Source organism: Pseudomonas sp. OTU5201 (genome assembly GCF_038440135.1).
Lineage (GTDB): Bacteria > Pseudomonadota > Gammaproteobacteria > Pseudomonadales > Pseudomonadaceae > Metapseudomonas > Metapseudomonas resinovorans.
Genome location: NZ_JASATC010000016.1, coordinates 1 through 55,807, shown reverse-complemented (window position 1 = coordinate 55,807; position 55,807 = coordinate 1). Strand labels below are relative to the sequence as shown.

Below are 55,807 nucleotides of genomic sequence, written 5' to 3'. Positions count from 1 at the left end.
GGGCCATCCTCAACACTTGGAACCGCTATTCGGTTCCGGCCTTCGTGCCGACGCTGCTGAATGTCAGCATGATTATTTTCTCGTTGTTCCTGCTGCCTTACTTCGACCCGCCCATCATGGCCCTCGGTTGGGCGGTGCTCGTGGGCGGCCTCGCGCAGTTGCTTTACCAGCTACCGTCCTTGAGGCGCATCGGCATGCTCGTGCTGCCGCGCCTGAACCTGCGCGATACGGGTGTCTGGCGCGTGCTCAAGCAGATGGGGCCGGCAATCTTCGGGGTGTCCGTGGGGCAGATCTCGCTGATCATCAACACCATCTTCGCGTCCTTCCTGGCGGCAGGTTCGGTGTCCTGGATGTACTACGCCGACCGCCTGATGGAGTTGCCCTCGGGCGTGCTCGGGGTTGCCCTGGGGACCATCCTGCTGCCGTCCCTGGCCAAGACTTATGCCAGCGACGACCGTCATGCCTACTCGCAGCTGCTCGACTGGGGGTTGCGCCTGTGTTTCCTGCTGGTGCTGCCCTGCACCCTGGCCTTGGCGTTACTGGCTGAGCCGCTGACGGTGGCGCTGTTCCAGTACGGCAAGTTCACCGCCAACGACGCGCTGATGACCCAGCGCGCGCTGATTGCCTATGCCGTGGGCCTGCTCGGGATCATCCTGGTGAAAGTGCTGGCGCCTGGTTTCTATGCGCGACAGAACATCCGCACGCCGGTGAAGATCGCCGTCTTCACCCTCGTGGCGACTCAGTTGATGAACCTCGCTTTCGTCTTCCCGCTGCGTCATGCCGGTCTGGCGCTGGCCATCAGTCTGGCCGCCTGCATGAACGCGGGTCTGCTCTACTGGCAACTGCGCAAGCAGCAGTTGTTCCAGCCGCAGCCGGGCTGGGGCAAGTTCCTCGCCAAGCTGGTGTTGGCGGTGGTGGTGATGTGCGCCGTGCTGCTGGGCGTGATGCATCTGCTGCCGGCCTGGGAGTTGGGCGGCATGGCCGAGCGCTTGCTGCGTCTGGGTGCGCTGGTAGGCGCCGGCGTGATTGCTTATTTCGGCATGCTGGCACTACTGGGCTTCCGCCTGCGTGACTTTGCGCGGCGCGCCGTGTGATTCGCTGATTTCCGACTCATCGCCACTTGTCGCGCTGGCAGGTCTGTAGCGCCTGTTGTCCAGCGCCGGCTGTGCGTATAATCGACCACTTTGTGAACAAGACTTGTGCTATGCAGCTGGTTCGAGGCCTACACAACCTGCGGCCCCAAGATCGGGGCTGCGTCGCCACCATCGGCAATTTCGACGGCGTGCACCGCGGCCACCAGGCCATTCTCAAGCGGTTGCGCGAGCGCGCGGCTGAATTGGGTTTGCCCACATGCGTGGTGATCTTCGAGCCGCAACCGCGTGAGTATTTCGGTCCGGACACCGCCCCGGTGCGCCTGACACGCCTGCGTGACAAGCTCGAATTGCTGGCCCGTGAGGGTGTGGATCGGGTGCTCTGCCTGTCCTTCAATCGCCGTTTGCGTGAGCTCAGCGCTGCCGAGTTCGTCCACGCGGTGCTGGTGGAAGGCCTGGGTGCCAAGCACCTGGAGATCGGCGACGACTTCCGCTTCGGCTGCGACCGCGCCGGCGACTTCGAATTCCTGCAGCAGGCCGGCGATGCCGAAGGCTTCAGTGTTGAGGCTGCCGCCACCGTTGAGCTGGATGGCCTGCGTGTCAGCAGTACCCGGGTGCGCCAGGCGCTTGCCGACGGTGACTTTGCGCTCGCCGATCGCCTGCTGGGTCGTCCATTCACCATCACCGGCCGAGTGCTTCATGGGCAGAAACTCGGTCGTCAGTTGGGCACGCCAACCGCCAATGTGCAGCTCAAGCGTCGCCGGGTTCCGCTCAACGGCGTCTACCTGGTCAGCGTGGAACTGGACGGCCGGCAACTGCCCGGCGTTGCCAACATCGGCGTGCGTCCCAGCGTCAAGGGTGACGGGCGCGCCCACCTGGAGGTCCACCTGCTGAACTATGCCGGCGATCTCTATGACCGGCGGATCAGCGTGACCTTCCACCACAAGCTGCGCGATGAGCAGCGTTTTGCCTCCCTGGAGGCGTTGAAGTCGGCGATCGATGCGGATGTCGCTGCCGCCCGTGCCTATTGGCAGGGTACTCAATCAAATTGAAGAGCCTGGACTGAAATGACCGATTACAAAGCGACCCTGAACCTGCCAGAGACGGCATTCCCGATGAAGGCCGGTCTGCCCCAGCGCGAGCCGGAACTGCTGCAGCGCTGGAACAGCATCGACCTGTACGGCAAGCTGCGGCAGGTCGGCGAAGGGCGCCCGAGGTTCGTCCTGCACGATGGTCCACCCTATGCCAACGGCAGCATTCACATCGGTCACGCGGTCAACAAGATCCTCAAGGACATCATCGTCCGCTCCAAGACCCTGGCAGGCTATGACGCCCCCTATGTGCCCGGCTGGGATTGCCACGGCCTGCCCATCGAGCACAAGGTCGAGACCACCCACGGCAAGAACCTGCCTGCAGACAAGACTCGCGAGCTTTGCCGCGCCTACGCCGCGGAGCAGATCGAGGGCCAGAAGGCTGACTTCATTCGTCTCGGCGTGCTGGGCGACTGGAGCAATCCCTACAAGACCATGGCCTTCAGCAATGAGGCCGGCGAAATCCGAGCCCTGGCCGAAATGGTCAAGCAGGGCTTCGTGTTCAAGGGGTTGAAGCCGGTGAATTGGTGCTTCGACTGCGGTTCGGCCCTGGCCGAGGCGGAAGTCGAATACGCCGACAAGAAGTCTGATGCCATCGACGTCGCCTTCCCAATTGAAGATGCCGACAAGCTTGCCGCCGCCTTCGACCTGTCGAGCCTGGCCAAGCCGGCTGCCATCGTCATCTGGACCACCACCCCCTGGACCATCCCGGCCAACCAGGCGCTGAACGTCCACCCCGAATTCAACTACGCGTTGGTCGATACGGGCGCGCGTCTCCTGGTGCTGGCCGAAGAGCTGGTGGAATCCTGCCTGCAACGTTACGGCCTGGAAGGCCAGGTTATTGCCACCGCCAAAGGCGAGGCGCTCGACCAGATCCGCTTCTGTCACCCCTTCTACGAGCGCCTGTCGCCCGTCTACCTGGCCGAGTACGTCGAGCTGGGCGCCGGCACCGGCATCGTTCACTCCGCGCCGGCCTACGGTGAGGACGACTTCCGTACCTGCAAGCAGTACGGCATGAGCAACGACGACATCCTCAGCCCGGTGCAGAGCAACGGTGTCTATGTCCAGGACCTGCCTTTCTTCGGCGGCCAGTTCATCTGGAAGGCCAACCCGGCCATTGTCGCCAAGCTTGAAGAAGTGGGCGCGCTGCTCAAGCACGAGTCCATCAGCCACAGCTATATGCACTGCTGGCGCCACAAGACCCCGCTGATCTACCGCGCCACCGCGCAGTGGTTCGTCGGCATGGACAAGCAACCGCAGCAGGGCGCCACCTTGCGCGAGCGCGCGCTGACCGCCATCGAGCAGACCGAGTTCGTTCCGGGCTGGGGCCAGGCTCGCCTGCACGGCATGATCGCCGGCCGCCCGGACTGGTGCATCTCGCGCCAGCGCAATTGGGGCGTGCCGATACCCTTCTTCCTGCATAAAGCCACCGGCGACCTGCACCCGCGCACCGTCGAGCTGATGGAACAGGTGGCTCGGCGTGTCGAGCAGGAAGGCATCGAGGCCTGGTTCAAACTGGACGCCGCCGAGCTGCTCGGTGACGAGGCCGGCCATTACGACAAAATCAGCGATACCCTGGACGTCTGGTTCGACTCCGGTACCACTCACTGGCACGTCCTGCGCGGCTCCCACGCCGAACTGGGCCATGCCAGCGGTCCGGCGGCCGACCTCTACCTGGAAGGTTCCGATCAGCACCGCGGCTGGTTCCACTCGTCCCTGCTGACCGGCTGCGCCATCGACGACCATGCGCCGTACCGCCAGTTGCTGACCCACGGTTTCACCGTGGACGAGAGTGGCCGCAAGATGTCCAAATCCCTGGGTAATGTGATCGCTCCGCAACAGGTCACCGACAGCCTGGGTGCCGACATCCTGCGTCTATGGGTATCGGCCACCGACTACTCCGGCGAGATGGCTGTTTCCCAGCAGATCCTCCAGCGCAGCGCTGATGCCTATCGCCGAATTCGCAATACCGCGCGTTTCCTGCTGGCCAACCTGAACGGCTTCGATCCGTCCAAGGACCTGCTGCCCGCCGAGGACATGCTGGCCCTTGACCGCTGGGCAGTCGACCGCGCCTTGCTGTTGCAGCGTGAGCTGGAAGAGGCCTACAGCGAATACCGCTTCTGGAACGTCTACTCCAAGGTGCACAACTTCTGCGTGCAGGAGCTGGGTGGCTTCTACCTGGACATTATCAAAGACCGCCAGTACACCACCGCGCCCGACAGCGTGGCGCGCAAGTCCTGCCAGACCGCGCTGTTCCACATCGCCGAGGCGCTGGTGCGCTGGGTTGCGCCGATCCTGGCCTTTACCGCCGATGAAATCTGGCAATACCTGCCGGGCGAACGCAACGAATCGGTCATGCTCAACACCTGGTACCAGGGCCTTGGCGAGATGCCGGAAGGTACCGAGCTGGGCCGCGAGTTCTGGGAACAGGTCATGGCCGTCAAGGCCTCGGTCAACAAAGAACTGGAAAACCTGCGCAGCACCAAGGCCATCGGCGGCAACCTGCAGGCCGAAGTGACCCTCTTCGCCGAAGACGCCCTGGCGGCCAGCCTGGCCAAGCTGGGCAATGAACTGCGTTTCGTGCTGATCACATCTGCCGCTGACGTGCAGCCGCTGGCCAGCGCGCCGGCCGATGCCGTTGAAACCGAGGTGGCCGGCCTCAAGCTGAAGATCCACAAGTCTGCCCACACCAAGTGCGGCCGCTGCTGGCACCACCGCGCCGATGTCGGCCAGTTCGTGAAGCACCCGGACCTGTGCGGTCGCTGTGTGGACAACATCGATGGTGCCGGCGAGGTTCGTCACTATGCCTAAGGCATACGGTCGTCTCGGCTGGCTCTGGCTCACGGTCCTTGTGTTCGTACTGGACCAGGCGAGCAAGTGGTTTTTCGAAACCGAGCTCAACCTCTATCAACAGATCGTGGTCATTCCCGACTACTTCAGCTGGACGCTGGCCTACAACACCGGCGCGGCCTTCAGTTTCCTCGCCGACAGCTCCGGCTGGCAGCGCTGGCTGTTCGCCGTGATCGCCCTGGTGGTCAGCGGCGTGCTGGTGGTCTGGCTCAAGCGCCTGAAGCCCGAGGAAACCTGGCTGGCTGTTGCGCTGGCGCTGGTCCTGGGCGGTGCCCTTGGCAACCTCTATGACCGCGTGGTGCTTGGCCACGTGGTCGATTTCATCCTGGTGCATTGGCAGAACCGCTGGTATTTCCCGGCGTTCAATCTGGCCGATAGCGCCATCACCGTCGGCGCCCTGATGCTGGCGCTGGATATGTTCAAAGCGAAGAAGTCCGGAGAACCTGCCCATGACTGAACATCGCATAGGGCCGGACATGGAGGTCACCCTGCATTTCGCCATCAAGCTGGATAACGGCGACGTGGTGGACAGCACCTTCGAGAAGAATCCGGCCACCTTCAAAGTCGGTGACGGCAACCTGCTGCCGGGCTTCGAGAGCGTGCTTTTCGGCCTCAAAAGCGGCGACAAGCGCGTGCTGGCCATCGAACCCGAGCAGGGATTCGGCCAGCCCAATCCGCAGAACGTGCAGGTGATGCCACGCGGCAATTTCCAGGACATGGAGCTTTCCGAAGGCCTGCTGATCATCTTCAACGACGCGGCCAATGCCGAGCTGCCCGGGGTGGTCAAACTGATCGACGACACCCATGTGACCATCGACTTCAATCACCCATTGGCCGGCAAGCCTCTCGCCTTCGAGGTGGAGATTCTGTCGGTAAAGCCAGCCTGATCTCCTGCGGCCGGACGAGGTAACCGCCATGCAAATCAAACTCGCCAACCCGCGTGGCTTCTGTGCCGGCGTCGATCGCGCCATCGAGATCGTCAACCGCGCCCTGGAAGTCTTCGGCCCGCCGATCTACGTGCGTCACGAAGTCGTGCACAACAAGTTCGTTGTCGAGGACCTGCGCGCCCGTGGCGCCGTGTTCGTCGAGGAACTGGACCAGGTGCCGGACAACGTCATCGTCATCTTCAGTGCCCACGGCGTCTCCCAGGCGGTGCGCCAGGAGGCTGACCGTCGCGGCCTCAAGGTGTTCGACGCCACCTGCCCGCTGGTGACCAAGGTGCACATGGAAGTCGCGCGCTACAGCCGCGACGGCCGCGAATGCATCCTTATCGGCCACGCCGGTCACCCGGAGGTGGAAGGCACCATGGGCCAGTACGACGCTCGCAACGGTGGCGCGATCTACCTCGTGGAAGACGAGGCCGACGTGGAGCGCTTGCAAGTGCATAACCCCGATGCGCTTTCTTTCGTCACGCAGACCACCCTGTCCATGGACGACACCAGCCGCGTCATCGACGCGCTGCGCGCCAAGTTCCCCAACATAGGCGGTCCGCGCAAGGACGACATCTGCTACGCCACCCAGAACCGCCAGGACGCGGTCAAGCAACTGGCCCACGAGAGCGACGTGGTCCTGGTCGTCGGCAGCCCCAACAGCTCCAACTCCAACCGCCTGCGCGAACTGGCTGAGCGTATGGATACTCCGGCCTACCTGATCGACGGTGCCGAAGACCTCAAGCGCGAATGGTTCGACAAGGCACAGCGTGTCGGCATCACCGCCGGCGCTTCCGCGCCTGAAGTGCTGGTGCAAGGCGTGATCGACCAGCTCCGGGAGTGGGGCGCGGAGGTCGCGGTCGAGTTGGATGGGCGGCCGGAAAATGTGACGTTTTCGATGCCGAAGGAGTTGCGGGTGGTCAACGTAGGTTGATCGGATGTTTCGGGGCTTCAACAGGGGCCGGGTGCTTCTTGGGTGCGGCGTACCCGGCCTGTCGCACTGATCACCAGTTTTCGAACAGCGACCCTGCCGCCGTTGTGGCAGAGGACCAGGGTTCCCGCCTGGAAGGCTCCGCTGGCCATTGAGGTCCGCCCTGTTGGCGTATAGCGTACATAGCGTCGCACCGGGGCGTTCCCTTTGATTATCACCCCCTCTGGCTGCGGGCCGACTTCCGCCAGCACCGGCTCGCTCTCGTCCCACCTGGCGTTATTGTTCTGATCGGCGTAAACCCGCCATCCTGCAGACCAATTTTCGTGCAGATTGTCGACCAGCACCGGGACCCTCCTGGTGGCCGAAGCTTGTCTCGCCTGGTTGAAACTGACCAAGAGAGCGTGGCTTGCAGTTCTGAGTTGGTATGAGCGTATGAGGTCTGTCATTGCGGGTACTCCGAGGCTGACGAGTAGTGTAACTAGCGCCAGCACAACCAGCGCCTCGACAAGCGTAAAGCCGCGAAGGATTCCAGCCATAGCATCCGTGCTCCCCAGGCGTGAACAAATGGGCGACCTGTCGTCCGTGGTCTTGGCCCGCCCGTCGCCGATAAAAGGACGTCAGTCTTATCCGGCCTATAAGCTTCTGGAATTGAAGGATTTTCTCAATGTCACTCGATCTTTGGAGTGACTGAGAAAACTCCGAAATTTGGTGGCAGGTCACTATGTGGTCTGTGGGAAAGGGGCATCCTATATGCGTGATTGTGCTAAGCCTTTACACCTGATAACTGCAATGTCCGAAGGCTGTGGGGCGCTGGCAGTCGGCAGTTGGCGAGCAGAACCAAGGCGATCGTTGGTGTGAGAGTTGCGTCGGCAGTTGGAGGGTGGAGAATGAGTGAGTTGAAAGGATCTCAACTGATGTCGAGAGCCGTGAAGTTGAATCCGGCATTCCTCCGGTCGTACAACCAGCAAGGTGGCCTCGTGTACAGAACTAAACAGGGCGGTTTTACCCTAATAGAGCTCATGATTGCGGTGGTGGTCATCTCCATTCTGGCAGCAATTGCCTATCCCTCTTACACGCAATACGTGGTTCGGGCGAATCGCTCGGAAGTCCAGCAACTCATGCTGGATATCGCCAGTCGCCAGCAACAGTACTTCATGGATGTTCGCAGCTACGGCACCTTGACACAGCTGGGAGTAACCGTGCCGGCCAGTGTTGCGAAGAACTACACCATCACTCCCGGCATCAACAACGCAGCTACTCCTCCGTCTTACCTGATTACCGCCACACCCAAGACAGGGTCAGCTCAAGAAGGAGATGGTAACCAGACACTTTCCAGCACCGGAGCGAAGACGGGGGAGTGGCGATGAGGGGCGTTCCGAGTCGCGGATTTACTTTGGTGGAACTGATGGTGACACTGGCGCTCATTGCCATTCTTGCAGTCATGGCCGTGCCGAGTTTCAGAAGCTTTATAGCCAACCAGCAGGTCAAGACAGCGTCCTATGATTTGCTGGCGGCGTTAAATTTCGCGCGCAGTGAAGCCATCAAGCGTAATCAGGATGTGACAGTGGCTGCGGTCGATGATGATTGGGTAGCTGGCTGGGAAGTCACTAGTGAGGACGGCGTTCTCAAAGTCTGGGACGCACCGGGCGATCTCGATTTTGGCGATTCCCCGACCAGTTTCACCTACCTGCCCAATGGCCGTGTCAGCGGAGGTCTTAGTGCTGCGGTGTCCGTCTGCAAGTCTGAAGCGACGCGCCGCATCGTGAATGTAGACATGTCCGGGCATGCCCGGCTTTCGCGCTCGGGGGCTTGCAGTGGATAAGCGGGGCGAGTTCAGAGGGCAATCCGGCGTCGGTCTGCTGGAGGTGCTGATAGCACTTCTTGTGCTTTCGGTTGGCCTGCTGGGTATGGCGGCCATGATGGTTCGCGCACATCAAGCCGAAATCGAATCATACCAGCGCGCCCAGGCGCTGGTTCTGTTGGAGGACATTGCCGCCCGAATGACTGCCAACCGACCAGCGCGAAACTGCTATGCCCAGACCAATCCCCTTGGATCTGGCAGCAGCTTCTCCGGGACCGGATGCAACAATATTGCCGACGCCGACCTGGTTGCTTGGGATGCTCTTCTGAAAGGGGCTGCGGAAACACAAGGCAGTAGTTCGGTGGGCGCCATGGTCGGTGCCCGTGGCTGTATCACCGGCTCAAGTGAAAGCTATTTGGTCAGTGTGGCTTGGCAAGGCTTGTCCGAGACTGGAGCACCGACCAACACCTGTGGGCAAAGCCTCTATGGCAATGATGCGCAGCGTCGCGTAGTTACTCGAACCGTTCGCTTTGCCACTCTGGACTGACTGGGCCGCATCGATGACTAGCGCTAATACACGGGAGTTAGGCAGGGTGGCTATAAGGCAGAGCGGCTTTTCCCTCGTTGAAATGATGGTTGCCCTCACGGTCAGCGTGGTGCTGTTGCTTGGCGTGTCCAACGTCATCATCAGTTCTAGCCAGAGCTACAGCGAGCTGACGCGAAACAGTCAACAGTTGGAGAATGGCCGTTACGCGCTTCAGGTCCTGCGCGACGATATCCGCCATGCCGGCTTCTACGGTGAGTTCTCTAATCTCAAAGTACCGGCCAGCATGCCCAACAGTTGCACGCTATCGGTAACCGCCCTCGAGGATGCAATGGATGCTCCGGTTCAAGGCTACGCCGCGGCCGGTTCGGCTCCCATCAGTTGCTTGCCAGGCTATATAGGCGGAGACGTGCTGGTTATTCGTCGGTCGTCCACTCAAGTGGCTGCTGCCGCAAGTTTGAACGCCTCTGATTACTATATTCAGACTCGCTCGAATGAGGTTTTGGTGGGGTTGGGCGATGCTGATGAGTTCACGCTCAAGAAAAAAGACGGCACAACAGCGGCAGATATCCGTAAATATGTCGTCCACATCTATTACCTGCGTAGTTGCAGCAATTGCGCCGGGGCCGGCGACGGAGTTCCCTCGCTGTGGCGCCGCGAACTGAAGGACGGTGCCCTGACCTCAACGCCTGTTGCCGAGGGGATCGAAAACCTGCAGCTGCGCTATGGCCTGGATGACAACAGCGATGGTACGCCTGACCGTTACATTGCGCTGCCGAACTCAATGGCGGAATGGGAGAGCGTAGTGGCTGTGGAAGTCAACCTGTTGGCACGTTCAGCCGAAGCCACGGCGGGCTTCACCGACACTAAGAGTTACGTGCTGGGCGACGTCAACGTCACTCCGGGTGGCAGTTTCAAGCGCCACGCGTTCAACGCGGTCGTTCGCGCGATGAACCTCAGCAGCCGGAAGGAAATGTGATGACCAATACTTGCAGGCAAACGGGGGCCGCGTTGGTGGTCGCCTTGTTGATGTTGGTGGTGATGGCCTTGTTGGGCGTTTCGGCCATCAGTTCGAGCACCGTCAATCAGAGCATCATATTCAACGTTCAGACCCAGCAAGAGGCTGAAGCAGCCGCTCAAGATGCCATTGAGCAAACCATCAGCTCCATCAGCGCATTCAAGGTGCCAGCGGCGCGCACTCTGACCGTGAGTGGCCTCAGCGTCAGCGTCAGCGCACCGGTGTGCACAGGGTCTCAAGTCAAGTCGGGTTATTCCGCTACGATGATGTTCCCGCCTGAGGACACTCAGTGGGAGTTGTCTGCGACGGTCGATGATGCGGCTACCGGCAGTAAGGTAGTCATCCGGCAAGGCGTTTCAATCGTCATGCCTTACGGTTCATGCCCCCTGTAGGTTCAGGAGACGAAAAAATGAAATGTCCTGGTTTTGGCTCAAGGATGTTCCTCTGGGGGCTTCTCGTTTTGTCGGGAGGGGCTCCGGCGCAGGACACCGACCTCTTCATGACCACCAACCCTGAAAGTGATACTCGTCCGAATGTATTGATCATCCTGGATAACACTGCTAACTGGAGTGCATCGGCGGGAGCAGCAACCAAGTTTGATCTGGAACGCGAGGCTCTTGCAGCTGTCGTTGCCGGTTTTGATGAGAACGCATTCAATGTCGGACTGATGCTCTTCTCTGAAAGCGGAGATGGAAATGCTCAGGTCAGCGGCGGCTATGTGCGGTCAGCAATTCGGGCGATGACCACTGCCAACAAGAGCACTCTTCAACAGCTCATCCTGGGCTTGAACATCAACAGCGATAAGGGAAGCGGGGCCGAGTACGCCAAGGCCATGGACGAGGCTTATCTTTACTTCGAGGGTATGGATGCGCGCTCAGGCGACAAGATTAAGACGGACCTCGCCGCATTTGCCTCCAAGCCTCGCTATGCTAAGCCCGTTACGGATGCATGTGCTTCAAACTACGTCATCTTCATCAGTAACGGTGCCCCTGATAATGGGGAAAACAACAAGGCCAAGGACTTTCTCACGAGCCGTGGTGGCAATATCAGTCAGATCAGCCTGAACCCCAGCGGACTCCAGGAAAACTGGTCCGATGAATATGCCCGCTTCATGAAAGGTAAGCTGATTCAGACCTATACCATTGATGTGTCCCCCCTAACCAATGGTAAGGGGCCGGACAATACAGCATTGCTGAAAAGCATGGCTCAACAGGGGGGCGGCGACTATCATGCCGTCTACAACGCCGATGAGCTGAAAACCGTCCTCGAAAACACCTTCAAGCAGATTCAGGACATCAACAGCGTATTCGCTTCTACCGCGCTGCCGGTGAGTGTGAACGTACGCGGCACCTACCTGAACGAAGTGTACATGGGGATGTTCCGCCCCGATGCGCTCGCCAAGCCGCGCTGGTACGGCAACCTGAAGCTCTACCAGTTCGCCAAGGACTCGGCGACGGGAGTGCTCTACCTGGCTGATGCGAGCAGCCCGCCAATTGCCGCACAGAGCCCAACGACTGGTTTTATCCGCAGCAATGCCAAGAGCTTCTGGACCGATGCTTCCACCTATTGGGACTACCGTGAGGACATTACCGCTTCGGACAGCCCGGATGGCGACGTGGTGGAGAAAGGTGGCGCTGCCCAACAACAGCGTGCGGATTATCTGACCCGAAATCTCTATACCTGCACAGGCGATTGTGGCAATGGCAGTTCGTTGAGCACGACACCTTTCGTAGACACCAACACTAATATCACAGCGGCCGCGCTTGGCGCGGTTGATGCTGCGGAGCGTGATGCACTCATCAACTGGGTGCGTGGGGCCGACAATACGACTCCGGCGGAACGGAACAGCGAAGAGGTCCGACCGTCTTTGCACGGTGACGTGGTGCATTCGCGTCCGGCGGTCATCAACTTCAACCGCTCGGGAACTGATGCAGACATTGTGGTGTTCTACGGTGCCAACGATGGGCTCTTGCGTGCGGTCAAAGGTGGCAAGGCGACAACTGATGGCGGCACCGAGCTCTGGGCGTTCGCCATGCCGGAGTTTTTCGATCAGTTCAAGCGATTGCGTGACAACTCGCCTGCAATCAATGTGCCGTCTAACCCTGTCCCTGACGCTGAAAACAAACCTTATTCGGTGGACGGCAATATCAGTATCTACACCGAAGATACAGATGGGGATGGACGGATCGAGGGCGATAGCGGCGAAAAAGCCTACCTCTACGTCACCATGCGTCGTGGTGGAAGATTTATCTACGCCTTGGATGTCTCAGTGCCGGAGTCCCCAAAGTTGCTTTGGAAACGGGGGTGCTTTAGCGCTGCAGCGAGCTGCGATGACGGTTACGACGAGCTTGGGCAGACTTGGTCAGAGGCAAAGGTCGCCAAGCTGAATATCGAGGGGGTTGCCACTCCGGTGCTGATCTTGGGTGCCGGTTATGATGCCGCCGCCGAGGACGCCGTGCCGGCCACCTCGGCCAGCATGGGGCGCGGCATCCTGGTAATCAATGCTCGAAACGGAAACGTCATCTGGCAGGCTGGTCCGGATCCCGAGGACACAAGCAGCACTGTGACAGTTTCCGGTATGACTCACAGTATTCCCGCTGATATCGCAGTGATTGATCGTAACCGCGACGGTTATGCAGATCGACTGTATGCGGTTGATACCGGGGCCAACATCTGGCGCGTCGATATTGCCGATCAAGATCCAGATGAATGGAAAGTCCATCATTTTGCTTCACTGGGAGGGACGGGCGCGAATGCGCGCAAGTTCCTCTATGTACCTGATGTGGTGTATGGCGACGACGATAGAGGACCCTTCGATGCAATCTTGCTGGGCTCCGGTGATCGGGAACATCCTTTCGACACCTCGGTGGATAACCACTTTTTCATGCTCAAGGATCGCAGTGTTGGCATCAGTGGGGATGGGCAATCCACCATTACGATAACCGACTTGTACAACGCCACTGACAACCTGGTTCAGTCGTCTAACGCAACGCTACAAGCCGCAGCAAAAGAGCAACTACTTGCGGCGCGAGGCTGGTATTTCAACTTGGCGGATGGTGAGAAGTCGGTTGGCAATGCGGTCACGGCAGGGGGGAGTGTGTTCTTTGCAACCAACCAGCCTGAGCCTGTCGACAGAGATAGTTGTACGAGCGGCTTGGGGGTTGCACGTATCTATGTCGTCAACTTCGAGGACGGTACTCCTGTTACAGATCTCGATGGTGCCGTCGGCGATGACCGCTCCTCTTTGGCGGTAGGTGGAGGTTTCCCGCCACCGCCGACCTCGGTGATCACTGACATCGGCGAAACGGTGTGTTTTGGCCCGTTCTGCAAGCAGCCACCTGAGATCGACCTGGACGCTCGACGCAAAGAGTATTGGTACAAGGAAATCGATTGAATCGCTTGGCCCTTTGGAGCGTAAGCGTTGCTCCAGGGGGCCGACTGAGCTGTTCGTCGACTTTACGCGTCTTGCTCACGCTAGCTCCGGGCTGCGCTTCACTGCCTCAACGCCAATCCGCACAAGTGATATTGCTGAACATTTAGCGTGCACATGGACTAGGGCGGTTTCTGACCGGCCGTCCCATTGAGATAATTCAGCGGGCATAATGCTAAGTTTCGGTACTAGCCTGCTGGTCTACCATCCAGCGCGTTCTTCATAGCTGCTCGCCGTAGTCGCGCGTCCCCAGGCTGGTCCGACGCAATTCCTGCCAGGTCGGATAAGTTCAATGCCAAATACCAGTCAAGAGAATGTAATCGTGGTCGGGGCGGGGGTGATCGGCTTGCTGACAGCCTTTAATTTCGCAGCTGCCGGAGTACGGATCGTACTGCTCGATCGATCGAGCGCAGGACGCGAATCCTCCTGGGCCGGTGGTGGCATCGTCTCACCGCTCTACCCCTGGCGCTATAGTCCGGCTGTGACCGCGCTGGCGCATTGGTCACAGGATTTCTATCCACAGCTTGGCCGGCAATTGCTCTCGGAAACCGGCGTTGATCCAGAGGTTTTCGTGACCGGGCTTTATTGGCTGGATCTTGAGGACGAGGTTGAGGCGCTGGCCTGGGCCAAGGTTCAGCAGCGACCGTTAGCCCCGGTGGATATTGCCCAGGTACACGCCGCCGTGCCGCCGCTAGGGCCGGGTTTCCGGCACGCTATCCATATGGCCGGCGTGGCTAACGTGCGAAATCCGCGGCTGACGCGTGCCCTGCGTGAGGCACTGCTGCGTATGCCGAACGTGACCTTGCATGAGTCGTGCGAAGTGCAGGGTTTTATCCGCGATGGAGCGCGCGTAGTCGGGGTGAGTACGGTCGAAGGTGAGATCCTGGCCGATCGTGTGGTGCTGGCGGCTGGCGCCTGGAGTGGTGACCTGCTGGCCAGCCTGGGGTTGGCGCTTCCGGTGGAACCGGTGAAGGGGCAGATGATCCTCTTCAAGTGTGCCGAGGATTTCTTGCCGGCGATGGTGTTGGCGAAAGGGCGCTATGCGATCCCGCGCCGGGACGGCCATATCCTGGTGGGCAGCACCCTGGAACATGCCGGTTTCGACAAGACCCCTACCAACGAAGCCTTGGAGAGCCTCAAGGCATCCGCTTTCGAGCTGTTGCCGGAACTGGCCAACTCCGCCTTGGTAGGACACTGGGCGGGACTGCGGCCCAGCTCGCCTGAAGGCATTCCCTTCATTGGCCCTGTGCCAGGCGCCGACGGTCTGTGGCTGAACTGCGGTCATTACCGCAACGGGCTGGTGCTGGCCCCAGCATCCTGCCGCCTGCTGATGGATCTGATGCTTGGCCGCGAGCCGATCATCGACCCGCAGCCCTATGCGCCAGAGGGGCGTCTGGGCTGAGGGACGCCTTGGCGTTAGCGGCTGTGCGTGATTGCCAGGACAGGCCCGGTGGCCCGTTCTGCGGCACCGTCCCGGCCAATCTTGTGGGCAAGCTCGCAGTTCATAAAACGTGATTTAAAACGGTAGTACCAATCAGCTACTATTCGCGCGTAAATTGCCGCTGGTCGTTAAATATCGACCGCTCGTCATGGAAGGTCGGCAAGGTCGGGGTAGGAAGCTCCGTCGCGCGGGTGTCTGCCCGCTCAGGTTCGTACCATCCTTTGAGGGCAGGGAATGTCGCAGCGAGGATTCACGTTGATCGAACTGCTGGTCACGCTCGTCGTGCTCGCAGTATTGATCGGGTTGGCAGCACCGAACTTTTCCCAACTACTGCGCGAGAACCAGGCAGCGGCAGAACTTGATGCGTTCTCCGGCATGCTCAACTATGCGCGCCGCGAAGCAGTCCAGGGAGCGCAGACCATCCGGCTGAAGGGGCCGCTGGCAAGCGATGGCAGCTGGCAGTTGTTGCGCGAGCGGGACAGCTTGGAGCTGCGCCGTTTCCCTCCCCTGAGCGCATTTGCGGTCACCCCGGCAGGGCTGCAAAACATCCTCTTCGACTCGCAGGGCCGGCTGGTAAGCGCGGCCAGAATGGCGCTTACCCTGACGGCAAAGGATACATCGCTGGGCTGCGCCACCTTCAATCGCAGTGTTTCCATTGAGCTGTCCGGTTCGATTTCTCTGCAGAGGGGAAGCTGCAAATGAGCGCGTCGTACCAGCGGGGAGCCTCCCTCATCGAAGTCCTGGTCGCAGTGCTCCTTTTCTCCATCGGAGTACTGGGGCTGGCAGCCATGCAGCTCACCTCGCTTAAGGCCAACCAGCTAGCGTCCGTGCGCTCTCATGCGACCTTCCTGGCCTATGAGATGGCTGATCGCATGCGCGCTGCGCGAGGAGATGCGCAGGCGGGGTTCTACAACCTGGCGGTCGGTGCCGCCTTGGCCTGTGATCCGGCGAAGGAAACCTGCCTGCCTTTCCAGCGGGACTTGGCGGAATGGCGCGCCAACCTCGCCAGGCAATTACCGGAGGGGAACGGCGGTGTCGTGCAGAACGGTGGTCGCTTCACGGTAATCGTGCAATGGAACGAGGAGCGGGTGGGTGGTAACGCCGCCCAGCAATTCTCCTTCGTCACGCAGATTTGACGGGGTGCTCATGCACAAGCAACGCGGCTTGAGCCTGGTGGAGCTGATGGTAGCCATGGCGATTGGCTTGGTCATCAGTCTGGCGGTTCTCCAGGTCTTCATCAGCAACAAGAACACCTTCCTTCTTCGGGGGGTCGCGGGAAACCTGCAGGAAAACGGACGCTTCGCCCTGCAATACCTGGCCGCCGAACTGCGCCCTGCGGGCGTTGGGGTGGGGGCTCGGCTTGATGAGGAGGACATCTGCGTGGTCGCCGCCAACGGAGACCCAGGTGGATGGAGTGCCATGAATCGCCCCATCTCGGCACGACGCATCACGGCAACCGGCGAGCTTGGGGCGGTAGGCACCGACCAGGTGGCGATCTTCGCCAACGACGGCTGCGAGTCCTTCCTGACTGCGGGTGAACTGCTCAAACCGTCACTCAATGCGAATCTCAAGGTCACGGCCTATTGCCCAAGCATGCAGCAGGACCATGCGGTGATGGTGCAAGACATGGAGAAGGCGGTGGTCATTCGCATCACCAACAAACCGAACGCGTCGGGTTCAGGCCAGGTGACGCTGACTCATGCTGCGAGCACCAATGACAAGAACGCCAAATGCGGTGGTTTCAAATTCTCGGATATCGCGTTCAACAGCCCAGCGCGAGTAGTTGGCTTCGCCTACAGGACCTTTTACGTGGCGGATACCGGCCGCGTCACGGCAAACGGGCAGCCCATTCGTGCATTGTTTGTCCGCGATGCGGCGCAGGTTCCACCGCAGACAAATGAGGTCGTGGAAGGTGTGGAGTCGCTGCGCACCAGTTTCGGCGTGGCGGTGAATAACAGTGTTGGTGTGCAGACCTACCTTAGCCCGGCCGAAGTTGAAGCGGCGAACCGTTGGGATGATGTCCGCACGGTGAAGATCGATCTGCTGCTGGTGAGCAATGAGCGAGTGGCGGGAGCGCTGGACCAGGCTCTTCAGTTCGGGGGGGCGGCAGTGGCGGCGGATGGGCGCCTGCGCCAGGTATTCAGCACAGTTGTGGCCCTGCGCAATCGGGTCGACTGATGAGGCAAGGATAAGCATGCAAAAGCAAAAAGGAGCAGTGCTGCTGGTTTGCCTGATCGCACTCCTGGCACTAACTGTCTTGGGGGTTACGGCGATGTCCGGCAGCACCCTGCAGGAGCGTATGGCTGGCGGCGCGCGGGACTATAACGTGGCGTTCCAGGCAGCCGAGAGCGCCTTGCGAGTGGGCGAGGCCTATGTGCGACAGCAGGTGGAAGCCAGCGTCGATCCTACCCAGTTATTCCTGGCGAAAACCGATTGCCCGACGGTGACGGCTACGCAATGGACCCCTCCCGCCGAACTTCACAACAAACCGCGGCAACCGGTCTGCCAGGTTCGCAACTTTTACGGAGCGTCGGGCGGCGCGACCAGCTTCGTCTGCGAAACCGACGGTTCGATTGCCGAGAATCGGGCATTTGACTGCCTGAGCCGGACCTATCTGTTCAACGTCGAGGCCACCGGTTACGCCGGCGGGGATGCCGAAGTGCACCTGCGCTCCACCGTGGCCATTGCCATCCGCAGCCAGAACTGATCGAAGGAAGACACGGATGAACCGCTCGAAATATGCGTTTGCGGTACGGGCACTGGTGGCCGGCCTGCTGACTTTTGTGGTCAGCCATAGTGCGCTGGCAGCATTCGTGCCCGGGCAGGTTCCGTTGAACCTGGGTGGCCAGGTCGAGCCCAACCTCATGTTCATCCTGGATGATTCAGGCTCAATGCGCTGGGGCTTCCTCCCGGATGAGCTCAAGCCCGCGTATCTGGAGCGCACGGGCGAATGGTACGAGCGGCGAGAGTGCACGGGGCGGGGCAGCTATGCCGGCAAGAACCTGCATTTCTGCTCGAAGGCAAGTCATCGCTACCTGGCTTCCAGCCACCTGAACAAGTCCTACTACAACCCGGCCGTACAGTACCTGCCGCCAGTCAAGAGCGACGGCCAACGCTATGCCAATGCAAACTTCGCGGCCGCATTCGTGGACGGTTACACGGGGGGGCAGACGGTCAACCTCGGCAATGACTACATGGCGATCATGGATGACTACTTCTCGCCCAATAGCTATGAGTGCTTGAACAGGCGTTGCAGCAACGTCGAGTACTACAACGGTTTTGCCGTAGGGGCGGAGAGTGGCGCAGGTGCCGCTTTCTATTACGAATATGTTGGAGGGGGTAGCTGCACAAGCAATCCCCGCCAGGATGCCTGCTATGCCGAGCGTAGCGTAGGCGCCTCCGAGCAGCAGAACTTCGCCAACTGGTTCTCCTACTATCGGACTCGCATCATGTCGGCCAAGGCCGGGGTCAGCCAGGCGTTTTCCGCGCTGCCCGGGGATATTCGGGTTGGCTACGGTGCAATCAACCTGGCCGATACCTTGGCGCGCGGTGTGCGTCGATTTGAGGGGACCGGGCGCTCCGAGTTCTATGACTGGCTGTTCGCCGCCAGCGCATCAGGAGGTACCCCTCTGCGCAAGGCGCTGGGTGATGCAGGCGAGTATTACTCGCGCAAGGACGAGTCGGGGCCCTGGAGTTCGACTCCGGGCCAGACCGGGGGCAAGGAGTATGCCTGCCGCCAGAGCTACACCATCCTGACCACGGACGGATACTGGAACGGTGACGCCGCCTCCAAGGAGGGCGCGCGCGCCAACGTTGATAACAGTAACGGCCCGACCATCAGCGGGCCGGATGGGCGCAGCTATCGCTATGTGCCCAAAGCACCGTTCAACGACAGCTCGGAGAACACCCTGGCGGACGTCGCCATGTACTACTGGAGTCGCGACCTGCATAACACCCTGGACAACCGTGTGCCGACCGATCCGGCCGACCCCGCGTTTTGGCAGCATATGGTGACCTTCGGGGTCGGACTGGGCATGAGCGGGACCGTCGACCCGCAGACTGCGTTCGCCGCCGTCAAGAATGGTGCATCGGTGACTTGGCCAAGCCCGACCAGCAGCGAGCCGGCGAAGCTGGATGACCTGCTGCACGCGGCGGTGAATGGTCGGGGCGGTTTCTTCAGCGCCCAGGACCCGCAGCAGTTCGCCAATGCACTGGGTGAGACCCTCGCGTCAATCAGCGATCGTACCGGGTCGAATACCTCAGCCGTCCCCAATGCCCGCCGCCTGGACAGCAATACCCTAATTTACGAGGCCTTCTATACCAGCTCGGACTGGTCCGGAAAGTTGCTGGCGAAAAAGCCCATGCAGACCAGTGCCGGCATCGTTTTTGAGGAAGTCTGGGAGGCGGGGCAGAAGTTGGGGCTCAGCTCGCGCAGCCTGTTCACCCACGACGGCGCGGCGGGCATCAACCATGGCCAGGCGTTGAACTGGAGCAGCCTTGGCGCAGATCTGAAGGTGCATTTCAACGATGATGAGGCGCTGTTCAACTACCTGATGGGCAGCCGCACGAACGAGGCGCCGGCCGGCAGGAAGTTCCGCAAGCGTTCGACCCTGCTCGGCGATGTCGTCAACTCCACCTTGGTGTTGGCCAACAAGCAGGACTGGGGCTTCCATGGGCGGGTGCCCTTAGCAAGCGGCGACCAGACCTACGCCGAGTTCGTCGCAGCCAAGTCGAGCAAGCCACCGGTGCTGTTCGTCGGCGCTAACGATGGCTTCCTGCACGCCTTCAACGCCAACAATGGCAACGAGTTGTTCGCCTATATGCCCAATGGCGTCTTGGGTAATGCCAAGCTCCTGGCCAATAGCGACTACAAGCACCGCTACTTCGTAGACGGAAAGCTGCACATTCGCGATGCCCGTCTGAATGGTGCGTGGCGTACCGTGCTCCTGGGCAGCCTCGGGGCTGGCGGGAAAAGCGTCTTTGCCCTGGACGTCACCGACGCCTCCGGCACGGGCTTCAGTGCCAGCAAGGTGTTGTGGGAGATCAAGGATGATGCCGATCTGGGCTACAACTTCGGCGAGCCGTTGGTCGGACGCATGAAGGACGGCAGCTGGGCGGCGATCTTTGGCAATGGCTACGGCAGCACCAATGATGACTCGGTGTTGTTCATCGTCGATCTGGCGACCGGCGCCGTGAACAAAGTTCGCGCGGGCAAGGCGACGGGTGGCTTGTCCAGCCCATCCTTCGTGTATGCCACCGACAGCTCGGGCAACATCTACGTGAAAGATGTGTATGCCGGTGATCTGAGCGGGAATCTGTGGAAGTTCAACCTCAAGGGCAATGGTTCCGGTGTTGACGATTTCGAAGTCAGCCTGAGCTCAGGCAACAAACCGCAGCCGCTGTACGTTGCTACAGATACCGCGGGCGCGCGCCAACCGATTACAGTCAAGCCGGAAATCGCCTACCACCCAGATGGCGTGTCGCAGGGCGTCGTCGTCTACTTCGGCACCGGCCGGCTTTACACCGCAAGTGATGTGGTCGACACGTCCCAACAGAGCTTCTACGGCATCTGGGACAAGCTGACGAGCACCGGCGCCTCAACCGCTTTCACTGGCCGTTCGAGCCTTGACCAGCGCTCTATCCTGTTCGAGGGCGAGGCCTTCGATCGGGATGTGCGGGTACTCGACGCACCGGCCACCGCAATTGACTGGAGCAACAAGCTTGGCTGGTATCTCGACCTGACTTCTCCGATCAAAGGCGCCCAGGGCGAGCGGGTCGTTTTTGCTCCGCGCATCCTGCTCAATCGTCTGGTCATCGAAACGGCCATTCCCTCTTCTGACCCCTGCTTGGCCGGTGGCTCCGGCTGGACAATGGTGCTCGATATGGCTACTGGCGGGCGGCTCAATTATGTCCTGCTGGACTTGAACAAGGACGGCAAGTTCACCGAAGCAGATATGGTAGACGTCGATGGGCAGAAGCTTCCACCGTCCGGCATCGGCTCGTCCGGTAGCATTCCCACCGGCTCGTTCGACCTGATCGACCCGCAGAAGTACTGGCTTTGCCGCGGTACCGGGGTGGATGACTGCATCCCGGCCGCCAATACCATCAATGTTCTCGAAGGCCGTCAGTCCTGGAACCAGATTCGATGAGAAGCAGTAAGGCGTTCACCCTGATTGAGTTGATGATCGTGATCGTGGTGATCGGCATCCTTGCCGCAATCGCTTATCCCAACTACACGGAGCATGTGCGGCGGGGCAAGCGGGCCGAGGTGAAGGCCGCCTTGATGGAGGGCGCACAGGCGCTGGAGCGTTATTACTCCACTCACGGCTCATACCTGGACGCCGAAGGCAATTTTGCCGATAGCTTCGCCTCCCAGGCGCCGGCTTCGGGGGCGGCCAACTACACCATCGCCGCCCAAGGCGCACCGACGGCTACCACTTACCAGTTGCGGGCTACTCGCACCGGCAGCATGGCTAATGATCCGTGCGGCGACTTCCAGATCAGTCACACCGGCGAGCGTACGCTGGCCAATGCCACGCGCACGGCGGCCCAATGCTGGTAGTGGGGCGCCGCCTTCCCGGACGGGTTACTTGACGGCACGTTCGCCTGGAGCGGTGGCGCTGGGCATCAGTCGATGCCCAGCTTTTTCAGGCGATAGCGCATGGAGCGAAAGGTCAGGCCCAGGCGCTGGGCCGCGGCAGTGCGGTTCCAGCGGGTTTCCTCAAGTGCTTGCATGATCAGCTTGCGCTCGATGTCTTCCAGGTAGTCTTCAAGGTTGTCGATCTGCGCGAGGTTGGCTTCTCCGCCTTCGACCGCGCCGGCTGCTTCGGCCAGGCGCAGGTCGCGAGCCTGGATCTGGTCGTCCTCGCAGAGTGTGTAGGCCCGCTCGAGCATGTTCTCCAGCTCGCGTACGTTGCCGGGGAAGCGGTAGCACTTGAGCTTGTCCAGGGCTTCCGGCGCCAGGGTTGCGGCCGGCAGCCCACTTTGCTGGGCCAGGCGCTTGAGCATGGTTTCCGCCAGTAGCGGGATATCCTCGCGGCGCTCACGCAGCGGCGGCACGCTGAGCTCGATGACGTTCAGGCGGTAATAGAGGTCCTGGCGGAAACGGCCCGCAGCCACTTCCGCGGCCAGGTCCTTGTGGGTGGCGCTGAGGATGCGTACATCCACCACCACTTCCTGTTGTCCCCCCACGGCGCGCACGGCCTTTTCCTGGATGGCGCGCAGCAGTTTGACCTGCATGGCCAGAGGCAGGTCGGCTACCTCGTCAAGGAAGAGGGTGCCTCCATTCGCAGCCTGGAACAGGCCCTGCTTGTCTTCCACCGCACCGGTGAAGCTGCCTTTCTTGTGGCCGAAGAATTCGCTTTCCATCAGCTCGGACGGGATGGCGCCGCAGTTGACCGGTACGAAGGGGCGGTCGATGCGTGGACCCTGCTCATGGATCAGCCGCGCCACCAGTTCCTTGCCGCTGCCCGATTCGCCGCTGATGTAAACCGGAGCCTGGCTGCGGGCGAGCTTCTGGATTTGCTTGCGCAGGGCGCTCATGGGCGGCGAGGTGCCCAGCAAACGACCGTCCACCGGTGGCTCGCCGTCTTCCGGGGCGCTCAGGCGCAAGGCGGTGTTGACCAGCTCGCGCAGCCGGCCAAGGTCTACCGGTTTGGTGAGGAAGTCGAAGGCGCCGGCCTTGAGGGCGTTCACTGCGGTGTCGAGGCTGCCGTAGGCGGTGATCATCGCCACCGGAACCATGGGGTGACGCTGCTGGATGTACTGCACCAGTTCCAGTCCGGTGCCATCAGGCAGACGCATGTCGGTCAGGCACAGGTCAAAGGGCTCGCGCGCGAGCCACTCGCGGGCTTCCTTGAGGTTGCGGGCGCTGCGGGTGTCGAGCTTCATCCGCCCAAGGGTGATCTCCAGCAGTTCGCGGATATCGGGCTCGTCGTCGACGATCAGGGCTCTCTGTCGGGTCATGGTCAGCTCAGTTTGCGCGGGTGGGCGAACGTGATGCGGAAGCAGCTGCCGCCTTGTTCGCGCGGTTTGTAGTCGAGGCGGGCCTGGTTGCTCTCGCAGAGTTCGCGGGAGATGTACAGGCCAAGGCCAGTGCCCTTGCTTTCAGTGGTGAAGAAGGGCTCGAAGATATTGTGCACCTGCTCGGGCGGGACGCCTTCTCCATCGTCCTCCACTTCCAGAATGGGCAGGTCGCTTTCGGCATCGCGGAACAGCTTGAGCCAGACCTGGCCCTGGGCGTTTTTCTTGGCGCTGTAGCGCAGGCCGTTCTGCACCAGGTTGGTCAGCACCTGGGTCAACTGGTGGGGGTCCATGCGGGTCTGCAACGTACTGCCGAGGGTGGACAGATGCAGGGTCTGGTTGGGACTGGAGGAGTTGCGGAACTCGCTGGCGAAGCGGGTGAGCCAGTACTTCAGGTCCAGCAACTGCGGGTCCGACTGGCGGCGTCGGGACAGCTGGAGCACGTTCTCGATCACCAGATTCATGCGGCGTGAGTGGTCCTGGATGATCTGAGCCAGCCGTCGGTCGGGGCCCTGGAGCTCTTCCGACTCTTGCAGCAGCTGAGCCGCATGGCTGATGGCGCCAAGGGGGTTGCGGATCTCGTGGGCGATGCCCGCGGTCAGGCGGCCAAGCGAGGCAAGCTTGAGCTGCTGCGCCTGCTGGGCGATCTGCGAGATGTCTTCGAGAAACACCAGGGTGTTTAGCTGATTCCCACGCTGGAGGTGAACGAAGCTGGGTTGCAGGGTAGGGCCATTGGCGAAGGCCTGTAGGCTCTGCGGCCGCAGGGTGGGGTTGGCCAGCCAGTACTGAAGGCTGGCCAGCAGCTCGCGGCATTGGCTGTCCAGCGCGCGGCCCTTCAGGTTTTCCTTGCCCAGCAGGGTCTGCGCACCGTTATTGGCGAGCAGGATCTGATTGCTCGGGTCGAGCACCAGGATGCCGGTGCGCATGCGTTCCAGAATCTGAGCGTTAAGTGCTTCCAGGTTGGCCACGTCGGCCGCGCGTTGCTCAGCGAGGGTTTCGCTGAGTTGCAGGCGCCGGCTCAACCCCTGGATGAACAGTGCTGCGGCGAAGCACAGGGCACCGAAGCCGCCGGCCTGGACGAACTGACTGGAGGCCTGCGGGTGGCTGATGCTGAGATAGAAGGTCAGGTAGATCAGCCCGATCGCCGCCACGGCCGCTACCAGCAGGCCGATACGCCCGCGCAGCAGGATGTTGGAGATGGCGACGGAAATCACCATGAGGTTGGCGATACCGCTGGGCGTGCCGCCTGCCGCAAAGAACAGGCAGGACAGCAGCAATACATCCACCACGGCCAGGCTGAAGACCTGCACCATGCTGCGGGGGCGGGGCACCAACGCGGCGATCAGGGTATTGAGGATCAGGTAGAACCAGCTGGCGTTGCGAAACAGTTCGGGGCGCGCCAGGTCCAGCAGTCGGTCGTCCAGTTCGCTGGAGATCAAGACGACCAGTGCTACGCCAATCAACAGCCGATACAGGCTGTAGAGGCGGAAGATGCGCCGCCCTTGGGCGCTGAGTGCCGTCGAGGCAGGAAGGGTATCAGCGCTCACCAGGGCTCTGGTCCTGTTCCAGGTGGGCCTGACTGCAATACCAGCGATTGTCCTGTGACAGGGCGTTGCTTCGAGGAACGTGCACGCCGCACTGTGCGCAGCGCACCATGGGCACGGTTTCGTCCTGTTGGTGAGGCTTGGGGCGTGGTGTCGATGGGGTCTTGAAGCGGCGCCACAGCCAGATGGCGACGAAGATCACGGCAATCCAGAACAGCAGGCGAAACATGCCGAAGGTGCTCTCTTCTTGGTGGAAAGCTGGCAGTTTAGCCAAGCCGGTTGTCCGCGCACAGAGACCGGCCGCACGCCGCTGTGCCTTGTTTGGTTTTCCCTGCGAGCGCGCGGGAGTATGGTGGCGTTGAAGTGCATCAGATGCCTTGCACAACGCTTGGGAGGCGGCCATGCGCCAAAGCCTGCGAATCGTGATGGCCCAGCTCAATCTCCGTGTCGGCGACGTTCAAGGCAATGTCGAGCGAATCATCGAGGAAGCGAACGCTGCGCGCGAAGCCTGGGAAGCCGATGTCATTGTCTTTCCCGAGCTTTCCTTGTGCGGCTACCCACCGGAGGACTTGCTGCTGCGTTCGAGCATGCAGCGGCGTATCGAGCACGGGCTGCAGCGCCTGCGTGACGAGGTGCGCGGTATCTATCTGGTGGTGGGATACCCCTGGCTGGAAGACGAACAGCGCTACAACGCCTGCGCGGTGATCGCTGACGGACAACTACTGGCCACCTACTACAAGCAACGCCTGCCCAACTACCGGGTATTTGACGAGAAGCGCTATTTCGAGCCCGGCCACCAGCCCTGCGTGGTGGATATCAAGGGTGTGCCGGTGGCGCTGTCGATTTGCGAAGACATCTGGTTTCCCGAACCCATGGCCCAGGCACGTGCCGCCGGGGCCAGGCTGATGCTCAGTCTGAACGCCTCGCCCTTCCATCTGGACAAGCAGCTTGAACGCGAGGAGACGCTGGCCGAGCGGGTTGCCGAAGGCGAAATGCCGGTGATCTACGTGAACCAGGTTGGCGGCCAGGATGAGTTGGTGTTCGATGGTGGCAGTTTCGTCATTGATGCCAGTGGATTGATCTGCCAGCGCGCCCCCGCCTTCGTCGAGGGGCTTTATCCGGTGGATGTGCAGCTTCAGGAAGGGCGCTGGCTTCCGCGTCGGACCCACTGTGCCGAGCTACAGGAACTGGAGGCGAGCGTCTACCAGGCGCTGGTGGTGGGGGTGCGCGACTACGTCCAGAAGAACGGATTCAGGGGCGTGGTGCTGGGGCTGTCCGGCGGCATCGACTCGGCCCTGACCCTGGCCATAGCCGCTGATGCCCTGGGTGCAGAGCGCGTAGAAGCGGTGATGATGCCCTACCACTACACCGCGCAGATCAGCCTAGAAGACGCCGAGATCGAAGCGCGCTTGCTCGGCGTCACCTATCGGGTGCTGCCCATTGCTCCCGTCGTGGACGCTTTCCAGCAGGTCCTGGCTCCGGAGTTCGAGGGGTACGCACGTGACGCCAGCGAGGAGAACCTGCAGGCGCGTTGCCGTGGATCGCTGCTGATGGCGATCTCCAACAAGAAGGGCAGCCTGGTGCTGACTACCGGCAACAAGAGCGAGCTGGCGGTGGGCTATGCGACCCTTTACGGCGACATGGCCGGTGGGTTCGATGTGCTGAAGGACGTTCCCAAGAGCCTGGTGTTCCGTCTGGCCGAATACCGCAACAGCCTGGGGCCGGTGATACCGCCCCGGGTGATCGAGCGGCCGCCTTCGGCCGAGCTGGCGCCGGGGCAGCAGGACGAGGATTTGCTACCGCCATATGCGGTGCTGGACGAGATCCTCAAGCTCTACATCGAACACGACCTGTCGGCCAACGCCATCATCGCCGAAGGATTCGATGAGGACACGGTGAACCGCGTGCTGAGCATGGTGGACCGCAATGAGTACAAGCGGCGCCAGGCGGCGGTGGGTATCAGAGTGACGCAGCGGGGTTTTGGGCGGGATCGGCGTTATCCCATTACCTCGGGATGGCGATTGGGCGATTAGAGACCGTGCTGAAACGAAGAAGGGAGGCCAGTGGCCTCCCTTCTTCATACAGACACGCGGCGTTGATCAGTCGAACAGGCCGAAGGTCATGTAGCTGAACCAGGAACGGTCGCTGCTGTTGGCTTCGGACTCGTGCTCTTCTTCCTGCACCTCGTCCTGGTTCTCCGGCTGCAGTTCATCAGGGATTTCTTCCTTGGCGTTCTCGTACTGCTTGATCACGTCCTGGGCAGCGCGGGTTTCACCCGGGGGCAGCGGCGCGTCGTTCTCGATCAGGCCCAGGGTGGCCTTGGCCAGCCAGGTACGGTTGTCGGCTTCTTCTTCACGCGGCACGAACTGGCCGTCCACCAGGGTCGGGTGGTCCGGGTAGTTCAGCTTCAGGGTTTCCAGGCTGGAAGCAGCCAGGTCGTTCAGGCCCAGGCGCTGGTAAGCCTCGACCATCACGGCCAGGCCATCGCCCACGGCGGGGGTTTCCTGGAAGTTTTCCACCACGTAGCGACCACGGTTGGCGGCGGCGACATAGGCCTGGCGGGTCAGGTAGTAGTGGGCGACGTGAATTTCGTAGGCGGCCAGGAGATTGCGCAGGTAGACCATGCGCTGCTTGGCATCCGGGGCGTAGCGGCTGTTCGGGTAGCGGCTGGTGAGCTGGGCGAACTCGTTGTAGGAGTCGCGCGCGGCACCCGGGTCACGCTTGGTCATGTCCAGCGGCAAGAAACGCGCCAGCAGGCCGCGGTCCTGTTCGAAGGAGGCCAGGCCCTTCAGGTAATAGGCGTAGTCGACATTCGGATGCTGCGGGTGCAGGCGGATGAAGCGCTCGGCGGCGGACTTGGCGGCCTCCGGCTCGACGTTCTTGTAGTAGGCGTAGATCAGTTCAAGCTGGGCCTGCTCGGCGTAGCGGCCGAACGGGTAGCGGGATTCGAGGGCCTTGAGCTTGGCAATGGCGGGGGTATAGCTGCTGTTGTCCAGATCGGCCTGGGCCTGCTGATACAGCTCGGCTTCGCTCAGGTTCTCGTCCACCACTTCTTTATTGGAGGAACAGGCGGCGGTGAGGGCGAGAATGGCGATCAGCAGCAGGTGTTTCACTTGCATGGCGGCTTGCGTCCCTGTGACGGCTGGCTGTCTTGGCTGGAGCCGTCCTGTTATGATGGGCGCCCCGGAACCCCCGGGACAAAGACGCAGTATTTAACCACAAGCGCGTAACTGAAACCAAAGGCTACGCCCCCTCCGTGCAAGAGCATGTCTTCGATTACCAAGCAGGTTATTCAACTCAGCGCCGAAGTGCCGTCTGAGCTGGGCGGGCAACGTCTGGACCAGGTCGCCGCGCAACTTTTTTCCGAGCACTCCCGTTCCCGCCTTTCCGGCTGGATCAAGGATGGCCTCCTTACTGTTGACGGCAGCGTGCTGCGTCCACGGGACATCGTGCACGGCGGCGCATTGCTGGAGCTGAATGCCGAGCAGGAGTCCCAGGGCGAGTGGGTGGCCCAGGACATCGAGCTGGATATCGTCTACGAAGACGAACACCTGCTGGTGCTGGACAAGCCTGCCGGCCTGGTGGTGCATCCGGCTGCGGGGCATGCCGACGGCACCCTGCTGAATGCCCTGCTGCACCATGTGCCGGGGCTGGAGAACGTGCCACGGGCGGGCATCGTCCATCGCCTGGACAAAGACACCACCGGCCTGATGGTGGTGGCCAAGACCCTTGAAGCCCACACCAGCCTGGTCGCCCAGTTGCAGGCGCGCAGCGTGAGCCGGATTTACGAGGCGGTAGTGGTTGGTGTGATCACTTCCGGCGGCAAGGTCGATGCGCCCATCGGCCGGCATGGCCAGCAGCGCCAGCGCATGGCCGTAGTCGCAGGTGGCAAGCCGGCCGTCAGTCATTACCGTGTATTGGAGCGCTTCCGTTCCCATACCCACACCCGCGTCAAGCTGGAAACTGGCCGTACCCACCAGATCCGCGTGCACATGGCCTATGTGAATTTCCCCCTGGTCGGTGATCCCGTCTACGGCGGGCGCTTCCGCATTCCGCCGGCAGCCAGCCCGACCCTCGTGCAGACACTCAAGGAGTTCCCGCGCCAGGCCCTGCATGCGCGCTTCCTTGAGCTGGATCATCCGGCAAGCGGCGAGCGCATGAAGTGGGAGTCCCCGTTGCCGGATGATTTCGTCTGGCTACTCAGCCTGCTGCGTCAGGACCGTGAGTCCTTCGAGCAATGAGCATCTGGCTGACGCCCGACTGGCCTGCTCCGAAGAGGGTGCGGGCCTGCGTCACTACCCGTGAGGGGGGCTTCAGCCTGCCACCCTATGAAGGCCTGAACCTCGGCAGCCATGTCGAGGATGATCCACAGGCCGTTGAGCAGAATCGCCGACTGCTGACTTCTACCCTGGGTTGCCGCCCCGCCTGGCTGAGCCAGGTGCATGGTGTGCACGTGGCGCATGCTGACCCGAGCCGCGTGGACGAGGCCGACGCCAGCTGGACCGCCGAACCCGGCGTCGCCAGCGCGGTGCTGACCGCCGACTGCCTGCCGGCCCTGTTCTGCGATCGCGCCGGTACCAGGGTCGCGGCCGCCCATGCCGGTTGGCGCGGGCTGGCCAATGGGGTGATGGAGGCAACCCTCGATGCCCTGGCCTTGCCGGTGGAAGAGGTGCTGGTCTGGTTGGGGCCGGCCATTGGCCCCGCAGCATTCGAAGTCGGGCCTGAAGTGCGCAAAGCCTTCCTGGCCCATCATCCCGAGACCGGCCAGGCCTTCCGGCCCAGCGCCAACGAAGGGAAGTTCATGGCCGATATCTACCAGCTGGCGCGCATCCGCCTGGCCGCGCGCGGTGTGCAGGCCGTATATGGCGGCGGTTTCTGTACCGTCAGCGATCCGCGCTTCTATTCCTACCGCCGTGCTGCGCGCACGGGGCGTTTCGCCAGCCTCGTCTGGCTGACCGACTGACTGTGGCCCTGAGCCGCGTCCATCCTACAAATGGCCTCGCCATGATGTTGATCAATCTCACAAAGGTTGAATCGCGCAGAATCGTCCCTATCTAAGCTTCATCCCGGCGGGCTTTTCGTGTCTGGCGCCACCATCGCGCCGGCCCGCTATCTGAAGGAAGGACGAACCCATGCGAATCGACCGTTTGACCAGCAAGCTGCAACTGGCGCTCTCCGACGCCCAGTCCCTGGCGGTTGGCCACGACCACCCGGCCATCGAACCTGTACACCTGGTACTGGCCCTGCTTGACCAGCAGGGCGGTTCCATCAAACCCCTGCTGATGCAGGTGGGCTTCGACGTGGCGGCGCTGCGTCAGGGCATGACCCGCGAACTCGACCACTTGCCGAAAATCCAGAACCCCACGGGTGACGTGAACCTCTCCCAGGACTTGGCACGCCTGCTCAACCAGGCCGACCGCCTTTCCCAGCAGAAGGGCGACCAGTTCATCTCCAGCGAGCTTGTGCTGCTCGCCGCCATGGATGAAAACACTCGCCTCGGCAAGCTCCTGCTGGGCCAGGGGGTGACCCGCAAGGCGCTGGAGAATGCCATCGCCAACCTGCGGGGCGGCCAAGCCGTGAACGACCCTAATGTCGAGGAGTCGCGACAGGCGCTGGACAAGTTCACTGTCGACCTGACCAAACGTGCCGAAGAAGGCAAGCTGGACCCGGTCATTGGCCGCGACGATGAAATCCGCCGCACCATCCAGGTCCTGCAGCGCCGCACCAAGAACAATCCTGTGCTGATTGGCGAGCCCGGTGTCGGCAAGACCGCCATCGCCGAAGGCCTGGCCCAGCGCATCGTCAACGGCGAAGTACCGGATGGTCTCAAGGACAAGCGTCTGCTGTCCCTGGACATGGGGTCGCTGATCGCCGGCGCCAAGTTCCGTGGCGAGTTCGAAGAGCGTCTGAAAGGCGTGCTCAACGAGCTGGCTAAACAGGAAGGCCGGGTCATCCTCTTTATCGACGAGCTGCACACCATGGTCGGCGCCGGCAAGGCCGAGGGCGCCATGGATGCTGGCAACATGCTCAAGCCGGCACTGGCCCGTGGTGAGTTGCACTGCGTGGGCGCTACGACCCTGGACGAGTACCGCCAGTACATCGAAAAGGATGCCGCGCTGGAACGCCGCTTCCAGAAGGTCCTGGTGGACGAGCCGAGCGAGGAGGACACCATCGCCATCCTGCGTGGCCTCAAGGAGCGCTATGAAGTCCACCACGGCGTGACCATCACCGACGGCGCCATCATCGCCGCCGCCAAGCTGTCGCATCGCTACATCACTGACCGCCAACTGCCGGACAAGGCCATCGACCTGATCGACGAGGCCGCCAGCCGCATCCGCATGGAGATCGACTCCAAGCCGGAGGCGTTGGACCGTCTGGATCGTCGCCTGATCCAGTTGAAGATCGAGCGAGAGGCGCTGAAGAAGGAAGAGGACGAAGCCACCAGAAAGCGTCTGGCCAAGCTGGAGGAAGACATCTTCAAGCTGGAGCGTGAATACGCTGATCTGGAAGAGATCTGGAAGTCCGAGAAGGCCGAGGTGCAAGGCTCGGCGCAGATCCAGCAGAAGATCGAGCAAGCCCGCCAGGACATGGAGGCCGCTCGCCGCAAGGGCGACCTGCAGCGCATGGCCGAGTTGCAGTACGGCGTGATTCCGGACCTGGAACGCAGCCTGCAGATGGTCGACCAGCATGGCAAGACCGAGAACCAGCTGCTGCGCAACAAGGTTACCGACGAAGAAATCGCGGAAGTGGTCTCCAAGTGGACCGGCATTCCTGTCGCCAAGATGATGGAGGGTGAACGGGAGAAGTTGCTGCACATGGAAGAGGGCCTGCACAAGCGGGTCATCGGCCAGCACGAAGCCGTGGTCGCCGTTGCCAACGCGGTGCGCCGTTCGCGTGCTGGCCTGGCCGACCCGAATCGGCCGAGCGGTTCCTTCCTCTTCCTCGGCCCGACCGGGGTGGGCAAGACCGAGCTGTGCAAAGCGCTGGCCGAGTTCCTCTTCGATACCGAGGAGGCGCTGGTGCGCATCGACATGTCCGAGTTCATGGAGAAGCATTCCGTGGCTCGCTTGATCGGCGCACCGCCGGGCTACGTGGGTTACGAGGAAGGCGGCTACCTGACCGAAGCCGTGCGCCGCAAACCGTACTCCGTCGTGCTGATGGACGAGGTGGAGAAAGCGCACCCGGACGTCTTCAACGTGCTGCTGCAGGTACTGGAAGATGGCCGTCTGACCGACAGCCACGGCCGCACGGTGGACTTCCGAAATACCGTGATCGTGATGACCTCCAACCTCGGGTCGATGCAGATACAGGAACTGGTGGGCGACCGGGATGCACAGCGAGCGGCGGTGATGGATGCCGTGAGCGCGCACTTCCGTCCCGAGTTCATCAACCGGATCGACGAAGTGGTGGTGTTCGAGCCCCTGGGGCGCGATCAGATCAGTGGCATTGCCGAAATCCAGCTGCAACGCCTGCGCAAACGTCTGGCTGAGCGCGAGCTGAGTCTGGAACTGAGTCCGGAGTCCCTCGATAAGCTGGTTGCCGTGGGTTACGACCCGGTCTACGGCGCCCGTCCGCTGAAGCGGGCGATCCAGCGCTGGATCGAGAACCCCTTGGCCCAGCAGATTCTCGGCGGCCAGTTCGCGCCTGGCGCCACCATCACCGCCAAGGTGGAAGGCGAGGAAATCGTCTTTAGCTGATTGATGGCTGGCAAGAAAAAGCCCCGCGAGACTGCGGGGCTTTTTCATGGTTGTCGTTCGGGCTATGGCACGCGAATGAACTGCAACAGGTCTTCCAGGATGGCGGCCTGCTCGTCGGCAATGTCGATGATATGAAAACCTGCCCAGCAATTGCGCTGGTCTTCACCCATGCGCGTCCACAGGCAGTCGGCGCCCAGGCGGATATCCTCCAGGCCCTCCACCCAGGTCAGCGGGACCAATCGGCATTCCCAGACCGAGTCGGCGACAAGCGGCAGCTCACTCAGCAGCATGAAGCCATCCATCGACAGGTCGACGATGCGGCCCAAGCGTTGCCCCGAATGCAGATCGAATACTTCCAACTGCAACTCGGTGGCATGACGGTTGTGCTGGCGACGTTCTTCCATGGTGGACTCCTACTGCGGACTCAGGAGGTACGGCCGGTGAAGCGTTGCAGCACCCGGTAGATGGCGCCAAGGGCGCGGTCTACCAACGGGGCGCTGCGTTCCGGCGGGACCAGGCGGGCCAATCCTTGCTCCATGTCCATGGCCAGCTGCGTGATAGGCATGATTGCCACACGCTGGCCGCTATGGTCGACGAACATGTAGTTGCGGGTGGTTGGGCTGTACCACGACAGCTTGAGGGGGCGAACACTCGGGCCATCGATGAACTCAAACCAGGTGCCGAACTCCAGGCGGGACAGCTCCCTGATCAGCGCCTGGGCGTTGTTGGAGAGGCTGACTGGCCGTGGGATGGCGGCCAGCTCGGCGTCTTCGCCGAGCATTTCGCCCAATTTGCTTTCCGGCAGCGGGCTTTCAATGCGTGCTGCCACCTGGGGTTGCTGCGATTGCACGGCGTGCTGGCAGGCCACCAGATCCTGGAGCAGGCGACGGATGCCGTCCTCGTGGTAACCGCCCAACAGTTCCAGGCCATTGCGCAAATCTTCCAGCATAGGGATGCGCAGCTGCTGAAGTCGGGCGCGGCCATCACTGTCCTGCGGGGTGCCGCTCCAGGCTAACTGCTCGGCGACTTCCACTGAACGCTGCCATTCGTTGCTGCGATCGCCATGGCGCAGCAGGACGAACACCAGGACGTCGGTCCAGGTGAGTTCGAGGAAGTGCTGGATGATTCCCGGCAGCTCGAGACCGGCCAGGATTCGTCCGATCGTATCGACAGCTTGCTGGCGGGCACCGAGCAGCTTGTCGCGGCCCTTGGCGGCTTCCACGGCACGTTGCTCGCGCAGTTCCACCTTGTGCCGCAGGGTGCCGGTGTATTCGTTGAACTCGTCCAGCAGGCTGTCGAATAGCAGCAGGTCGCCGCTGAAGCCATGGACGACGCGCTCGACCACCCAGTGCATTTTCGCCAGCAGCCCGCGCTCCTCGCCTTCGCTGGTATAGAGCACGCCGGCTTGGGCCATGTTGTTGAGCAGGCGGCGGGCCGGGTGGTGATGCTGGGTGAAGAGCGCCTTGTCCTGCAGGGCGACCTTCAAGTAGGGCGTGTGCAGGTGGGAGAGGGCGGTCTTGTAGATATCCGCCAGATTGTCATCGTCGAGAATGAAGTCGAAGAGCATGCCCACCAGGTCGATCACATCCGCTTCGTAGTCGGACAGCTTCTGCTGGCCCGGCAGGCTGCTATGGCTTTCCAGTTGTTGTTGCAGGTCGGCTTTCAGGCCGTCGACGCGCTGCGGCTGACGCAACTTGCTGGCCAGATCCTGGGCCGACTGTTGTTGCAGGCGGTTCAGCGCTTCCAGCAGTTCCGCCGCGCTGTAGGTGCGGGTTGCGCCTCGTGGGGCAAAGCTCGAGATGCTCGGGGTTCCGCCGGGGAGCGGAGCGTCGCTGTGGTGCATGCGGCGCTCGCCCAGCAGGGCGGCCAGTCCGCTGAACAGTTGGCCGGGATCGCTCGGTGGTGCGCCGGTCAGGTCCAGTGGGCCGCTTGCCTGGGGAGCGGGTGGCGTTTGAGTGGGCGGTTGCGCCGCTTGCTCCCCGGGTGGTGCCTTACCCGCTGCCGATGAGGGCGGATGGGGCACACTGGTGGAACGCTGCACGCTGTACTTGAGGTTGGGCAGCACGCCGGCCTGGATCAACCGTTGGTTGAGGGCCTCATAGACGCTGTCCAGGCCACGCATCACATGCTGGTCGAAAAGCATATAGAGGATGGTCTTGATCCGCAGCGGGAAGGGGTGGGGCTCCAGCGCTTCGCGGAAGGCCAGTGCCACAGCCTGCGGGCCGAACGGGTTGTCGTCGTCTCCCAGCTTGCGCCCGCCGTTGAGTACCGCCAGGCGCTGATCGAGGGCGAACAGAGACTGTGAACAACGCGACTTGACTCGGCTGACCATATTGGTGACCAGCAGGCTTTCTTCGTACTCCTCGTTTTCCATCAGCTGGAGCTGGTCGGCATCCAGCTCGCCGGCTTTCAGCTCGGGCGTCAGCTTGCCGCCGAGGAAGTCTTCGAAACGCTTGGCGATACGCTGGTGGTACGCGCGTTCTATTTGTGGGCGTTGCTTGCGGATGTCCCGCATGCTGTCGAAGAACAGCGTCTGGACCTGATTGTTCTCGGCCTTCTCGGCGCATTCGAAGAGCGTGTCGTCAACCTGGCCGAAAACCCCCGTCAGATGTTCTGCCAACCGGTTCATCACCAGCTTGCGGCAGCTTTGCACCAAATCACCGAAGCGCGGTTGTATACCGCGGCTGGCCAGGGTCGTCACGGGGCCGGGAGGAGTTGGGGGTCGATCCTGATTGCTCATAGCCGTCCTGTAGGGAGACAGGTCGCGACCACGACCTGCAACGATCTCGCCACGGCTCAGGTATAGCACTCGACCGGTCTTCTGCAAATCATTGTAGGAATTCGTTTTTTAGGGGGTTGACAGGCGGTTCTGGAACCGTAAAATGGCGCGCCTCTGAAGCGCTAAACCAAAACGGTGAGGCGACAAAGAGTTGGAAGACCGAAGTTCCGCGATAGCTCAGTCGGTAGAGCAAATGACTGTTAATCATTGGGTCCCTGGTTCGAGTCCAGGTCGCGGAGCCAACTTCCATACGGGGTATAGCGCAGTCCGGTAGCGCGCCTGCTTTGGGAGCAGGATGTCGGGAGTTCGAATCTCTCTACCCCGACCACCTCACATTTGGGTCGTTAGCTCAGTCGGTAGAGCAGTTGGCTTTTAACCAATTGGTCGTAGGTTCGAATCCTACACGACCCACCATACAAGACCTCTCGGGAGGTCCGAAGAAGCGGTAAGGCGAAAGCCTTGCCGCTTTTTTGTTTGTCTCGATTTCTTGAGTCGCTGCAGCTTTGAGGAGAGGAAGGAATCCGGCTTTCGGATTCCTTCCTGGCCGAGCCCTGGTCAGTGCAATTTCAGACGCGGGTCCGTGCTACGGCCGATGCGGTCGCTAAGCATCAGCAGGCCAGTGCGGAAGGCGCCGTACAGGGCCATCTGGTGCATGCGGTAGAGCGAGATGTAGAACATCCGTGCCAGCCAGCCTTCCAGCTTCACGCTGCCCATCAGGTTACCCATGAGATTGCCCACCGCGCTGAAGCTCGAAAGCGAGATCAGCGAGCCGTAGTCCTTGTACTGATAGTCCGGCAGGGGCTGGCCTTGCAGGCGCAGCTTGAACGACTTCACCAACAGTGAGGCTTGCTGGTGCGCAGCCTGCGCGCGCGGCGGCACATTGCGCTCGGTGCCGTCCCCCATCGGGCAGGCGGCGCAGTCGCCGAAGGCGAAGATGTCGTCATCGCGGGTGGTCTGCAGGGTCGGGCGTACCACCAACTGGTTGATGCGGTTGCTTTCCAGTCCGTCCAGGTCCTTCAGGAACGCGGGGGCGCGGATGCCTGCGGCCCAGACCTTGAGGCTGGCCGGAATGTTTTCGCCTTGGGCGGTCCTCAAGCCATCGGCCGTGACCTCTTTGACCGCAGCGCCGGTCATCACCGTGACGCCGAGCTTCTCCAGTGTGCTGTGTACCGGGGCGCTGATGCGCTCCGGCAGGGCTGGCAGCACGCGTGGGCCGGCCTCGATCAGCGTGATGCGCATGTTTTCCGGCTGGATGCGATCCAGGCCGTAGGCGGCCAGTTCGTGAGCGGCGTGGTGCAACTCCGCGGCGAGTTCGACGCCAGTCGCGCCGGCGCCGACGATGGCGACACTGATCTGGTCGTTGGCGTTCTGCTGGGCGTGGGCGCGCAGATAGTGGCTGAGCAGCTTGCGGTGAAAACGCTCGGCCTGCTCGCGGGTGTCGAGGAAGATGCAGTGTTGGGCCGCGCCCTCGGTGCCGAAGTCGTTGGTAGTGCTGCCGACCGCAATGACCAGGCTGTCGTAGTCCAGTTCGCGGGCAGGCACCAGCTCGCGCCCATCTTCATCGTGGGTGGCGGCCAGCTGGATGACCTTGCGCTTGCGGTCCAGCCCGCTCATGCGGCCGAGTTGGAACTCGAAGTGGTTCCACTTGGCCTGGGCGACATAGTTCAGCTCGTTCTCGGTGGAGTTCAGCGAGCCGGCCGCCACTTCGTGAAGCAGGGGTTTCCAGATATGAGTGAGGTTGGCATCGGCCAGGACAATCTTGGCCAGGCCTTTCTTGCCGAGGGTTCTACCCAGACGGGTAGCGAGCTCCAGGCCGCCGGCGCCGCCGCCGACGATCACGATACGATGGGACATGGGAAAGTCTCGCAAGGCTATAGGAATGCTTTGTCGCCGAGGGCGAGCGCAGGAGGCAGCTCATAGCACCAGTCGGCTCAGGAGGCGGCTTAGGAGGCCCAGGACGACGACGATGGCCAGCACTACCCACAGCAGGCGCCACGGGCGGAACGGCTGGCGTTCCACCTGGTGCTGGGGGAGGTTCAGGTACTGGTCGACCTTTTGCTGGTCTTCGGGCGTCAGGCGGCTGGGCATGGGGGCCTCGACTTTGTAGTGGTGGGCATTCTAGCCGGCGAATTCACAGGGGCTCAACGCGCGGCGGGGTAAATTTGCACGAAGCCGGTCAAAGACCGACTCCTACGTCGAAAAGAATGGTCCGACCGAGGTTGCTGCGCAGGAAATCCGGTGCGTCGCCATGGGCGAAGAGCACCCGTGCGAAGTTCGACCCTACCAGCGACAGCGAGCGCCAGCCCTGGCGCAAGTATTCGGTGGGGGGTGGAAACGGGCTGTTGAAGTCGGGTGTGGCGCGCTTGAGGTTGACAAAGGCCAGCAGGTCGAGCTCGCCCAGGTCGAGGCCCCGCTCATCATAATTGCGGGCTTTCTTGCGCAGGGTTGGCGCCAGGCGTGCCTGGAGCTCGGCGGCGGCGATGCGCTTTGGGCGACTTTCCCGGCGCACCAGTTGAGCCAGGGAAAAGGCGCTGCGCCGCCGTTCCAGTTCGGCGCGCCATTCCTCGTTAAGTCGGCGCCCCTCGTCCAGCACGAAGAACACCTCGAAGTTGGCTTCGCGGAACTGCACGTCCGGCGGTTCCTGACTGGCACTGAACTCGTCGAGTCGATAGGGCAGGTTGAGCGCCTGCAGGAGTCGCTGGCAGACCCAGCGCTCGCGCTCCCACTTGCGCGCATTCGACAGAAAGTCGTTGGCTTGCTCGGCCTGCCGCGTCAGCAGGCGCAGGTAGTCGGACTCGTTCATGTTCCGCAGCTTAGCCTTCCGGCCAGGGCTCTGGGTACCCCCCGACGCTCCAGCGGAGCGGCTGTCGCGACAAATGCGCGCAGGTTGCCTGATGCTGGCGCGGTGTAAACTTTCAAGACCTGCCGGGAGTCCACGATGCGCATTCGCCCCATCACTGCCGCCGACCATACCGCCCTGCTCGAGCTGTGGCGCCGCACGCCGGGAATCCGATTGCGCGCGGAGGATGAGCTGGAGCCCTTCTGCGCGTATCTGCAGCGCAATCCCGATCTCTGCCTACTGCTCGAGGACGATCATGGTCGGGTAGCCGGTAGCCTGTTGGTCGGGCATGACGGGCGCCGAGGCTACCTGCAGCACCTGGTGGTCGACGGGCCATTTCGCGGCAAGGGCTGGGCCCGGGCCTTGCTGCAGGAGGCGCTGCGACGCCTGGCAATTCTGGGTATCCGCAAGTCCCACGTGTTCGTCCTGGAGGATGCGCCCGAGGCGCTGGCCTTCTGGCACATGCAGCGGGGCTGGTCGGAGCGTGAGGACATTCGGGTTTACTCGACCACTGGAGACTGATTCGATGCGGATCTGCCTTGGCTTGATGCTTTACCTGCTGGCTACCTTCAGCCATGCGTTAGAGGTAGGTGAGCGACTGTCACCCTGGACCTTGCTGGACCAATACGACCAGCCGTACAGCCTGGATGATGGATTGCAGGTGCTGCTGGTCGCCCGCGACATGGACGGCAACAAGCTGGTCAAGGCCGCTCTGGAGGGCCAGCCCAAGGGCTATCTCGAAGCCCGCCATGCGGTGTTCGTGGCCGATATCAGCCGTATGCCTTCGCTGGTCTCTTCGATGTTCGCCGTGCCCGCCATGCGTGACTACCACTATCGCGTCCTGCTGGACCGTGAATCCCGCGTCGCCAGCCGCTATCCGGGGGAGGCGTCCCGTGTGCTCTGGCTGCGGCTTGATCACGGCACGCTTACGGAGCAGAAGGAATTCAGTGATGCCGCGGCGCTTCGTGCCGCCCTGGAGTCACTGGCGCCGTGATTGCCGCTGAACTCCTGTCCACGGAATCCCTTTCGCTCGGTTGGGCCATCTACCTGCCGGCCATAGCCTGGGCGATATGGCGCGCACCCTGGGTCGAGCTGTTCAGCGATTCCCGTCGGCAACACCTGCTGTTCGGCACGGTGCTGGTGGTCTTCCTGCTTTGGCTGATGCGACGGGACTTCGACTCGGGGGTGTCCTACCACTTCATCGGCATGACCGCCGTAACCCTATTGCTGGATTGGCCGCTGGCGGTGCTGAGCGGCCTGGCTGCACAGGTGGCGCTATTGATGCTGGGCAAGCAAGACCTGGCCGCTCTCGGCGTCAACGGCGCCCTCCTGGTGCTGTTGCCCGTGCTGGTCACCGAGCTGTGCGCGAAATGGGTCGAGCATTACCAGCCCCGCAACCTGTTCGTGTACATCTTCTGCTGCGGATTCTTTCCGGCGGCCCTGGCGGCGCTGCTCTGCGTGCTGGTCGGGCTGGGCCTGCTGTGGATGGATGGCGTCTTCCCCATGCCGCCCTGGCTGGAGGATTTCATTGGCTACCTCTGGCTGGTGATGTTCCCGGAAGCCTTTATCAACGGCACGGCCGTGACCGCCCTGGTGGTGTTTTGCCCGGATTGGCTGGAGACCTTCAACCGCACCCGTTACCTCCAGGCGCCCTGGAAGGATGACGACACGCCGCGTTGATCACCCGGGATTCGCCCGCCTTATCCCCGGCTGACACCTGATTTGCGTCAAGGAACTCATGCCGCTCGGTTTCGTAGCGTGGATGGCGCTTTTCCATCGGCTATGTCTGCGTTACGCGTCGTAGCCAGCTCCTACAAGGCTCTTGGCCGGAGGGTAAATCGCTCGCAACAGCTAACGCAGACATAGCGTTTCCATCCACCAACATGAGGGGAAGACGACATGGGGATTCACGACTGGGCAAGAACCGCCCTGGAGCAGAGCCTGGAGGCAGCAAAACGCGACGGTTTCAGTGACGAGTTGGCGCTACGCGCCCTGCTGAGTGCCGTCGTCGAACGCAGTGCAACGCTGCGCCCGGCAGATGATCTGGCCCAGGAACTGACCTTCCTGGCGGACAACCTCGACCCGGAGCGGGACTACGGTTTCATGCGCCCTTGAGGGCGGTGTAGGGAGCGTCTCGGAGCCGGCTGGCAAATCGTAGCCCGGATGAAATCCGGGAGCGGCGGTTGGACTTTCCCCGGATTTCATCCGGGCTACCGACTCACCGCCGAACGTGTAGGAGCGAGCTTGCTCGCGAACAATCCGAGCATGATCTTTCGCGAGCAAGAACTCGGCGTCCCTCGCTCCTGCAGAAACCCCGACTTCATCCTGCTAATCGGTGCATTTCAATCGTCACAGGCAGAGCCGGTGACTCATGACCACGCCCCAGGGACGTGGTTTCCCACGTTCAAATCAGTGCTCGCGCGGCGGCAGGTCGCCGGAGAAAAGTTCGTCTTCCGTATTGTTGCCGGGAATCGCATGTTCTTCGGCGGCCCAGGCCCCCAGATCAATCAGCTTGCAGCGTTCGGAGCAGAAAGGACGGGACGGGCTTTGCGGGCCCCATTCCACCGGAGCGCCGCAAGTCGGGCACTCCACAGTGACGGGTTGGCTCATGGCTGGCCTCCTCGCAGGGTCAGGTAGAAGTTATGCAGACGCTCCACTTCGGCGCGCAGCCAGTTCAGGTCGCGGTCGTTCAGCAGCACGTCATGGGCATGCTTCAGCCGTTCTTCACGGCTGGCTTGTACCTTCAATATGGCTTGGACCTGCTCTTCAGGCACCTTGTCGCGTTGCATGGTGCGCTGAACCTGCGCGATCTCCGGCGCATCGACCAGCAGCACGCGCTGGGTAAAGCGATGCTGGCCGGACTCGACCAGCAGCGGCGAGACGAGAATGGCGTAAGGGGACTCTGCGCGCGCCAGGTACTGGCTGATCTCCTGGCCAATCAGCGGATGCAGCAGGCTTTCCAGCCAGCGGCGCTCGTCCGCGTTCTCGAAGATGCGCTGGCGCAGCGCGGCGCGGTCCAATTGGCCGTCAGCCTGCAGCATGTCGCTGCCGAAATGCTCGGCGATCTTCGCCAGGGCAGGGCGGCCGGGCTCCACTACCCAGCGCGCAGCCTGGTCGGCATCCACCAGATGCACACCAAGCTCGCTGAAATGGGCTGCGACGGCGCTTTTACCGCTACCGATGCCGCCTGTAAGGCCAAGAATCCAGGGTTTGTTCATTTGAAACCGGCGAACTGCAAATAGGTCGCCGTTATTTGATCACCCCAGAGCAGTGCAATCCAGCCGGCAAGCGCCAGATAGGGACCGAAGGGGATGGGGGTGGCCGTGTCCTGATTACGCAGGCGCAGCATGATCAGGCCCAGCACGGCGCCCACCAGGGACGACAGCAGGATGGTCAGCGGCAAGACCTGCCAGCCACCCCAGGCGCCGAGCATCGCCAGCAGCTTGAAGTCGCCGTGCCCCATGCCCTCTTTGCCCGTTACCAACTTGAACAGCCAGTACACCGACCACAGGCTCAAATAGCCAGCCACCGCGCCCCAGAGTGCATCCTCCAGGCTGGTAAACAGGCCCTGGCTATTGAGAATCAGCCCCAGCCACAGCAGCGGCAGGACCAGCACATCGGGCAGCAACTGGTGGTCGACGTCGATCAGGCTCATCGCCAGCAGGCCCCAGGTCAGCACCAGAAAGGAACCGGCCTGCCAGTTAAAGCCAAAATGCCAGGCCACATAGGCCGACAACAGACCGCACGCCAACTCCACCAGCGGGTAGCGCTTGCTGATGGGCGCCTTGCAGGAAGAACACTTGCCGCCCAGCGCCAGGTAACTCACCAGCGGGATGTTTTCCCAGGCGCGAATCTCATGGCTGCACTGCGGGCAGCGGGAATTCGGCAGGATCAGGTTGAACACCGGCCCCTTTGGCTCGGCCGGCAGGCTCAGCACCTCGCGGGCCTGCTCCTGCCAGTCGCGCAGCATCATCTGCGGCAGGCGGTGGATCACCACATTGAGGAAGCTGCCCAGCAGCAGGCCAAGCAGCAGCGCGCAGAAAACAAAGGCCAGCGCATGGCTGGCCAGAAACTCGATCAACTGCATGGTTTAGACGACGTTTCCGAGTTGGAAGATGGGCAGGTACATGGCAATGATCAGACCGCCGACCAGTACGCCGAGAACAGCCATAATCATAGGCTCCATGAGGGCGGTAAGGCCGTCGACGGCGTTGTCCACTTCGGCTTCATAGAAGCTGGCGACCTTGTCGAGCATCTCATCCAGCGCGCCCGACTCCTCGCCGATGGCGGTCATCTGCACGGCCATGGAGGGGAAGACGCCTGTCGTCTTCATGGAGAAGTTCAATTGCATGCCAGTGGAAACGTCAGACTTGACCTTGAGCACTGCTTCCTTGAAAACGACGTTGCCACTGGCGCCAGCTACGGAGTCCAGTGCGTCGACCAGTGGAACACCAGCAGCGAAGGTTGTTGCAAGCGTTCGTGCGAAGCGGGCCACCGCCGACTTATAAAGAATATCGCCCACTACTGGGAGTTTAAGCACTGTGTGATCGACCCAGTCTCGGAATTTTGGAGATTTCTTGTGTGCTTGTTGTATGGCATAGCCAAAGACGAAGAACCCAGCCAGAACGATGAACCACCATTTTTGTAGTAACTCAGAAAGGCTGATTACCATTCTGGTGAACGCAGGAAGCTCTGCACCAAAGTTGGCAAAAACAGATTGGAACTGCGGCACAACTTTGATCAAAAGAATCGCTGAAACTATGATTGCCACAATAATTACGGCGATTGGGTAATTCATCGCTTTCTTTATCTTGGCCTTCAGTGCCTCAGTCTTTTCCTTGTAGGTGGCGATGCGGTCGAGCAGAGTTTCCAGGGCGCCCGCCTGCTCGCCAGAGTCCACCAGGTTGCAATACAGTTCGTCGAAGTATTCCGGTTTCTTTCGCAGGGAGTTGGCGAGGCTGTTGCCTGAGGAAACCTCCTGCTTGACCTCGTTCACCAGCGTGCGCATTGCCGGCTTTTCGAAGCCTTCACCGATGATGTCGAACGACTGCATCAGGGGGACACCCGCCTTCATCATGGTGGCCAACTGGCGGGTGAACAGGGCGATATCCAGGGGCTTGATCTTCTTCCCTGCGCTGAGCAGAGAAGTAGATTTCTTGCGTACCTTGGTGGGGTTGATACCCTGCTTGCGCAGTTGTGCCTTCACCAGCGCTGGGTTCTGGCCACTCAGCTCGCCCCTGACCTTGCTGCCTTTCTTGTCCGTACCTTCCCAGGCGAAGGTACTTGTTTTCAGCGCTTTTTCCGCCATGGTTAATCCTTGGTCACGCGGTTGACTTCCTCCAAGCTGGTAATGCCATTCATGGCTTTTACCAGGCCGGAGGTTCGCAGGTCATTGAAGCCATCGCGGCGCGCCTGCTGGGCGATCTGGATGGAGTTGCCTTCTTCCATAATAAGCTGCTGCATGGCCGGCGTGATTTTAACCACTTCATAAATACCCACACGGCCCTTGTAACCCTGGTTGCAATTCTCGCAGCCGACCGGCCCATAGAGCTTGAATGTGCCGATCTTGGCCTCGGGAAAGCCTTCCTTGACCAGCACCTCGCGCGGAACGTCCACTTCCTTTTTGCAATGGCTACACAATTTGCGTGCCAGGCGCTGGGCGATGATCAGGTTGACCGAAGTGGCGATGTTAAAGGCCGGCACGCCCATATTTCTTAGGCGGGTCAAGGTTTCCGCCGCACTGTTGGTGTGCAGGGTGGACAACACCATGTGACCGGTCTGGGCGGCCTTGATGGCGATTTCGGCGGTTTCCAGGTCACGAACTTCACCCACCATGATCACGTCCGGGTCCTGGCGCAGGAAGGCGCGCAGGGCCTGGGCGAAGTCCAGGCCCTGCTTCGGGTTGACGTTGACCTGGTTGATGCCTTCCAGGTTGATCTCCACGGGGTCTTCGGCAGTGGAGATGTTGATGTCCACGGTGTTGAGGATATTGATGCCGGTGTAGAGTGATACCGTCTTGCCGGAACCGGTGGGGCCGGTGACCAGGATCATGCCCTGAGGCTGCTTCAGAGCGGCCAGGTACAGCTCCTTTTGATCCTCCTCGTAACCCAGGGCGTCGATGCCCATTTGCGCGCTGGTGGGGTCGAGAATGCGCATCACGATCTTCTCGCCCCAGAGGGTTGGCAGAGTGTTGACGCGGAAGTCGATGGATTTCGTCTTGGAAAGCTTCATCTTGATCCGCCCATCCTGCGGCTTGCGGCGCTCGGAAATATCCAGCGCGGCCATCACCTTCAAGCGCGCGGAGATGCGGCTGGCCAACTGGATCGGCGGCTTGGCCACCTCATGCAGCATGCCGTCGGTACGGAAGCGCACCCGGTAGGAACGCTCGTAGGGCTCGAAGTGCAGGTCCGAGGAGCCGCCGCGGATCGCGTCCAGCAGCATCTTGTTGACGAAGCGCACCACGGGCGCGTCGTCGGCATCCACGCCGCCGGGGCTGTCCTTCTTGTCGTCATCTACCGCCTCGACATCCACACCATCCAGGTCGACGTCCCCAAGGTCCTCCATGCCGCTATTGGCGGAGTCGAAGAACTTCTCGATGGCATCGCCCAGCTTATCGTCCTCGACCAGGATGGCCTCGGTCGTGAGGCCGGTACTGAACTGGATATCGGTGACGGCTTGATGGTTGGTCGGGTCGGAAATCCCCACGAACAGCTTGTTTCCCCGGCGCCAGAGGGGGAGGGCACGGTGCTGGCGAATCAGCTTTTCGCTGACCAGTTCCTTCGGTTGGGACTCTTTGTCAATGCTGGACAGATCGAGAAAGGCTACTCCGAACTGTTCCGCCGCCATCTCGGCCAGGTCGCGGCTTTTCAGCAACTTGTTCTGCACCAGGTAGGTGATCAGCGGAATCTTGTTGCGCTGCGCCTGGGTGTGGGCCTGCAGGGCGCTCCGCTCATCGAGGAGGTTGGTCTGCACCAGTTGTTTGGCCAGGCCGGATAGCGTGGGAGCGGTCTCGTTCATGAGGAAGAATCAGTCTGCCGGTTGTGACCTTGCCTTATAACGTAGTTGATCAGCGGCGCCAAATGCAGTCATGGGGGGTGACAAAAAATGGCAGATAGTGGCTCGGATAGGGCGCTGGGCAAGTTCGGCTTTGCTGCTGGTCGTGTAAGTCGAATCAAAGACTTAAACCATTGTGTTTGTTGCTCTTGCCGCAGCCTTCTCGCCTTTTGGTGCGTATTGGCACGCCTCATGCTTGTGCTGTCGCAGGCAACTAGCCTATTACATTTCGAGGACGAACTATGAAGGCTCAAAAGGGTTTTACGCTGATTGAACTGATGATCGTGGTTGCGATTATCGGCATTCTGGCCGCCATTGCGCTGCCAGCCTACCAAGACTACACCAAGCGTGCTCGCGCTTCCGAGATGGTTGTTGCAACTGCGCCCTTCAAACTGGGCGTGTCTGAGTGTGTGCAGGGCGGCAAATGTCTCGCTGCTGACGGCATTACTCTTAACATTCCCACCAACTCGGTTAGTCGCGCTGAACTGTCGGTTCCTGCAGATGTTTCTAGTGGTTCCGCTCCGGCTAATGCGCAGTATAACGCTATTGCAATGACTACCCTTGGTGTAATTACTGTCACTCCGAAGGCTGCAAATGGTTTTGTTGCTGGCGATACTTTTATTTTGACTCCGAACCACACTGGCGGTGGCGTGATCAACTGGACAGCTTCCGGTAACTGTGTAACGAAGGGTTGGTGCAAGACTAAGTAAGCAGTGCGGTGATAAGGGCGGGAATTATCTCGCCCTTATTTTTTTGGGGGTAGAGCTTGTTTGGTTTAGGTCTTCTAATTTCCAGCGTGCCATTCATACTGCCATTCAGATTCTTTCCGAATGGTGACTTCTTTCCTGATGCTGCTGCGATTGGATTGGCTCTTCTGGCACTTATTTTTGGTTTTCGAAAGTTTGGCTTCGGGCTTGAATGCCTGTTATTGATGTTGGTTTCGATGTCGATGCTGGTCTCTGGGTTTGTAATGCGCTCATATTATTATGATGTATGGGTGATTCCGGCTCTGGTGACTATGTTTTTTGCTTTTTTTCTGGCCGGAATTGAAGCTCTTGATTCCGTTTCAAAAGAGCGTTTCTCGCTGGGTTTACAGTTGGGGATTTTATTCGGCGGTGGTGTATCCGTTCTGATCGGATTGGCGCAATACTTTGAAGTTACTGCGTGGTTCGGTAACGTGTTTATCCATTCTTCCGGAAGGGTTTATGGAAATATTGCTCAGAGGAATCTTTATTCTACGTATTTATTAATTTTTTCCTGCGTTTTGTGTGCGGTGGCTGTGCGCTATGCCATTAAAAGCTGGCTAGTTGTCGGGGGGTTGGCTGTTACCGCATTCCTGCTGGCCATCGCAGGCTCAAGGATGGTGCTGCTCGACGCCCTTCTCGTTGTGCTTGTGTTGGCCTGGTTGAGAAGGGTGCAGCCGACGGAGCGCCAGTTGGAGCGCTTCTGCTTTCTTTTTTTGAGCTTCTTAATCGCCTTAGTCACATTCCAGTTCATTTCCCTTTTCGGTGGTGAGGGTGGCGCCTCGCGGATAACGATAACTGGTGACGCGCCAAGGGTGGGGGAGTGGCTAAAAGGATTGCGGATACTGATGGACCATCCCTTGGGGGTTGGTTTTGGTAACTATGCACAGGCCAGCTTCGTGTATCAATTGGATGCGGGAGTAGGGAGTCGGATTACTTGGTCGCATTCTCATAGCATAGTGATGCAGTTGTTGGTCGAGTTCGGCTTTCTAGCAGTTCCCCTGCTGTTTGCTGGGTTTTTGCTGGGTGCGAGGATGCTGTACGTCGCACTTCGCGCTGATCTGGACAGGGTGTGCTTTGCGATCTGCTTGATCTTCCTCGTGGTGCACAGTCTTCTCGAGTATCCATTGTGGTACATGAACTTCTTACTTCTGTTCGTGGCCCTTGTCGGTTTGGCCAGGATGGGCAGCGCAGGCGGGTACAAGGCAGCTTCCATTAGGCTGGGAGCGGGGGGCGCGCTGATGGTGCTAGTCCTAGTTTCCTACGATTACACCCGGACGCTTGGTTACCGAACCGTTGATCGACAGATGAAGGTGAATGTTGATCGAATGGTGGACTTGCTCTCGGTGAGCCTGAACCCCGCGTTGGCCTGGTCGGCGGACAGATTGCTAATCGAGTACCTGATCCCCGATGGGGGGCCAGAGGCGGGTTACAAGTTGTGCCAAGCCATGTACATGGCCCAGCGAGAGCCTTTATATCCCTATTTGGAGCGCGTGGCGCTGATGGCTCTGGCGGATGGAAAGTTTGATCTGACCTCCAGTGTGCTTAAGTCGAGATATGCGGCGTATCCCGAGTTACCGGATACCTATCTGAAAGCTCGGATTCGCTATCACTGGCCAGATGTGGCGGATGATTACATCGATAAAATAGAGTCTGATCGGAGGGCGGGTTTCCCGGGCGTTGATTACTATCGGTTGGATATCCCGGCGGAATGTTCGAAGTAAGCAGGCGGCCGAACCTTCGCATAGGTTACAATTGATTGGCATAACTAGTAGTGCTAGCCTTCGTCCGCCGCCGGTGTAGCTCAGTCGGTAGAGCAGCTCATTCGTAATGAGAAGGTCGGGGGTTCGATTCCTCTTACCGGCACCATGATCCAAGCAAAAAGCCCCGCAGGTTCTGCGGGGCTTTTTGTTTTTCGCGGATTTGCTCGCTGCGTGGCGGCGGGCTGCTCGCTTCTCAGTCTTTTCTGCCCACTTTTTCCGCAGCGTTGTACAGGTCCATGGCCGAGCACTTCATCAGGTCCGAGAGGGTCTTGACGGCGTGGTGCAGGCCTTTCAGGTCCTTGTCGCTCAGGTGGTGTTCGAGGCCGTCGCAGCCCAGGAGGTCGGCGATGGTGTTGAGGGCGTAGCTGGCCGTCAGGAGGCGGTCGCCCTGGAGGTCGGCGATGCGGGCGAAGGTGTTCATTGTCCACCTCCAGCAGTCTTTTGATTCGGGGTGGAGGTGCGTGCATTCCTTGCAGGTATGCGGTTGTGCATGGTCAAAGCTCCTTTTGCTTGGGAGCTGCCACGAATCGCCGCGAAACGATTTGGGGTGGCAGCTGTGCACGGGTTCGCGGACCGGGGCAAAAGGAACCCGGCAGACCTTTCGGTCTCCCGCGCACAGCCGCCATGACACGACGTTGCAGGCACAAAAAAGCGCCGGCAATCGGATGGTCGGCGCTTGTGCGCCTTTTGCATTTCGGGCCGCGACGCCCGGTTCTGGAATTTGCCAGAACGGCCGCACCATAGCCTTGCCCGGGGCGCATGGCAACGCCCGGGTTTCGGCGAGGTGGGCTTTAGAGGCTCAGCCGCATCGACAGGTCGATAGCCTTGACGTCTTTGGTCAGGGTGCCAATGGAGATGTAGTCGACGCCCGTCTCGGCGATGGTGCGCAGGGTGGTTTCGTTGATGCCGCCGGAGGCTTCGAGTTTGGCGCGGCCGTTGGTGAGGGTGACGGCGGTGCGCATGTCGTCGAGGCTGAGTTCGTCGAGCATGATGATGTCGGCGCCGGCATCCAGTGCCTGCTGGAGTTCGTCCAGGCTTTCCACTTCGACTTCCACCGGCTTGCCGGGGGCGATGCGGTGGGCGGCCTGGATGGCCTGGGCGATGCCGCCGGAGGCTGCGATGTGGTTTTCCTTGATGAGGAAGGCGTCGTACAGGCCGATGCGGTGGTTGTGGCCGCCGCCGCAGGTCACGGCGTACTTCTGCGCCAGGCGCAGGCCGGGCAGGGTCTTGCGCGTGTCGAGGAGGTTCACCTGGGTGCCTTTGACCAGTTCCACATAGTGGCCGACGCGGGTGGCGACGGCCGACAGGCACTGGAGGAAGTTCAGGGCGCTGCGCTCGCCGCTGAGCAGGGCGCGGGCCGGGCCTTCGAGGTGGAAGAGGGCCTGGTTGGCGTCGGCGTGCTGGCCGTCCTGTACCTGCCACTCCACGTTCACGCGTGGGTCGAGTTGGCGGAACACCTCGTTCACCCAGGCGGTGCCGCTGATGATGGCTGCCTCGCGGGTGATTACGGTGGCGCGGGCCTGGCGCTCTTCGGGAATGAGCTGGGCGGTGATGTCGCCGCTGCCGATGTCTTCCTGGAGGGCGGTGCGTACGTTGGCCTCGATTTCAGCGGTGAGGTCAGCGAGGAGAAGGTTGGGCATGGTGGGCTCCGCAGGCAGGATGGCGGCGATTATAAAGGCTGCCGACGACTGGCGCAGTGCCGATGAACAACGGCCTTACGCTTTCTGCTAGATAGTCAGGAGTGGATCGTTGTGCGTCGGTTGGCCGAAATCCCTACATCTGTGACTTGATTCATGTCTGTAGGAAATCTCCGCTTGGTTGTCACAGCATCATCCATATAATGGCATCGGAAATTTCTATTTTTGACGCCAGTTGATTGACGTTATGGATGACTCCCAATGATCGATTTGCGGTCCGATAGGCTCTTTGCAAGGGCGCGGCCTGCGGGAGGCTCGTGATGCAGACCGACGCTAAGGTGGTGCCGCTGAACAAGGGGGCCGCCCAGCAATCGCCAACCTCGCCGGTAGGAAGGCTGCCCGTGGCCTTGATCCAGGTGCGCGACAAAGTGGCCCTGCAGCTGAAGCAGGCGCTTCAGGTGCTGTTCGACAATGCGGACGACACCCTCTTCGAGATGGCGGACCGCGCCACCAGCAATGCCGAGCAAAATGCCTTCTTCGAGGCAATGCGCGACCTGCGGCTGAAGCGCAAGAGCATCGAGCGGACCTTTCTGCAGAAGGTCTTGGAGTCTTTCTCCTCCCTCAATCAGTACGAGATAGGCAAGGCGCCGCAACTGGACGCGGTGTCCTTCGACAGCCTGTCCCTGGTGCAGAACGACGAACTTGAGGAAGCCGTGGCGCTGGACGCCATGGTCGCCAAGGTGATGAATCACGACGGCATCGCCCTCGGCCATCTCACTGCGCGTTTCAACACCCTTGTCAGCAAGAAGATCGAAGACAAATCCAACCCGCTGGGCCCGCGCCCGCTCTGCGAGGCCTTCCTCGACGCATGCCGTAGCCTCGGGGTAGAGATCAAGGTCAAGCTGATCATCCTCAAGCTGTTCGAGAAGTACGTCCTCACCGAGCTGGACCAGATCTACGCCGAAGCCAACCAGCTTCTGGTCACCGTTGGCGTGCTTCCGGACCTGCGCTCGGCACCGGCGCGGCGCCAGGCGGAGCGTTCCAGCGCCACGGGGCGCCAAGCCCAGCCCGGTAACGCGGCTGGCGGTGGCCAGGTGACCGAAGAGGGCGTGCAGGAAGTCTTTGGCGTGCTCCAGGATTTGCTGTCGCAGGTTCGCGGCACAGCATTGCCGCGCCGGGAGCATCCCGCCGATGCGGTTCCGGTCAGCAGCATCGATCTGATGCGTCTGTTGTCGCATCTGCAGCAGCACCTGCCTCAGCAACACAACGATGACTACGACCTGCGGATGAGCCTCGACCAGCTGCTCACTCGCGCCAGCGCCCGCAGTGGTCGGGCGCGGGTGGTCGGACAGGTCGACGATGACGTCATAAACCTCGTGTCCATGCTCTTCGAGTTCATCCTCGACGACCGCACCCTGCCGGATTCGCTCAAGGCTCTCATCGGCCGCATGCAGATTCCGATGCTCAAGGTCGCCCTGCTGGACAAGACCTTCTTCAGCCGTGGCAGTCACCCGGCTCGCCGCCTGCTCAACGAGATCGCTTCTGCCGCCCTCGGTTGGGTAGAGCAGGACGAAGCCCAGCGCGACAGTCTCTACCATCGCATCGAGCAGGTGGTGCAACGCCTGCTGAACGATTTCGTCGACGACCCGGCAATTTTCTCTGAACTGCTCGCCGAGTTCCTGGCCTATGCCGGTGACGAGCGTCGTCGCAGCGAGCTGCTGGAGCAGCGCACGCGTGATGCCGAGGAAGGCCGCGCCAAGGCCGAACTGGCTCGCAGGCAGGTGGAAGACGCGCTCAACCAGCGCCTGCTGGGCCGCACCCTGCCGGAAGTGGTGGTGCGCCTGCTGCAGGAAGCCTGGAGCAAGGTGCTGTTGCTGAGCTGCCTCAAGCACGGTGTTGAGTCGGCCGAATGGCAGTCTGCCCTGCAGACCATGGACGACCTGATCTGGAGCGTGGAGTCCCACGACGCGCCGGAAGCCCGTGCGCGCTTGCTGGAGCTGGTGCCGGGGCTGCTCAAGTCCCTGCGCGATGGCCTGGCCAGCGCCGCGTTCGATCCCTTCTCCACCAGCGAGTTCTTCAGCCAACTGGAGGCCCTGCACGTTCAGGGCTTCCAGCGTTTCCGCAAGCCCGAGCCGGTAGAGGTGGTTGCTGACAACAGCCAGGAGTCGCCGCCCCTGTTGCTTGATCTGCTGGACCACGCCGAGCCGGAAGATGAGTCCGCGCCGGCCATGGTGGCGGTCGTGGAAGAAATCGTCCTGGTCGCGCCCGGCGAGGCTCAAGCACAGGAGCCTGAAGTTTCGCTGGCAGATGATGACGAGGCTCTTGGCTTTGTCGACAACCTTCGCGTGGGGAGCTGGGTCGAGTTCCAGGAAGACGACGAGCACAAGCTGCGCTGCAAGCTGGCGGCACTGATCAAACCCACGGGCAAGTACATCTTCGTCAACCGCACCGGCATGAAAGTGCTGGAAAAGACCCGCATGGGCCTGGCCGTGGAGTTCCGCCGCAATGCGATCCGCCTGCTGGACGATGCCTTGCTGTTCGACCGCGCGCTGGAATCGGTGATCGGCAACCTGCGTCGGCTCAAGGGCGCCTGAGCTCGACAGCACGGTTCAGTAGGATGGGTGGAGCCTGCGATACCCGTCGCTTGTGGTCGATGGGTATCGCTCCACTCCACCCATCCCACACACTCAAAGCGGAGGCAATTGCCGCTCCCGGTTGCGCCACTCGCTAAAATGGCTCCACTGCGCCTAAAGTGGGCGGCAGACCAAGGAGCCAACATGCAGCTGGACCCCGCATCCGGTTGGTGCCAGGGCATCAGCCACTGCCCATCGCCCAACTTCAACTGTCGCCCGCAGGGGGAAGTGTCCCTGCTGGTGATCCACAACATCAGCCTGCCGCCCGCGCAGTTCGGCACGGGCAAGGTGCAGGCGTTCTTCCAGAATCGCCTCGATCCCGCCGAACACCCCTACTTCGAGGGCATTCGCGATCTCAAGGTGTCCGCACATTTCCTCATCGAGCGTAATGGTGCTGTTACCCAGTTCGTCTCTTGCAATGAGCGCGCGTGGCACGCGGGTGTTTCCCTGTTCGAGGGGCGGGAGAACTGCAACGATTTTTCCCTGGGAATCGAACTGGAAGGCACCGATGATCTGCCGTTCACGGAACCTCAGTACGCTGCGCTGATCGCATTGGTGGAGCAACTGCGTCGCGCCTATCCGGCCATCACGCCGGAGCGCATCTGCGGTCATAGCGATATCGCCCCGGGGCGCAAGACCGACCCCGGGCCTGCATTCGATTGGGCGCGCCTGCGTGGCGCGTTCGCACGATAGAACGAGGAGGGACCCATGTATTTTCTGGTGTTGTTGCTGGTGCTCTGGATCGAGAAATTCTCCGCCTGGCGCCGGCATATCCAGCAGGACGGCTTCTGGCTGCGTGAGCTGGCCAAGGCCGAAGCCAACCCGCGCATGAGCGAGCGCCCCTGGGCGATCCTGGCGTTGCTGGTGCTGTTGCCCCTGGTGCTCCTGGCGCTGGTGCTGCAGGCGCTGGAGCCGTTGGCCTATGGCTGGATGGCCCTGCCGGTGCATTTGCTGGTGATCATCTACAGCCTGGGGCGCGGCGATGTGCTGGCCGATCTGGGGCCCTTCCGCGATGCCTGGCGGCGTGGCGATACCCAGGGTGCCTATCACGTCGCCGAACGCGATCTCGGCCTGGAGGCGGATGAGGGCGACGATCTCCTGCAGCAGGTGCAGGGCTATCAGCTCTGGCAGGCCTATCAGGGCTTCTTCGCGGTGATCTTCTGGTATGCGCTGCTCGGTCCGGTGGCGGCGCTGGCCTACCGGTTGCTCGCGTTGGCTTCCGAGAAAGCCGGCACGCCGGCATTGCGCGAGCAAGCGGCGATGATTCGCCACGCCTTCGACTGGCTGCCGGCACGGGTGCTGGCGGCCAGCTTCTCGCTGGTGGGGAATTTCGTCGGGGTCAGCCGCGTGCTGCTTCACGAACTGCTGAGCTGGGAGATCCCCGCGCGGCGCTACATCGAACTGGCTGGCCGCGCTGCTGCCGAGCTGCCGGAGCCCGCCACGGGTGACGCCGGGGTGGCGACGCTGGATGCCCTCTGGCAACTGCTGGTTCGCGCTGCGGTGCTGTGGTACGCCGGTTTTGCCGTCTGGGCCCTGCTGTTCTGAGTTCTGCTTCATCGCCCGCCCGGCGCTGCCGTCGGGCGGGTCTCGCCTTGCTTAACCTTTAGTTACAGAAACTCCTGCCGATATCGGGTACACAGATCAGCGCGCCAGAGTTTTAGGACATTGCTCACAGAAGCATCTGACTGATCCGGGCGATCGCCAAGCAGTGTGGGGATGCTGCGAGGCCCTGGCCGAATCCTGTCAGCCGATCAGAGCGCGCCCATAACAATAAATGAGAACAGGAGACGTCTCGTGAAGACCCTGTTGTATCCTGCCATCGCGCTGATGAACCGCCTCAGTTTCGGGATGAAGTTCAGTCTGATCAGTGTTCTGTTCTTCCTGCCGATGTTGATCACCAACTTCTATCTGGTGCGCGACTCCTACCGACAATTCGTCAGTACCCGCTCCGAACTGCAGAGCCTCGACCTGTTGGGTGCCAGCCTGCATGTGCGCCGCAACCTGGAGAGCCTGAACGACCTGGTCATGATCAACTCGATGATCGGTCAGTCGGGTCAGGCCGGGGACCTGGAAAAGCGCGTCACTGCGCTTGAACAGGAGCTGCTCTCGACCCTTCAGGGCCTGGCTCCGGTGGTGTCCGAGGCTGAGCAGGTCGAAGCCTTCAACACCAAGCGCGATGAGCTGATCACGGCCCTGCAGGCTGCCAAGGGCGAAACCTCCCTGCAGAGCAAGAGCGCGATGATCGAGAAGTTGCTGGGCAACGCTCAGGTCTTCATCAAGTTCGTTGCCGCCCAGGCCGGTCTCAGCCAGGACGACCAGGCCGACGTGCGCCAGCTCACCGAACTGGTCACCTCTACCACTGCGCAAGTGACGATGGCCATCGGCAAGGGGCGCGCCATAGGTGCCTATTCGCTCGGCCAGGGTTTCCTCAATTCGGCGGCCAGCACCAAGCTGGACGACTTGCTGCTGGACCTGGACAAGCTCAACGCCGAGTACGGTCTGAAGATCGCCGATGCCCTCGACGGCAGTCCGCGCGGTCACCAGGCGCTGGATGGTCTGACCGCCGCCAGTCGCGACACCATCAAGCAGAGCGCCACGCTGTTCGAGGACAAGGTGATCATGGCCGACACCCTCGACACGCCCTGGCAGCAGTTCTATGACCAGGTCACGGCGTCGCTGGAAAAGACCTATCAGCTCAATGACGGCGCACTGGCCTTCCTCAAGGTCGAGCTGGAAAAACGCCTGGCCGAAAAGCGCGTGCAGACCGTGCTGCTGGTGGTGGCCCTGCTAGTGGTGTTCCTCGCCATTGTCTACCTCTATAGCGGCTTCTACGTCTCCACGCGTACCACCCTGAAGAGCCTGGGCAAGGTGATGGACCAGGTCGCCGGCGGCGACATGACCGTCAGCTTCCGTGCCGAAAGCCGCGATGAGCTGGGCGAACTGGGCCACGTGTTCAACGGCACCGTGGCGAAGATCCATGACCTGATCGAGCTGGTGGGCCACACCGTGGCCGAAGTGGAACGTCAGGCCGGTCGCGTGGAGCAGGTCTCCGGTGAAAGCAATCAGGCCGTGGCCGGGCAGCGCAGCCAGATCGAGCAGGTCGCCACGGCCATGAACGAGATGTCGGCCACCGCACAAGAAGTCGCGCGCAGCGCCGCTGCGGCAGTGGACAGTGCGCAGAGCGTGAATCAGGAAACCGTCAGCGGCCGCGCCCTGGTGGAATCCCAGCTGGGCAGCATCGAGCGCCTGGCTAGCGAGATCGACCAGTCGGTGAGCGTGATCAACCAACTGGCCGCCGACAGCGCCTCGATCAGCCGCGTGCTGGAGGTGATCAAGGGCATTGCCGAGCAGACCAACCTGCTGGCGCTTAACGCGGCGATCGAAGCCGCCCGGGCGGGTGAGCAAGGCCGCGGCTTTGCCGTAGTGGCGGACGAAGTACGGACCTTGGCCAAGCGTACCCAGCAGTCCACCGAGGAAATCGAGCAGATGATCATCAAGCTTCAGGGTGGCGTAGGCGCTGCCGTGAAGGCGATGAACGCCAGCCACCAGATGGCCGATGGCACCGTCAGCCAGTCTGGCAAGGTGCAGGCGGCGCTGGAGAACATCCTCGGTGCGGTGGGCATGATCGTCGACCAGAACCAGCAGATTGCCGCCGCAGCCGAGCAGCAGACCGCCGTGGCCCACGATATCGACCAGAACATCGTCGAGATCAACCATGCCGGTGAGCGCACTGCCGACGGTGCGAGCCAGACCGAGCGGGCCAGCCGTGAGCTGTCCGGCCAGGTGGCGCAGCTCAAGCAACTGATCGGCGCGTTCCGCGTCTGAGGTTCGACCCAATGAAACAACCCGCCAATTGGCGGGTTTTTTCATGTTTGGCTGATGGGTTCTCTGTGGGGCGAATTCATTCTTAGCTGTTGCGAGAGGTCCAAGAGCCTTGTAGGAGCTGGGGTTGGCCCCGGTGCGGGGCCATA

The 55,807-nt window shown here is 61.3% G+C and carries 50 protein-coding genes, 4 tRNA genes and 1 pseudogene (1 of these 55 cut by a window edge); 38 read left to right on the top strand and 17 right to left on the bottom strand.

Features of this window, described 5'->3' with window-relative positions; all coding sequences use genetic code 11:
- The 6 genes from murJ to ispH form a co-directional block, all read left to right on the top strand.
- Positions 1-1,094, top strand: the 3' portion of a protein-coding gene (murJ, locus tag AAHM40_RS12205) for a murein biosynthesis integral membrane protein MurJ (RefSeq protein WP_342244879.1). It extends 442 nt beyond the left edge of the window; the window shows 1,094 of its 1,536 coding nt (coding positions 443-1,536); the start codon falls outside the window, past its left edge; it ends in the stop codon at positions 1,092-1,094.
- A 110-nt stretch (positions 1,095-1,204) separates the two neighbouring features.
- The gene (ribF, locus tag AAHM40_RS12200; RefSeq protein WP_342244878.1) at positions 1,205-2,143 is read left to right on the top strand and encodes a bifunctional riboflavin kinase/FAD synthetase; all 939 of its coding nucleotides are present in this window, start codon (positions 1,205-1,207) and stop codon (positions 2,141-2,143) included.
- Between the two features lie 15 nt (positions 2,144-2,158).
- Complete coding sequence (gene ileS, locus AAHM40_RS12195) at positions 2,159-4,993, top strand: isoleucine--tRNA ligase (RefSeq protein WP_342244877.1); 2,835 nt, start codon at positions 2,159-2,161, stop codon at positions 4,991-4,993.
- Positions 4,986-5,489, top strand: a complete 504-nt coding sequence (gene lspA, locus AAHM40_RS12190; RefSeq protein WP_342244876.1) for a signal peptidase II — start codon at positions 4,986-4,988, stop codon at positions 5,487-5,489. The genes ileS and lspA overlap by 8 nt, the downstream gene beginning before the upstream one ends.
- Positions 5,482-5,919, top strand: coding sequence for an FKBP-type peptidyl-prolyl cis-trans isomerase (locus AAHM40_RS12185; RefSeq protein ID WP_342244875.1), 438 nt, complete (start codon positions 5,482-5,484; stop codon positions 5,917-5,919). The genes lspA and AAHM40_RS12185 overlap by 8 nt, the downstream gene beginning before the upstream one ends.
- Before the next feature lie 28 nt (positions 5,920-5,947).
- Positions 5,948-6,895 carry a 4-hydroxy-3-methylbut-2-enyl diphosphate reductase gene (ispH, locus tag AAHM40_RS12180; RefSeq protein WP_342244874.1) on the top strand — a complete coding sequence of 316 codons (948 nt, stop codon included), beginning with the start codon at positions 5,948-5,950 and terminating at the stop codon, positions 6,893-6,895.
- Between the two features lie 17 nt (positions 6,896-6,912).
- Here ispH and AAHM40_RS12175 read toward each other — a convergent pair whose 3' ends face one another.
- Positions 6,913-7,338 (bottom strand): GspH/FimT family protein, encoded by a 426-nt coding sequence (locus AAHM40_RS12175; RefSeq protein WP_342244917.1) that lies wholly within the window; start codon positions 7,336-7,338, stop codon positions 6,913-6,915.
- 441 nt (positions 7,339-7,779) lie between these two features.
- Here AAHM40_RS12175 and AAHM40_RS12170 point away from each other — a divergent pair, with 441 nt between their 5' ends.
- From AAHM40_RS12170 to AAHM40_RS12110, 13 genes are all read left to right on the top strand, one after another.
- Positions 7,780-8,259 (top strand): type IV pilin protein, encoded by a 480-nt coding sequence (locus AAHM40_RS12170; RefSeq protein ID WP_342244873.1) that lies wholly within the window; start codon positions 7,780-7,782, stop codon positions 8,257-8,259.
- On the top strand, positions 8,256-8,714 hold the full coding sequence (locus AAHM40_RS12165; RefSeq protein WP_446731564.1) for a GspH/FimT family pseudopilin: 459 nt from the start codon (positions 8,256-8,258) through the stop codon (positions 8,712-8,714). Before AAHM40_RS12170 ends, AAHM40_RS12165 begins: the two co-directional genes overlap by 4 nt.
- The gene (gene pilV / locus AAHM40_RS12160) at positions 8,677-9,240 is read left to right on the top strand and encodes a type IV pilus modification protein PilV (protein WP_342244872.1); all 564 of its coding nucleotides are present in this window, start codon (positions 8,677-8,679) and stop codon (positions 9,238-9,240) included. Before AAHM40_RS12165 ends, pilV (AAHM40_RS12160) begins: the two co-directional genes overlap by 38 nt.
- A gap of 46 nt (positions 9,241-9,286) precedes the next feature.
- Positions 9,287-10,216: a PilW family protein gene (locus AAHM40_RS12155; protein WP_342244871.1), complete on the top strand. Its 930-nt coding sequence runs from the start codon at positions 9,287-9,289 to the stop codon at positions 10,214-10,216.
- Positions 10,216-10,647: a PilX N-terminal domain-containing pilus assembly protein gene (locus AAHM40_RS12150; protein WP_342244870.1), complete on the top strand. Its 432-nt coding sequence runs from the start codon at positions 10,216-10,218 to the stop codon at positions 10,645-10,647. Before AAHM40_RS12155 ends, AAHM40_RS12150 begins: the two co-directional genes overlap by 1 nt.
- Positions 10,648-10,664: 17 nt before the next feature.
- A complete protein-coding gene (locus tag AAHM40_RS12145; RefSeq protein ID WP_342244869.1) occupies positions 10,665-13,649 on the top strand; it encodes a pilus assembly protein in 2,985 nt (994 codons plus the stop codon).
- Positions 13,650-13,977: 328 nt separating this feature from the next.
- Positions 13,978-15,087, top strand: a complete 1,110-nt coding sequence (thiO, locus tag AAHM40_RS12140; protein ID WP_342244868.1) for a glycine oxidase ThiO — start codon at positions 13,978-13,980, stop codon at positions 15,085-15,087.
- Positions 15,088-15,360: 273 nt separating this feature from the next.
- Positions 15,361-15,828 carry a GspH/FimT family protein gene (locus AAHM40_RS12135; RefSeq protein ID WP_342244867.1) on the top strand — a complete coding sequence of 156 codons (468 nt, stop codon included), beginning with the start codon at positions 15,361-15,363 and terminating at the stop codon, positions 15,826-15,828.
- Positions 15,825-16,262, top strand: coding sequence for a type IV pilus modification protein PilV (pilV, locus tag AAHM40_RS12130; RefSeq protein WP_342244866.1), 438 nt, complete (start codon positions 15,825-15,827; stop codon positions 16,260-16,262). The genes AAHM40_RS12135 and pilV (AAHM40_RS12130) overlap by 4 nt, the downstream gene beginning before the upstream one ends.
- A 10-nt stretch (positions 16,263-16,272) precedes the next feature.
- Positions 16,273-17,304: a PilW family protein gene (locus AAHM40_RS12125; protein WP_342244865.1), complete on the top strand. Its 1,032-nt coding sequence runs from the start codon at positions 16,273-16,275 to the stop codon at positions 17,302-17,304.
- A 16-nt stretch (positions 17,305-17,320) separates the two neighbouring features.
- Positions 17,321-17,833: a pilus assembly PilX family protein gene (locus AAHM40_RS12120; RefSeq protein ID WP_280284830.1), complete on the top strand. Its 513-nt coding sequence runs from the start codon at positions 17,321-17,323 to the stop codon at positions 17,831-17,833.
- 55 nt (positions 17,834-17,888) lie between these two features.
- Positions 17,889-21,275, top strand: a complete 3,387-nt coding sequence (locus AAHM40_RS12115; RefSeq protein ID WP_342244864.1) for a pilus assembly protein — start codon at positions 17,889-17,891, stop codon at positions 21,273-21,275.
- Positions 21,272-21,688 (top strand): type IV pilin protein, encoded by a 417-nt coding sequence (locus AAHM40_RS12110; protein ID WP_342244863.1) that lies wholly within the window; start codon positions 21,272-21,274, stop codon positions 21,686-21,688. The genes AAHM40_RS12115 and AAHM40_RS12110 overlap by 4 nt, the downstream gene beginning before the upstream one ends.
- A 65-nt stretch (positions 21,689-21,753) precedes the next feature.
- Here the strand turns inward: AAHM40_RS12110 and AAHM40_RS12105 are convergent, their stop codons facing one another.
- Genes AAHM40_RS12105 through AAHM40_RS12095 form a run of 3 tightly spaced genes read right to left on the bottom strand, consistent with a single transcriptional unit; the run spans position 21,754 to position 24,921 of the window.
- Positions 21,754-23,091, bottom strand: a complete 1,338-nt coding sequence (locus tag AAHM40_RS12105) for a sigma-54-dependent transcriptional regulator (RefSeq protein ID WP_342244862.1) — start codon at positions 23,089-23,091, stop codon at positions 21,754-21,756.
- A gap of 2 nt (positions 23,092-23,093) precedes the next feature.
- Positions 23,094-24,695: a sensor histidine kinase gene (locus AAHM40_RS12100; protein ID WP_342244861.1), complete on the bottom strand. Its 1,602-nt coding sequence runs from the start codon at positions 24,693-24,695 to the stop codon at positions 23,094-23,096.
- Positions 24,685-24,921 carry a PP0621 family protein gene (locus AAHM40_RS12095; RefSeq protein ID WP_342244860.1) on the bottom strand — a complete coding sequence of 79 codons (237 nt, stop codon included), beginning with the start codon at positions 24,919-24,921 and terminating at the stop codon, positions 24,685-24,687. Before AAHM40_RS12095 ends, AAHM40_RS12100 begins: the two co-directional genes overlap by 11 nt.
- A 172-nt stretch (positions 24,922-25,093) precedes the next feature.
- On the opposite strand from AAHM40_RS12095, the gene AAHM40_RS12090 reads away from it, so the two are divergent.
- Entirely contained in the window at positions 25,094-26,725 is a 1,632-nt protein-coding gene (locus tag AAHM40_RS12090) for an NAD+ synthase (protein ID WP_342244859.1), read from the top strand.
- Positions 26,726-26,791: 66 nt separating this feature from the next.
- Here AAHM40_RS12090 and AAHM40_RS12085 read toward each other — a convergent pair whose 3' ends face one another.
- Positions 26,792-27,811, bottom strand: coding sequence for an outer membrane protein assembly factor BamD (locus AAHM40_RS12085; protein WP_342244858.1), 1,020 nt, complete (start codon positions 27,809-27,811; stop codon positions 26,792-26,794).
- Between the two features lie 147 nt (positions 27,812-27,958).
- Here AAHM40_RS12085 and rluD point away from each other — a divergent pair, with 147 nt between their 5' ends.
- The 3 genes from rluD to clpB all read left to right on the top strand — a co-directional run bounded on the left by rluD (position 27,959) and on the right by clpB (position 32,389).
- A complete protein-coding gene (gene rluD / locus AAHM40_RS12080; RefSeq protein WP_342244857.1) occupies positions 27,959-28,933 on the top strand; it encodes a 23S rRNA pseudouridine(1911/1915/1917) synthase RluD in 975 nt (324 codons plus the stop codon).
- The gene (gene pgeF, locus AAHM40_RS12075) at positions 28,930-29,655 is read left to right on the top strand and encodes a peptidoglycan editing factor PgeF (RefSeq protein ID WP_342244856.1); all 726 of its coding nucleotides are present in this window, start codon (positions 28,930-28,932) and stop codon (positions 29,653-29,655) included. The genes rluD and pgeF overlap by 4 nt, the downstream gene beginning before the upstream one ends.
- A gap of 169 nt (positions 29,656-29,824) precedes the next feature.
- Positions 29,825-32,389 (top strand): ATP-dependent chaperone ClpB, encoded by a 2,565-nt coding sequence (clpB, locus tag AAHM40_RS12070; RefSeq protein ID WP_342244855.1) that lies wholly within the window; start codon positions 29,825-29,827, stop codon positions 32,387-32,389.
- Positions 32,390-32,451: 62 nt separating this feature from the next.
- Here clpB and AAHM40_RS12065 read toward each other — a convergent pair whose 3' ends face one another.
- Together AAHM40_RS12065 and AAHM40_RS12060 are read right to left on the bottom strand one after the other, a co-directional pair.
- Complete coding sequence (locus AAHM40_RS12065) at positions 32,452-32,793, bottom strand: PilZ domain-containing protein (RefSeq protein ID WP_342244854.1); 342 nt, start codon at positions 32,791-32,793, stop codon at positions 32,452-32,454.
- Positions 32,794-32,813: 20 nt separating this feature from the next.
- On the bottom strand, positions 32,814-35,129 hold the full coding sequence (locus tag AAHM40_RS12060; protein ID WP_342244853.1) for a DUF1631 domain-containing protein: 2,316 nt from the start codon (positions 35,127-35,129) through the stop codon (positions 32,814-32,816).
- Between the two features lie 205 nt (positions 35,130-35,334).
- On the opposite strand from AAHM40_RS12060, the gene AAHM40_RS12055 reads away from it, so the two are divergent.
- From AAHM40_RS12055 to AAHM40_RS12045, 3 genes are all read left to right on the top strand, one after another.
- A tRNA-Asn gene (locus AAHM40_RS12055) sits at positions 35,335-35,410 on the top strand.
- A 9-nt stretch (positions 35,411-35,419) separates the two neighbouring features.
- A tRNA-Pro gene (locus AAHM40_RS12050) sits at positions 35,420-35,496 on the top strand.
- Positions 35,497-35,506: 10 nt separating this feature from the next.
- Positions 35,507-35,582: transfer RNA gene (locus AAHM40_RS12045), tRNA-Lys, on the top strand.
- Positions 35,583-35,723: 141 nt separating this feature from the next.
- On the opposite strand, the gene AAHM40_RS12040 is transcribed toward AAHM40_RS12045, so the two are convergent.
- The 3 genes from AAHM40_RS12040 to AAHM40_RS12030 all read right to left on the bottom strand — a co-directional run bounded on the left by AAHM40_RS12040 (position 35,724) and on the right by AAHM40_RS12030 (position 37,971).
- Positions 35,724-37,022: an NAD(P)/FAD-dependent oxidoreductase gene (locus AAHM40_RS12040; RefSeq protein ID WP_342244852.1), complete on the bottom strand. Its 1,299-nt coding sequence runs from the start codon at positions 37,020-37,022 to the stop codon at positions 35,724-35,726.
- 60 nt (positions 37,023-37,082) lie between these two features.
- Entirely contained in the window at positions 37,083-37,256 is a 174-nt protein-coding gene (locus tag AAHM40_RS12035; RefSeq protein WP_342244851.1) for a DUF3094 family protein, read from the bottom strand.
- A gap of 88 nt (positions 37,257-37,344) precedes the next feature.
- A complete protein-coding gene (locus AAHM40_RS12030) occupies positions 37,345-37,971 on the bottom strand; it encodes a DUF1780 domain-containing protein (RefSeq protein ID WP_342244850.1) in 627 nt (208 codons plus the stop codon).
- Between the two features lie 135 nt (positions 37,972-38,106).
- Here AAHM40_RS12030 and AAHM40_RS12025 point away from each other — a divergent pair, with 135 nt between their 5' ends.
- The 4 genes from AAHM40_RS12025 (at position 38,107) to AAHM40_RS12010 (ending at position 40,122) form a co-directional block, all read left to right on the top strand.
- Positions 38,107-38,529 carry a GNAT family N-acetyltransferase gene (locus AAHM40_RS12025; protein WP_137821070.1) on the top strand — a complete coding sequence of 141 codons (423 nt, stop codon included), beginning with the start codon at positions 38,107-38,109 and terminating at the stop codon, positions 38,527-38,529.
- 4 nt (positions 38,530-38,533) lie between these two features.
- Entirely contained in the window at positions 38,534-39,001 is a 468-nt protein-coding gene (locus tag AAHM40_RS12020) for an FAD/FMN-containing dehydrogenase (protein ID WP_342244849.1), read from the top strand.
- Positions 38,998-39,687 carry an energy-coupling factor ABC transporter permease gene (locus AAHM40_RS12015; RefSeq protein ID WP_342244848.1) on the top strand — a complete coding sequence of 230 codons (690 nt, stop codon included), beginning with the start codon at positions 38,998-39,000 and terminating at the stop codon, positions 39,685-39,687. Before AAHM40_RS12020 ends, AAHM40_RS12015 begins: the two co-directional genes overlap by 4 nt.
- Positions 39,688-39,906: 219 nt before the next feature.
- Positions 39,907-40,122, top strand: a complete 216-nt coding sequence (locus AAHM40_RS12010; protein ID WP_342244847.1) for a hypothetical protein — start codon at positions 39,907-39,909, stop codon at positions 40,120-40,122.
- 294 nt (positions 40,123-40,416) lie between these two features.
- Here the strand turns inward: AAHM40_RS12010 and yacG are convergent, their stop codons facing one another.
- From yacG to pilB, 5 genes are read right to left on the bottom strand one after another with little or no spacing between them, the layout of a single operon-like run.
- On the bottom strand, positions 40,417-40,617 hold the full coding sequence (gene yacG, locus AAHM40_RS12005) for a DNA gyrase inhibitor YacG (RefSeq protein WP_342244846.1): 201 nt from the start codon (positions 40,615-40,617) through the stop codon (positions 40,417-40,419).
- The gene (gene coaE, locus AAHM40_RS12000; protein WP_342244845.1) at positions 40,614-41,225 is read right to left on the bottom strand and encodes a dephospho-CoA kinase; all 612 of its coding nucleotides are present in this window, start codon (positions 41,223-41,225) and stop codon (positions 40,614-40,616) included. Before coaE ends, yacG begins: the two co-directional genes overlap by 4 nt.
- Complete coding sequence (locus AAHM40_RS11995) at positions 41,222-42,094, bottom strand: prepilin peptidase (RefSeq protein WP_342244844.1); 873 nt, start codon at positions 42,092-42,094, stop codon at positions 41,222-41,224. Before AAHM40_RS11995 ends, coaE begins: the two co-directional genes overlap by 4 nt.
- Before the next feature lie 3 nt (positions 42,095-42,097).
- The gene (locus tag AAHM40_RS11990) at positions 42,098-43,315 is read right to left on the bottom strand and encodes a type II secretion system F family protein (RefSeq protein WP_342244843.1); all 1,218 of its coding nucleotides are present in this window, start codon (positions 43,313-43,315) and stop codon (positions 42,098-42,100) included.
- A 2-nt stretch (positions 43,316-43,317) separates the two neighbouring features.
- Complete coding sequence (gene pilB / locus AAHM40_RS11985; RefSeq protein WP_342244842.1) at positions 43,318-45,024, bottom strand: type IV-A pilus assembly ATPase PilB; 1,707 nt, start codon at positions 45,022-45,024, stop codon at positions 43,318-43,320.
- A 278-nt stretch (positions 45,025-45,302) separates the two neighbouring features.
- Between pilB and AAHM40_RS11980 the strand changes: the two genes are divergently transcribed.
- The 3 genes from AAHM40_RS11980 to AAHM40_RS11970 all read left to right on the top strand — a co-directional run bounded on the left by AAHM40_RS11980 (position 45,303) and on the right by AAHM40_RS11970 (position 47,672).
- The gene (locus tag AAHM40_RS11980; protein ID WP_342244841.1) at positions 45,303-45,770 is read left to right on the top strand and encodes a pilin; all 468 of its coding nucleotides are present in this window, start codon (positions 45,303-45,305) and stop codon (positions 45,768-45,770) included.
- 56 nt (positions 45,771-45,826) lie between these two features.
- Positions 45,827-47,527, top strand: a complete 1,701-nt coding sequence (locus tag AAHM40_RS11975; protein ID WP_342244840.1) for an O-antigen ligase family protein — start codon at positions 45,827-45,829, stop codon at positions 47,525-47,527.
- Between the two features lie 69 nt (positions 47,528-47,596).
- A tRNA-Thr gene (locus tag AAHM40_RS11970) sits at positions 47,597-47,672 on the top strand.
- A gap of 87 nt (positions 47,673-47,759) precedes the next feature.
- Here AAHM40_RS11970 and AAHM40_RS11965 read toward each other — a convergent pair.
- Complete coding sequence (locus tag AAHM40_RS11965; protein WP_342244839.1) at positions 47,760-47,987, bottom strand: hypothetical protein; 228 nt, start codon at positions 47,985-47,987, stop codon at positions 47,760-47,762.
- Positions 47,988-48,357: 370 nt separating this feature from the next.
- A complete protein-coding gene (nadC, locus tag AAHM40_RS11960; RefSeq protein WP_342244838.1) occupies positions 48,358-49,206 on the bottom strand; it encodes a carboxylating nicotinate-nucleotide diphosphorylase in 849 nt (282 codons plus the stop codon).
- Positions 49,207-49,523: 317 nt separating this feature from the next.
- On the opposite strand from nadC, the gene AAHM40_RS11955 reads away from it, so the two are divergent.
- The 5 genes and pseudogenes from AAHM40_RS11955 (at position 49,524) to AAHM40_RS27260 (ending at position 55,661) form a co-directional block, all read left to right on the top strand.
- On the top strand, positions 49,524-51,797 hold the full coding sequence (locus tag AAHM40_RS11955) for a DUF1631 domain-containing protein (protein ID WP_342244837.1): 2,274 nt from the start codon (positions 49,524-49,526) through the stop codon (positions 51,795-51,797).
- A 183-nt stretch (positions 51,798-51,980) separates the two neighbouring features.
- Positions 51,981-52,529, top strand: a complete 549-nt coding sequence (gene ampD / locus AAHM40_RS11950; protein WP_342244836.1) for a 1,6-anhydro-N-acetylmuramyl-L-alanine amidase AmpD — start codon at positions 51,981-51,983, stop codon at positions 52,527-52,529.
- A 15-nt stretch (positions 52,530-52,544) separates the two neighbouring features.
- Positions 52,545-53,381, top strand: coding sequence for a regulatory signaling modulator protein AmpE (ampE, locus tag AAHM40_RS11945; protein ID WP_342244835.1), 837 nt, complete (start codon positions 52,545-52,547; stop codon positions 53,379-53,381).
- A 171-nt stretch (positions 53,382-53,552) separates the two neighbouring features.
- Positions 53,553-54,803: pseudogene (locus AAHM40_RS27265) on the top strand (HAMP domain-containing protein); the annotation flags it as partial.
- A 144-nt stretch (positions 54,804-54,947) separates the two neighbouring features.
- A complete protein-coding gene (locus AAHM40_RS27260; protein WP_446731565.1) occupies positions 54,948-55,661 on the top strand; it encodes a methyl-accepting chemotaxis protein in 714 nt (237 codons plus the stop codon).
- Positions 55,662-55,807 lie beyond the last annotated feature (146 nt).

What these genes read in the sequence shown, in the direction of transcription:
- AAHM40_RS12010 (WP_342244847.1), top strand. Translation starts at nt 39,907, where the DNA reads ATGGGGATTCACGACTGGGCAAGAACCGCCCTGGAGCAGAGCCTGGAG.
- pilB (WP_342244842.1), bottom strand. Translation starts at nt 45,024, where the DNA reads ATGAACGAGACCGCTCCCACGCTATCCGGCCTGGCCAAACAACTGGTG.
- AAHM40_RS12150 (WP_342244870.1), top strand. Translation starts at nt 10,216, where the DNA reads ATGACCAATACTTGCAGGCAAACGGGGGCCGCGTTGGTGGTCGCCTTG.
- clpB (WP_342244855.1), top strand. Translation starts at nt 29,825, where the DNA reads ATGCGAATCGACCGTTTGACCAGCAAGCTGCAACTGGCGCTCTCCGAC.
- AAHM40_RS12095 (WP_342244860.1), bottom strand. Translation starts at nt 24,921, where the DNA reads ATGTTTCGCCTGCTGTTCTGGATTGCCGTGATCTTCGTCGCCATCTGG.
- AAHM40_RS12170 (WP_342244873.1), top strand. Translation starts at nt 7,780, where the DNA reads ATGAGTGAGTTGAAAGGATCTCAACTGATGTCGAGAGCCGTGAAGTTG.
- AAHM40_RS11965 (WP_342244839.1), bottom strand. Translation starts at nt 47,987, where the DNA reads ATGAACACCTTCGCCCGCATCGCCGACCTCCAGGGCGACCGCCTCCTG.
- AAHM40_RS12025 (WP_137821070.1), top strand. Translation starts at nt 38,107, where the DNA reads ATGCGCATTCGCCCCATCACTGCCGCCGACCATACCGCCCTGCTCGAG.
- AAHM40_RS12065 (WP_342244854.1), bottom strand. Translation starts at nt 32,793, where the DNA reads ATGGAAGAACGTCGCCAGCACAACCGTCATGCCACCGAGTTGCAGTTG.
- AAHM40_RS12040 (WP_342244852.1), bottom strand. Translation starts at nt 37,022, where the DNA reads ATGTCCCATCGTATCGTGATCGTCGGCGGCGGCGCCGGCGGCCTGGAG.
- ampD (WP_342244836.1), top strand. Translation starts at nt 51,981, where the DNA reads ATGCAGCTGGACCCCGCATCCGGTTGGTGCCAGGGCATCAGCCACTGC.
- AAHM40_RS12035 (WP_342244851.1), bottom strand. Translation starts at nt 37,256, where the DNA reads ATGCCCAGCCGCCTGACGCCCGAAGACCAGCAAAAGGTCGACCAGTAC.
- AAHM40_RS11990 (WP_342244843.1), bottom strand. Translation starts at nt 43,315, where the DNA reads ATGGCGGAAAAAGCGCTGAAAACAAGTACCTTCGCCTGGGAAGGTACG.
- AAHM40_RS12060 (WP_342244853.1), bottom strand. Translation starts at nt 35,129, where the DNA reads ATGAGCAATCAGGATCGACCCCCAACTCCTCCCGGCCCCGTGACGACC.
- nadC (WP_342244838.1), bottom strand. Translation starts at nt 49,206, where the DNA reads ATGCCCAACCTTCTCCTCGCTGACCTCACCGCTGAAATCGAGGCCAAC.
- AAHM40_RS12145 (WP_342244869.1), top strand. Translation starts at nt 10,665, where the DNA reads ATGAAATGTCCTGGTTTTGGCTCAAGGATGTTCCTCTGGGGGCTTCTC.
- ampE (WP_342244835.1), top strand. Translation starts at nt 52,545, where the DNA reads ATGTATTTTCTGGTGTTGTTGCTGGTGCTCTGGATCGAGAAATTCTCC.
- AAHM40_RS12165 (WP_446731564.1), top strand. Translation starts at nt 8,256, where the DNA reads ATGAGGGGCGTTCCGAGTCGCGGATTTACTTTGGTGGAACTGATGGTG.
- pilV (WP_342244872.1), top strand. Translation starts at nt 8,677, where the DNA reads ATGCCCGGCTTTCGCGCTCGGGGGCTTGCAGTGGATAAGCGGGGCGAG.
- pilV (WP_342244866.1), top strand. Translation starts at nt 15,825, where the DNA reads ATGAGCGCGTCGTACCAGCGGGGAGCCTCCCTCATCGAAGTCCTGGTC.
- ileS (WP_342244877.1), top strand. Translation starts at nt 2,159, where the DNA reads ATGACCGATTACAAAGCGACCCTGAACCTGCCAGAGACGGCATTCCCG.
- AAHM40_RS12135 (WP_342244867.1), top strand. Translation starts at nt 15,361, where the DNA reads ATGTCGCAGCGAGGATTCACGTTGATCGAACTGCTGGTCACGCTCGTC.
- yacG (WP_342244846.1), bottom strand. Translation starts at nt 40,617, where the DNA reads ATGAGCCAACCCGTCACTGTGGAGTGCCCGACTTGCGGCGCTCCGGTG.
- AAHM40_RS12090 (WP_342244859.1), top strand. Translation starts at nt 25,094, where the DNA reads ATGCGCCAAAGCCTGCGAATCGTGATGGCCCAGCTCAATCTCCGTGTC.
- AAHM40_RS11955 (WP_342244837.1), top strand. Translation starts at nt 49,524, where the DNA reads ATGCAGACCGACGCTAAGGTGGTGCCGCTGAACAAGGGGGCCGCCCAG.
- AAHM40_RS12175 (WP_342244917.1), bottom strand. Translation starts at nt 7,338, where the DNA reads ATGACAGACCTCATACGCTCATACCAACTCAGAACTGCAAGCCACGCT.
- thiO (WP_342244868.1), top strand. Translation starts at nt 13,978, where the DNA reads ATGCCAAATACCAGTCAAGAGAATGTAATCGTGGTCGGGGCGGGGGTG.
- rluD (WP_342244857.1), top strand. Translation starts at nt 27,959, where the DNA reads ATGTCTTCGATTACCAAGCAGGTTATTCAACTCAGCGCCGAAGTGCCG.
- AAHM40_RS12120 (WP_280284830.1), top strand. Translation starts at nt 17,321, where the DNA reads ATGCAAAAGCAAAAAGGAGCAGTGCTGCTGGTTTGCCTGATCGCACTC.
- coaE (WP_342244845.1), bottom strand. Translation starts at nt 41,225, where the DNA reads ATGAACAAACCCTGGATTCTTGGCCTTACAGGCGGCATCGGTAGCGGT.
- AAHM40_RS11995 (WP_342244844.1), bottom strand. Translation starts at nt 42,094, where the DNA reads ATGCAGTTGATCGAGTTTCTGGCCAGCCATGCGCTGGCCTTTGTTTTC.
- AAHM40_RS12085 (WP_342244858.1), bottom strand. Translation starts at nt 27,811, where the DNA reads ATGCAAGTGAAACACCTGCTGCTGATCGCCATTCTCGCCCTCACCGCC.
- AAHM40_RS12030 (WP_342244850.1), bottom strand. Translation starts at nt 37,971, where the DNA reads ATGAACGAGTCCGACTACCTGCGCCTGCTGACGCGGCAGGCCGAGCAA.
- AAHM40_RS11980 (WP_342244841.1), top strand. Translation starts at nt 45,303, where the DNA reads ATGAAGGCTCAAAAGGGTTTTACGCTGATTGAACTGATGATCGTGGTT.
- AAHM40_RS12020 (WP_342244849.1), top strand. Translation starts at nt 38,534, where the DNA reads ATGCGGATCTGCCTTGGCTTGATGCTTTACCTGCTGGCTACCTTCAGC.
- AAHM40_RS12105 (WP_342244862.1), bottom strand. Translation starts at nt 23,091, where the DNA reads ATGACCCGACAGAGAGCCCTGATCGTCGACGACGAGCCCGATATCCGC.
- pgeF (WP_342244856.1), top strand. Translation starts at nt 28,930, where the DNA reads ATGAGCATCTGGCTGACGCCCGACTGGCCTGCTCCGAAGAGGGTGCGG.
- AAHM40_RS12185 (WP_342244875.1), top strand. Translation starts at nt 5,482, where the DNA reads ATGACTGAACATCGCATAGGGCCGGACATGGAGGTCACCCTGCATTTC.
- AAHM40_RS12125 (WP_342244865.1), top strand. Translation starts at nt 16,273, where the DNA reads ATGCACAAGCAACGCGGCTTGAGCCTGGTGGAGCTGATGGTAGCCATG.
- lspA (WP_342244876.1), top strand. Translation starts at nt 4,986, where the DNA reads ATGCCTAAGGCATACGGTCGTCTCGGCTGGCTCTGGCTCACGGTCCTT.
- AAHM40_RS12110 (WP_342244863.1), top strand. Translation starts at nt 21,272, where the DNA reads ATGAGAAGCAGTAAGGCGTTCACCCTGATTGAGTTGATGATCGTGATC.
- ispH (WP_342244874.1), top strand. Translation starts at nt 5,948, where the DNA reads ATGCAAATCAAACTCGCCAACCCGCGTGGCTTCTGTGCCGGCGTCGAT.
- ribF (WP_342244878.1), top strand. Translation starts at nt 1,205, where the DNA reads ATGCAGCTGGTTCGAGGCCTACACAACCTGCGGCCCCAAGATCGGGGC.
- AAHM40_RS27260 (WP_446731565.1), top strand. Translation starts at nt 54,948, where the DNA reads ATGAACGAGATGTCGGCCACCGCACAAGAAGTCGCGCGCAGCGCCGCT.